Here is a 56668-nt window from a genome sequence, read left to right as displayed (position 1 = left end):
ACCGCGTCCGGTACGCGGCCCCCGGCGCGCCCGCGCTCGCGGAATCCGTCCGCAAGCTGCTGCGCGCACCCGGTACGCCCGTGCAGGACATCCCCGACCGGGGCCTCGACCACGGCGCGTACGTGCCGCTCGTCGAGATGTTCCCGGACGCCGACATCCCCGTCCTCCAGATCTCCCTGCCCACCCTCGACCCGCGCAGGCTCATGGACATCGGCCGCGCCCTCGCCCCGCTGCGCGACGAGGGCGTCCTGATCGTCGGCAGCGGCTTCTTCACCCACAACCTGGCCGCCCTGCGGCACGCCGGCGGGGTGCCCGGCTGGTCGGCCGAGTTCGACGACTGGGGCCACCGTGCCCTGGAGGCGCAGGACGTCGACGCGCTGCTCGACTTCGTCCACAAGTCCCCGGCCGGACGTCTCGCCCACCCCCGCACCGAACATTTCGCGCCGCTGTTCGTCACCCTCGGCGCGGCGGACGCGGCGGGCGACCTCGGGGCGGGGCGCAGCGTCATCGACGGGTTCTGGATGGGGCTCGCGAAGCGGTCCGTGCAGTTCGGGTGAACGGCTGCCGCTCCCGCGCCGCCTCCGACGCCCGCCGGCCTGCGTACGCGGCGCGGCACCGGGCAACCGTACGGGGCGGGGCTGCGTCCTGAAGGTCGGAAGAAGTGGCGTCGAGGGAGCCGCCTGACCTGCACCTTCGTTCGCTCCGACAGCCCCGGCGCGCCCGGAGGCGGCGCAGGATACTGCATGATCGCGAAAATCGATGCGCCGGGTGGGAATTCTGTCCTGATTCCAGTCGTTGTTTCCGTCGGATGCAGGGCACCCGAAGAGGGTGTCGCGGCCTACTCAGCAAGGGAGCACGCATGGCAACCCGTGCCGTCGCCCGTCGTCAGTCGTCCGCCACGAGCAGCACCAGCACCACGAGCAGCGCGAGCGGCCGCAGCAGGGCGAGCAGCGTTCGCGCAGGCGGCGAGATCGCCGACCGCGACCTGGTCGGCATGTACCTCGACGAGATCGCGCGTACGCCGCTTCTCGACGCCGCCAAGGAGGTCGAGCTGTCCCAGACCATCGAGGCGGGCGTGTACGCCCGGGAGATCCTCGACGGCGAGGTGGACAGCAAGGCCGCCGGCGCCACCCGCGAGGAGCTCGAGGCCCTCGTCGAGGCGGGCGAGCGCGCCAAGGACCTCTTCATCAAGTCCAACCTCCGCCTGGTCGTCGCCGTCGCGCGACGCTACCCGCGCAGCGGCCTGCCACTGCTCGACCTGATCCAGGAGGGCAACGCGGGCCTGGTCCGCGCGGTCGAGAAGTTCGACTACACGAAGGGCTTCAAGTTCTCCACGTACGCCACGTGGTGGATCCGCCAGGCCATCACGCGCTCCATAGCCGACCAGTCGCGCACCATCCGGCTCCCCGTCCACCTGGTGGAGGAGCTCGGCCGGATCCGGCGCGTCCAGCGCGAGTTCAACCGTGAGCACGGCCGCGAGCCGGAGCCCGCGGAGGTCGCGGAGGAGCTCGGCTCGACCCCCGAGCGGGTCATCGACGTCCTCGACTGGGCGCGCGACCCGGTCTCGCTGAACATGTCGGTGGACGACGAGGGCGAGACCCAGTTCGGCGACCTCCTGGAGGACACCTCCGCGGTGTCGCCCGAGCAGTCGGTGCTGACGCTGCTGCGCAGCGAGGAGCTCGACGACCTGATCGACAAGCTCGACGACCGCACCGCCTCGATCATCCGCATGCGGTACGGCATCGAGGACGGGCGCGAGCGCACGCTGACCGAGGTGGGCAAGGAGCACGGCCTGACGCGCGAGCGGATCCGCCAGATCGAGAAGCACGCGCTGCTGGAACTGAAGAAGATGGCGCACGACACCGGCTTCGACGCGGTGGCCTGACCCCGAGCGACCCCCGCCGGACGGACCGCGAAGGCCCCGAAGCCGAGCGGCTGCTCGGCGAGCCGCAGCCGCAGTCCCGTGCGCCGCAGGGGAACCCCGGGCCGAACGGCCCGGGCCCCGCGCGTGGCAGGAGACATGCGCGCCGTGGTCGCAAGCCCGACTCGGCCGCCGGGCGTGCTCGATTCGGGCCCTCAGAGGCCCGACTCAGCCGTCCGCACCACCACCGGCACTCGCCCCGTCGGCGCCGGCCCACGCCCCCTCGGCCCTGGCTCCCGCCCTACCCTCCACCGCACCGCTCGTCGCCGCACTCGTCGCCGCGCCGAGCCGGGCCGCCAGGTCCTGGGTGTACGCCAGCAGCGCGACCGGGGCATGGATCGTGTACGGCGCGTCCACGAGCGCCAGCCGGATCGCCAGCCACTCCACGGAGTCGGCCGTACGGGCCCGCAGCCGGCACGTGTCCGGCCCGGTGGCGACCGGCGCCAGATGCCCCGGCAGCCGCGCGGCCACGAACTCCGCCGGTGCCTCGAACCGTACGTCCAGCACCAACTCCTCCTGCGACCGCGCGATCGACCGCTTCAGCAGCTGCGCCGCGTCCCCCGCCGGAAGCTCCCGCGCCGTGAACCGCGCCCCCGTGGGGAACGGGTCGCTGACCCGGTCCACGCGGAAGGTGCGCCAGTCCTCGCGCCCCAGGTCGTACGCGACCAGGTACCAGCGCCACCCCGTCGACACCAGCCGGTACGGCTCCACCAGCCGACGGCTCTCCGCGCCGTCGCCCGCCCGGTACCCGAACCGCAGCCGCTCCCGCGCGGTCACCGCGCCGGCCAGCGCGGTCAGCGTCTGCGGGGCGACGGTCGCGCCGTCGCCCCGGGTCAGCGGGATGGTCGCGTTCTGCAGCGTGGAGACCCGGTGCCGCAGCCGCGACGGCAGCACCTGCTCCAGCTTCGCCAGGGCCCGTACGGAGGCCTCCTCCACGCCCTCGATGGCGTGCCCGGCCCCCGCCCGCAGGCCGACCGCGATGGCCACGGCCTCCTCGTCGTCGAGCAGCAGCGGCGGCATGGCCATACCGGCCACCAGGCGGTACCCGCCCGTCGTCCCCTTCGTCGCCTCCACCGGATAGCCGAGGTCCCGCAGCCGGTCGATGTCCCGGCGGATCGTGCGCGGGGAGACCGAGAGCCGTTCGGCGAGCTCGCTGCCGGGCCACTCGCGCGGCGTCTGCAGCAGCGAGAGCAGATTCAGTAGTCGTGCCGGGGTGTCCGTCATGCGTTCCAGCATGAGGGCCATCTAGGACATGGCCTGACCTACATCGCTCCTACTGTCCCTCCCATGAGTGCACACGACGCCGACGCCGTCGCCCCGGCGGCCCCCGAGACTGCCGGCACGACGGCGACGACCGCCCCCGCCCGAACGGAAGCGACGCCCGCCGCCGGAGCGGAAGGGACGTCCGCTGCCGGAGCCGAAGCGACGCATCCCGAAGGCGGCGCGGCAGGTGACCGCAGGCGGTGGATCGCCCTCGCCATCGTCATGACCGCCGCCTTCATGGACCTCGTCGACGCCACGATCGTCAACATCGCGATCCCCAGCATCGAACGCGACCTCGGCGCCACCTTCGGTGCCATCCAGTGGATCACCGCCGGCTACGCCCTCGCCTTCGCCGCCGGCCTGATCACCGGCGGCCGCCTCGGCGACATCTACGGCCGCAAGCGGCTGTTCCTCCTCGGCACCGCCGGATTCACCGTCGCCTCCGCGCTCTGCGGCTTCGCCGCCGACCCGGAGATGCTCGTCGCCTCCCGCCTGCTGCAGGGCGCCGCGGCCGCGATGATGGTCCCGCAGGTCCTGTCGATCATCCACGTCACCTTCCCCGCCCACGAACGCGGCAAGGTCTTCGGCCTGTTCGGCGCGATCATCGGCCTCGGCGCCGTGTCCGGCCCGCTGCTCGGCGCGCTCCTCACCGAGTGGAACCTCTTCGGGCTCGAATGGCGGCCGATCTTCCTCATCAACCTGCCCGTCGGCATCGCCGGCATCATCCTCGGCCGGAAGTTCATCACCGAGTCAAAGGCACCGAAGGCGCTCCGCCTCGACCTCGTCGGCGTGCTGCTCGTGACGGTCGCGCTGCTCATGCTGATCTACCCGCTGACCCGCGGCCGCGAGCTGGACTGGCCGCTGTGGGGCCACCTGATGATGGCCGGCAGCCCGCTCGTGTTCGGCGCGCTCGTCGCGTACGAGAAGTACAAGACGAAGAAGGACGGTTCGCCGCTGGTCGAGCTGAGCCTGTTCAAGGTGAAGAGCTTCGCGGCCGGCATCGCGGTCCAGCTCACCTTCGGCGTCGTGATGGGCGTGTTCTTCCTGGTCTGGACGCTCTACATGCAGACCGGGCTCGGCTGGACCCCGCTGAAGGCCGGCCTGACCGGCGTGCCGTTCTCCCTCGCGGTGTCGATCGCGGCAGGCATGTCCGTGCAGAAGCTGGTGCCGAGGTTCGGACGTAAAGTCCTCCAGTCCGGCGCGCTGATCATGGCGACCGGAGTGCTCCTCTACATCTGGGAGGCCGACCGGTACGGCACGTCCGTCCAGCCCTGGCAGATGATCCTTCCGCTGGTGGTGATGGGCGTCGGCATGGGCCTGATCGTCGCCCCGCTGACGGACGCGGTCCTCTCCGACGTCCCGCGCGAGCACGCCGGTTCGGCGTCCGGCCTCATCAACACGACCGGACAGATGGGCAACGCCCTCGGCCTCGGGCTGGTGTCGGTGGTCTTCTTCGGCGCCATCGACGAGGAGCGGCTGCGGCAGATACCGGCCGAGGTGGGCCCGGCGTTCGCGGACGCCTTCCAGAACGCGCTGGGCTGGGTGGCCGGAGTGCTCCTGGTGATCTTCCTGGTGATGTTCGCGCTGCCGGCCAAGCCGAAGCAGCACGTGGAGGGCGCGGAGTCCGCCGACAGCGTCGATTTCGCCGACTCCACGGAGAACGCGGCAAAGGAGCCGGCCCTGGCGGGCTGAGTCCCGAAGCATCACGGTGAACGAGGGCGTGGGCCCGGGGAAGACACCCCGGGCCCACGCCCTCGTACGCGAAGTCGGCACTCCGGATATGGCACTGTCGGTGGGCTCAGCGCACCCGTGCCCGCGACTCCATCGCCTCGCGGGCCCGGCCCTCGTCCTCGTACACCTCGCACATGTGCCGCCCGTCGGGCGTCGCCGTGTGCTCGACCTCCCACAGGCTCAACTCGCTGCCGTCGAGCAGCAGGAAGGCGTGCTCGTAGAGGGTGAAGCCGGCGTCCCGGCCCTCCACCGGGCAGTGCCGCCCGAACGCCTGCGTGATGTGATGCGCGAACGCCACCCGCAGCCGGCGCGCGGTCTCCTCCCCGGGCCGGTCCGCGTTCTCGGCGCGCCGCAGGACGCGGCGGGCGTGGTCCGCCGAGTTGTCCGGCACGTACATCCTCGGCTGACGCGGCATCGGCCGGGACAGCAGCTCGGTCAGCATCTCCAGATCGTTCTGCAGCTCGTCGTCCGGGTCGTTGGCGAGCACGCCGAACCGCTCCACGTCCCAGTCGCCCTCGAAGCCGGCCGGCAGCCGGGAGGCGGCGAGCGTGGCCTCCGCCTCGTCGGCGTACAGCTCGTGGTGCTCGGCGCCGCCGCGGCCGCTGTTGTGCACCAGCTCCCACAGGCTCAGGGCGGTGCCGTCCGCGAGCAGGAAGGTGTGCCGGTACGTGCTGCGGTGCAGCGTCGCGCTGTGGTGCGAGGAGTGCAGGGTGGAGGAGTGGGCCAGGGCGCCCTCCAGCAGCTCGATCGTGGCGTCGGGCAGCTCGAAGGAGTTGAGGGCCCGGCCCAGGAGCCGCTCGACGTGCGTCTCGGTCGTCTCGTACGGATCGTGAGGATCGTTCAAGGTGGGTCTCCAGGCCGTCGCCGCATGTCACGTGGTGCTCGCTTAACGTAGCCCCTGGGTCTGACATCGTGTCCGGGGTTCGGCAAAACGAAGGGGGAGCGTACGAAGTTCCCGCACGCCCCCAACTTCCTTACGCGCCTTCCTTCTTCACCGTTCCGGCGCTGTACAGCTCGGTGTACGAGGGGAACTCGCCGCCCGGCCCCGACACCCCCTCCGCCGCCAGAACCGCCCGCACGATGGCCCGTGTCACGGTGTCCGCGCCCGCCGCGAGGATCTCGTTCGGGGACAGCGGACCGCCCTCCGAAGGCAGCGGACGCTCACCGGTCGCCAGCGCGAAGACGGTGTCGCCGTCGTTCAGAAGATGCACCGGACGGATGGCGCGCGCGATGCCGTCGTGCGCCGTCCCCGCGAGCTTCTGCGCCTGCGCCCGCGTGAGGTCCGCGTCCGTGGCGACCACCGCGAGCGTCGTGTTCATCGGCGGCGGCGCGTTCGTCCCGACCGCCCGGGCGAGGCGCTCCATCGCTGCGGCGTGCACCTCCGGCTCGGGAACCACCGGGGCCGGGGGGAGGGGCCCCTCCCCCTCCCCTCCCCCGCCCACCCCACCCACTCCGCCCACCCCACCCGCTCCGTACGGCGGTTCGAAGTACCGGCCGTACAGTGCCCCGGTCGCCGGGTCCAGCGCGGAGCCGACCGCGTTGACCACGACCAGCGCGGCCACGGTGATGCCGGACGGCAGGAGCGTGCTCGCCGTGCCCACGCCGCCCTTCATGCCGCCGACGACCGCGCCCGTGCCCGCGCCCACAGCCCCGCACTCCACGGGCGCGCCGCGCTCCGAGGCGGCGGCGGCCTCCACGGCGGCCCGGCCCGTCGAGGCGTCGGGCCGCGCCCTGAAGTCGCCGCCGCGACCCAGGTCGAACACGCAGGCCGCAGGCACGACCGGCACCACGTGCGTCGGGTCGGGCCCGACCCGCACCCCGCGGCCCTGTTCCTCCAGCCAGGCCATCACGCCCGCCGCCGATTCCAGCCCGTACGCGCTGCCTCCGGTCAGCACCACCGCCTCGATCCGCTGGACCAGGTTGCGCGGGTCCAGCGCGTCCGTCTCCCGGGTCCCCGGCCCGCCGCCGCGGACGTCCACGGCGGCCACCGCCCCGCCCTCCGGGGCGAGGACGACGGTCGTCCCGCTCAAGGCCCCCGGTCCGGCGACCCGCGCGTGCCCGACCCGCAGGCCGGCCACGTCCGTGAGTCCGCCGCACCGACTCGCGCGTCCCTGCCCGTCTGCCTCCTGATGCGTCATGCCGCTCTGCCTACCACGGCGGTCAGTGCCGGGTGGCCGGATTGCGCTGGGTCAGCGTCACCCCGACGGCGACCGTCGCCGCCGCGACCAGGCCGGCCGCCAGTACCGCCCAGTGGCCGGCGAAGGTGCACATCAGGATCGCCAGCGCCGACACCGGCAGGACCAGCTGCTGGGCGATGCCCACCTTGAAGTACCGGGCGTGCAGCACCCACACCGACAGCAGGAACACCGCCGTGGGAATCGTGACAGCCGACGAGGCGGCCAGTGTCGACAGGTGCGCCTTGCCCACCGCCTGCTCGACCGCGATCTCGATGCCCGCGCCGATCGCCGCCGCCGACGCGAAGATCACGTAGTGGCCGTAACCCCAGAGGAAGCCCTGCCGGTTCTCCTGGAGCCGGTCGTGCGCCGGCACGACGAAGTAGATCCACCACGCGGCGAAGACGATCAGCAGCCCGCCCGCCGCGATCGGCAGCAGCTCGCCGAGCGCGTCGTTCTCGCTCACCCCGGACTTCACGGCCACCGTCGCCGCGGCGATCGACTCACCGAGAACGATGATCGTGAAGAGTCCGTACCGCTCCGCGATGTGGTGCGGATGCCACGCCGTCGTGGCGTCCTTCTCCGCGTACACGGGGACCGCCAGCTCCAACAGGGCCATCACGACGAACACCCACGGGCGGGCCGGCTCCGGTACGAGCAGCAGCGCGATCCAGCCGATCTGGACGGCGATGACGCCGCCCGCGTACCGGCGGCACATCGTCCGCTCGTCCGGCGAACCGGCGTGGTGCGCCGCCCGCAGCCACTGTGTGGCCATCGCCAGCCGCATCACCAGGTAGCCGAGGTAGACCACGAGGAAGTCGTGGTCCTGGAAGGCCCGGGAGACACCCGCGGCGAGGACGAGCACACCGGCGATCTGGACGAGGGTGACGACGCGGTACAGCACGTCGTCGTTGTCGTAGGCCGAGGCGAACCAGGTGAAGTTCATCCACGCCCACCAGATCGCGAAGAAGACCAGGGCGTACGAGGTCAGGCCCTCGCCGGCGTGGCCCTCGGCGACCGCGTGCACGAACTCCGCGCCCGCCTGGGCCACGGCCACGACGAAGCAGAGGTCGAAGAACAGCTCGAGCGGGGTGGCGGCGCGGTGCGACTCCTCGCGGGAGCGCGCGGTGAGCGGCAGGAACGGTTGTGTCATGCGCCCAGCACAGCAGAGGGCCGGGCGGAGGGCCACGCTCGGCACGCGGTCGGCGTGATGCCCCGGCGTACCCTGGAGGTATGAGTACCGCCCCCGCCCACGGACCGCGAGACGCGAAGCAGCCCGAGGCTCGTCCGAAGCCGAGGCTGATCTTCGACGATCCACTGGACCAGCAGTCCGCGGACGATACGGACCGCGGGTGGGGCGAGCGGCCTCCCGGCGGCGACAGTGCCGCCGACCTGGCGCGGTTCCTCGACGAGAAGCCGCCGCACCACCTCTGACGCCGGCCCCTCCGAGGCCGGCGGGAGCCGGCTAGGAGGTGGGGCGTCCCGCCGTCGCGTTCACATCGCCGGAGCCACGCTGCTGGACGAGGTGGTCGCGGATCTCCTTGAGCACCTCCAGCTCGCTGACCTCGATCGTCTCCTGGACGCCTTCCCTCGCCCTCTCCTGCGCGGCCCTCCGGGCGAGGACCTTCGCCATCGGCAGGACCATGAGGAAGTAGACGACGGCGGCGGTGATCAGGAAGCTTAGGACGGCGCTCAGGACCGTGCCCCACATGATCGGGATGCCGGTCACGACGTTCCCCGCCTCGTCGACCTCGCAGGGGCCCTTGAGGCAGGACTGGTAGCTCTCCAGGTCCTTGGTGCCGAACGCGCCGACGAGCGGGTTGATGACGCCCTTCACGACCGAGTTCACGATGTTCGTGAAGGCGGCACCGATGACGACCGCGACCGCCAGGTCGATCACGTTCCCCCGCATCAGGAAGGCCTTGAAGCCTTCCAGCACGCTCTCGTTCTGCTTCTGGCTCACCAGGACGCCTTTCGTCGCTTGTGGAGTTGGCGGAGCCATTACGCCGTGAAGGGTGCAGGAACGTCCAATCCGTACACACAGACAGGTGACTTGACGGTCCGTCAGTGCGAATCAGCACAGGGTCACCGCCAGTCGGGAGGAGGCGGCGGCGCCGGCGAGGGCGGTCGCCGTGGAGCGGGGGACGGACAGGACGACGAGCGCTCCGTCGTCCGAGGCGTCCGTGCTCGGAAGGGGAACGCGCGCCACGCGGGCGCCGGCCGCGATGACGCGGGCGGCCGGCGGCTCACCCGCGGACGAGTGCGCGGCGGCGATGACGTCGACCCGGTCGCCGGGGCGCAGCAGGCGGACGGTCGCGGCGTCGGCGATCCGCACGGGTGCGGACACCAGCCGCATCGCGGGCGGTTTGCGTTTCTCGCGGGCGGCCGTCTCGCGGCCGGCGGGGTCCTGCGTGGACACGGCGCTCGCCGCGCCCGTCGCCGCGAGGGCGACGGCGGCCGTCGCGAGCAGCGCGGCGGGTGCGCGACGGGTGCGTCGCAGGGTTCGCCGCAGCCGCCGGCGGCCGCCGCGTACTCGTACGGGCGGGAAGTGCGGCACGGTGCCCGGTTCGGGTACGTGCGGCAGGCAGCCGGCGGGCGGGGTGCCGGGCGTGGAGGGCTGGGGGGTGAAGGTCATGACGGACACCGCCTGTCTCGTGCGAGAGGCCCCGGGACGTCCGGAGCACCTCCACGATCAGCCCTCCGGGGAAATCCTGCTGACGCCTGTGGATGACTCGGCGGTTGTGGACAACTTGCTCACTCTTGACGGCGATTGCCCGCCCGGGCCGGCCGGGTGGACAGTGTTCACGGGAGTCGGATTCCCGGGTCCCAGCCGTCCAGCGCTCGCGTGCACGCACAGTCCCGGTCTGTCGTCGCGGGGAGCGCTCCGATCGCGTCGGACAGCACGGTCCGCAGCCGTTCGACGTTCTGACCGAACACTCGCAGGACCTCGGAGTGCGAGACGCCTTCGCCCGTCTCGGTTCCCGCGTCGAGGTCCGTCACCAGCGCCAGGGAGGTGTAGCAGAGTTCCAGTTCGCGGGCGAGGGCCGCTTCCGGATGGCCGGTCATGCCGACGATCGACCAGCCGGCGGCGGAGTGCATGCGCGACTCGGCCCTCGTCGAGAAGCGCGGGCCCTCGACGACGACCATCGTGCCGCCGTCCACGGGGTCCCAGCCGCGCCCTCGTGCCGCCTTCAGCACGACCCGGCGGCCGTCGAGGCAGTACGGGTCGGCGAGGGAGACGTGCACGACGTTCGGGGTCGTGCCGTCGGGCAGCGGCTCGCCGTCGAAGAAGGTCTGGGCCCGGGCCTTCGTCCGGTCGACGAGTTGGTCTGGGACGACCAGGGTGCCGGGGCCGTGGTCGGGCCGGAGGCCGCCGACCGCGCACGGTCCGAGGACCTGGCGGACGCCGACCGAGCGCAGTGCCCACAGATTGGCCCGGTAGTTGATGCGGTGCGGCGGCAGCCGGTGGCCGCGACCGTGCCGGGGGAGGAAGGCGACCGGTCGTCCGGCCAGCTCGCCCACGAACAGGGAGTCGCTGGGGGCTCCGTACGGGGTGTCGACCCGCACCTCGGTGACGTCTTCGAGAAAGGAGTAGAAACCCGATCCGCCGATCACACCAATGTCCGCGTACGGCTTCGTCACGCCGCCCCCCTCGTCGCCATGGGACTCACCCTAACCGTGGTGGCCGCGGGCGGGCGGGGGAACGCCTGTGGACCCCGCCGGGTGAGGGCGGGGTCCACAGGAAGAGTCGGTGCGGCGCCGGTCAGGCGGCCGAGGTGGTGCCGGAGGACGACGAGGAGCTCGACGTGCTCGCGGCGGGCTTGGAGTCCGACGAGGAGGAGGACGTGGACGTCGACGTCGTCGACTTGGACGAGGCCGGCGAGCTGCTGGACGACGAGCCGCGGCTGTCGTTCCGGTAGAAGCCGGAGCCCTTGAAGACGATGCCGACGGCCGAGAACACCTTCTTCAGGCGGCCCTTGCAGCTGGGGCACTCGGTCAGAGCGTCATCGGTGAACTTCTGCACCGCCTCGAGGCCCTCGCCGCACTCGGTGCACTGGTACTGGTAGGTCGGCACTTGTCTTCCTCCTGGCACTCTCACTCGATGAGTGCTAACGACGATCCATAGTGACGTATTCCGCCGGTTCAGTCCACCGTCACCGGCACTCGGTGACCGATACCACGTGCGGCGATCCGGCCCGACGCCTGGGGGGCCAGGCGGGAACGGAGGGTCACGAGGGTGGCCAGGGCCAGTGCCGTACCGGCCATGGGCACCAGGAATCCGGCGCTCGCGCCGTGCGCGTCGGCCAGGCGGCCGGCGACGGTGACGGCCGCGGCCTGGCCCAGCGCCACGGCGCCGGTCAGCCAGGTGAAGGCCTCGGTGCGGGCCGACGCCGGGACGAGCGTCTCGACGATGGTGTAGCCGGTGATCAGGGCCGGGGCGATGCACAGGCCGACGACCAGGCCGAGCGCGCCGAGGAGCAGCGCGGAGTGGACCGACCACAGGAGGGAGGCGGCGATGGTCAGACCGATGTAGCCGAGGATCAGGCGACGGCGCGGGCCGATCTTCCAGGCGATGGCGCCGCAGGCGATGCCGGCCAGCATGTTGCCGGCGGCGAAGACGCCGTAGAGGACGCCGTTGACGCCGGGGTTGCCGATCTCCTCGGAGAAGGCGGTCAGCGAGACCTGCATGCCGCCGAAGACCGAGCCGATGCCCAGGAAGGCGATGGCGAGGACGCGGACACCGGGCACGGACAGGGCGGAGACGGGGGGCTCGGAGGCCGCGGCGGCGATCGCGCCGAACGCGGGCTGGGTGGCGCGCTGGGCGGCGAAGAACAGGCCGCCGACCAGGGTCAGCACGGCCTCGGCGATCAGGCCGGCCGCCGGGTGGACGCCGGTGCACAGGGCGGTCGCGAGGACCGGGCCGACGACGAAGGTGAACTCGTCGGTCACCGACTCCCAGGCGGCGGCGGTGGGCATCAGCGGGTTGCCGTCGAGCTTGGCCGCCCAGCGGGCCCGGACCATCGGGCCGATCTGCGGGACGGACGCGCCGCTGGGCACGGCGGCCAGCATCAGCGCCCACATGGGGGCGCCGGCGAGGGCGAGGGTGACCAGGGTCGCGACGGCGGCGGTGTGGATGAGGACGCCGGGGACCAGGACGGCGCGCTGGCCGAAGCGGTCGGCGAGCTTGCCGCTCTGCGGGGCGAACAGGGCCATCGAGACGCCGGTGACGGCGGCGACGGCGCCGGCGCTGCCGTACGAGCCGGTGGTGTGCTGGACGAGCAGGACGATGCCGATGGTCAGCATCGCGAAGGGCTGCCGGGCCAGGAAGCCGGGCAGGAGGAAGGAAAGGGCGCCGGGGGTGCGCAGGAGTTGTCCGTACCCGGGGCGCTTCGCAGCGGACGTGGTGACCGTGGACGCCACGGTCCTGGCCTTTCTGCCGCCTGGTAGCGCTCCTGGGGTGCCGGGAGTCGCCGAGAGCTGTCCTCTTGCGCGGAACTGCGGTAGATACCAGGCACCCCGCTGCGGGAGGGGTGTCACGGCCGCCATACGGTCGCGCCAGCTCTGCGTCAGGCAGAGTTGGTCGATCAGTGTGTTCCTTCATGGTACAGGGAACAGTCGGTTCCCGCCTGGGAAAACACCGACCGTCCCCGATGTATGCCTGTGATTAACCGGACGTTCTTCACGGGGCGGAACGGGGCGGACAGTCGTGGCAGGGGAGGCGGCCTCGGCGGGGCGTCAGCCGTTCCGGCCGCCGCCGGCGCCGCCACCACCGGCGCCGCCGCCCCGGCCGCGGCTCCGGCGGGCGCCGTCCGCGTCGCCGCGGACCACGCCCGTCGCCCCGGCGGTGCCCAGCCAGCCGGCGAGCTTGCCGCCCTGGCCCACGGCCCGCAGCCGCCGCTCGGTGGTGTCCCGCACCGGGTCCGTGGCGACGACCAGCAGTTCGTCGCCGCGCCGCAGCACCGTGGTCGGGCCGGGGACGAAGCTCTTGTCCTCCCGGACGACCAGGGTGACCGCGGCCCCGGCCGGCAGGCGCAGCTCGGCGACCTCCACGCCGTGCATCTTCGACTCCTCCGGGATCGCCACCGACAGCAGATGCCCGCGCAGCCGCTCCAGCGGCGCGGACTCGATCCCGAGGTCGGCCGCCTCCGCGCGGTCGCCCAGCTTCAGGGCCTTCGCCAGCCACGGCAGCGTCGGACCCTGCACCAGCGTGTAGACGACGACGAGGACGAACACGATGTTGAACAGCCGCTCGCTGTCCTTGATCCCGGCGACCATCGGGATGGTCGCCAGAATGATCGGCACCGCGCCGCGCAGTCCGGCCCAGGACATCAGGGCCTGCTCCGGCCAGGGCAGCCGGAAGGGAAGGAGGCTGAAGAAGACCGACAGCGGCCGGGCGACGACCGTGAGCACCAGGCCGATGACCACCGCCGCCCAGAAGTCCTGGCCCAGGTTGTGCGGGGTCACCAGCAGACCGAGCAGCACGAACATGCCGATCTGGGCGATCCAGCCGAGCCCCTCGGCGAAGCCGCGGTTGGCCGGCTGGTGCGGGAGCTTGGCGTTGCCGAGCACCATCGCGGCCAGATACACGGCGAGGAAGCCCGAGCCGTGCGCGAGGGCGCCGGCCGCGTAGGCGGTGACCGCGATCGCCATCACGGCGATCGGGTAGAGGCCGGAGGCCGGCAGGGCGATGCGCCGCAGCCCGTACGCGCCGGCGAAGCCGACCGCGAGGCCGAGGCCCGCGCCGATGGCCAGTTCCAGGGCGATCTCGCCGACGAGGACGTACCAGTGCTCGACCGGCCCGGCCGCCGAGAAGGCGACGACGAGGATGACGACGGGGGCGTCGTTGAAGCCGGACTCGGCCTCCAGGACGCCGGTCACCCGGGACGGCAGCGGCACCTTGCGCAGCACGGAGAAGACCGCGGCGGCGTCCGTCGAGGAGACGACCGCGCCGATGATCAGCGCCTGCCGCCACTCCAGTCCGATCAGATAGTGCGCGGCCGCGGCCGTGATGCCCACGCTCACCGCGACGCCGACGGTCGACAGCACGGCCGCCGCGGGCAACGCGGGTTTGATCTCCTTCCACTGGGTGCCCAGACCACCCTCGGCGAGGATCACCACGAGCGCGCCGTAGCCGATGACCTGGGTGAGTTCGGCGTTGTCGAAGGCGACGTTGCCGATGCCGTCCTGCCCGATCAGGACCCCGATGCCGAGATACAGCAGCAGGCTGGGGAGCCCGCTGCGGGAGGAGATCCGCACCGCCGCGACGGCGACGAGCAGTACGAGCGAGCAGACGAGCAGGAGTTCGTTGAGCTGGTGGACAGTCAGTGCGCGATCCCTTCCCCTCGACGACCGCCGGATCGTTCCTCCGACAGCCGGTACTTCGTTACCTTACCTAATCTTTAACGTTTTCTTGACGCCGCCGGAGGACGAGATCGGCCCCCGTAGGTCTCCTTCCTGTCTCCTTACTGACTCCGCGTCCGGGCCCGGGGAGCGCTGCGCCTATGGTTGCTCCCAGCACTCCAGGACCACCCTGCCGCTCGAAGGACAGCGATGCCCTCCAACACCACCGCCCCTCCCGCCAAGAAGAAGGGGCGACGCGCCCGCCTGATCGTCATCGTCCTGGTTCTGGCAGTGCTCGCGGGTGTCGGGTACGGCGGCTACTGGGGCGTCAGCACCGTGCGGGCCTCGTTCCCGCAGACCTCCGGGACGATCGAGATCGACGGCCTGTCCGGCCCGGTGGACGTCAAGCGCGACGCCTACGGCATCCCGCAGATCTACGCCGACAGTGAGGCGGACCTCTTCCGCGCGCAGGGCTATGTCCACGCGCAGGACCGCTTCTACGAGATGGACGTCCGCCGGCACATGACCGCGGGCCGCCTGTCGGAGATGTTCGGCAAGAGCCAGGTCGACACCGACGCCTTCCTGCGCACCCTCGGCTGGCGCCGGATCGCGCAGACCGAGTACGACCGCGTGCTGTCGGAGGAGACGAAGAAGAACCTCAAGGCGTACGCGGCCGGCGTCAACGCCTACCTCAAGGGCAAGGCCAACGAGGAGGTCTCGGTCGAGTACGCGGCCCTCGCCTTCTCCCACGACTACACGATCGAGCCGTGGTCGCCGGTGGACTCGGTGGCCTGGCTCAAGGCGATGGCCTGGGACCTGCGCGGCAACATGCAGGACGAGATCGACCGTTCGCTCATGACCAGCCGGCTGAGCGCCCAGCAGATCAAGGACCTGTACCCGGCGTACCCGTACGCGCTGCACCAGCCGATCGTCACGCAGGGCGCCGTCGACGAGGCGACGGGGAAGTTCGACCCCAAGGCACGCAGCGCCAAGAACGGCGACAACGGCCAGAACGGCCAGAGCGGTCGGAACGGCCCGAGAGCGCAGGGCGCCGACGGCCGTTCCCCGGCCGCCGGTTCGCCCGCCGACGCCGTCGCAGCCATGGAGACCCAGCTCGGCGCGCTCTCCGAGTCGCTCGACGAGATCCCGGCCCTGCTCGGCCCCAACGGCAACGGCATCGGCTCGAACTCCTGGGTCGTCTCCGGCAAGTACACGACCTCCGGCAAGCCGCTGCTCGCCAACGACCCGCACCTCGCCCCGCAGCTGCCCAGCCTCTGGTACCAGATGGGCCTGCACTGCCGCACGGTCTCCGCGAGCTGCCGCTACGACGTCGCCGGTTACACCTTCTCCGGCACGCCCGGCACGATCATCGGCCACAACGCCGACATCGCCTGGGGCTTCACCAACCTCGGCGCGGACGTGACCGACCTGTACCTGGAGAAGGTCAGCGACAAGGGCTACCTGGTCGACGGCCGCCTCCGGCCGTTCAAGGTCCGCGACGAGACGATCAAGATCGCCGGCGGTGGCAGCCGCCTCATCACGATCCGCGAGACCGGCCACGGCCCGCTGGTCTCCGACCGCTCCTCGGAGCTGGAGCGGGTCGGCGAGGAGGCCCCGGTCGAGACCGAGGCCCCCGACCGCGGCGACGGCTACGCCGTGTCGCTGCAGTGGACGGCGCTGGAGCCCGGCACGTCCATGGACGCCGTGTTCGAGCTGAACCGGGCCAAGGACTTCAAGCAGTTCCAGGCCGCCGCCGCCAAGTTCCAGGTCCCCTCGCAGAACCTGATCTACGCCGACACCCAGGGCAACATCGGCTACCAGGCCCCCGGAAAGATCCCGGTCCGCGCCAAGGGCGACGGCACCGTGCCCGCGCCCGGCTGGGACTCCTCGTACAAGTGGAAGGGCTACATCAAGTACGAGGAGCTGCCCTACGAGTACAACCCCAAGCGCGGTTACATCGTCACCGCCAACCAGGCCGTGGTGAACGCCGACTACCCGGAGCTGCTCACCAAGGACTGGGGCTACGGCGCGCGCAGCCAGCGCATCAACGACCTGATCGAGTCGAAGATCAAGGACGGCGGGAAGATCTCGCCGGACGACATGCGCACCATGCAGACGGACAACCGCAGCGAGATCGCCACGCTGCTGAACCCGCTGCTGCTGAAGATCGACGTCTCCGACCCGTACGTCCGCGAGGCGCAGAAGCTGCTCGAGGGCTGGGACTACACCCAGGAGCCGGACTCGGCGGCCGCCGCGTACTTCAACGCGGTCTGGCGCAACGTGCTCAAGCTGGCCTTCGGCAACAAGCTGCCGAAGGAGCTGCGGGTCGAGGGCGACTGCATCAACGTCCGCAAGGCGGACTCCACCGGCCCGGTCGACGAGCAGAACAAGCTGGTCCGCGAGTGCGGTCAGCGGGACGCCGACTCGGCGCAGCCGGACGGTGGCGACCGCTGGTACGAGGTGGTCCGCCCGCTGCTGAAGAACGAGAACAGCGACTGGTGGAAGACGCCGGGCAACCGGACCAACGCCCCCACCGAGACCCGTGACCAGCTGCTCGCGCAGGCGATGAAGGACGCTCGCTGGGAGCTGACGGCGAAGCTCGGCAAGGACGTGTCGACCTGGTCGTGGGGCCGGCTGCACCAGCTGACCCTGGAGAACCAGACGCTCGGCACCGCCGGCCCCGGCTTCCTGCAGTCGATGCTGAACCGCGGCCCGTGGAACCTCGGCGGCGGCGAGGCCGCGGTGAACGCGACCGGCTGGAACGCGGCCGCCGGGTACGAGGTGATCTGGGTGCCGTCGATGCGGATGGTCGTCAACGTCGGCGACTGGGACCGGTCCCGGTGGATCAACCTGACCGGCGCCTCGGGCCACGCGTACAACGGGCACTACACGGACCAGACGGACACGTGGGCCGAGGGCGAGCTGCTGGACTGGCCGTACGGCGAGCAGGCGGTGTCCGCGGCGACGAAGGACACCCTGGTCCTCAAGCCGAACACGGACTGACCGGCCGCGCGCCGCAGCCGGCGGGCCGCCAGCCGGAAGAACCGGCCGGCCGCCAGCCGGAAGAACCGGCCGGCCGCCAGCCGCGAGAACCGGCCGGCAGCCCGCCGCCCGGCGGCTCAGAAGCGGCGGACGCCCTCCGGTGTCACCACCGCCTGCACGGGGTGGTCGTGCGGTTCCTCCGGGACCCGCTCGACCACCTCGTTCGCGTAGAGGAGCACCACGAGCGCCGGTTCCGCGCCCGCGCGGGCGAGCCGGGCGAGGACCCGGTCGTACGAGCCGCCGCCGCGCCCCAGGCGCAGCCCGCGGGCGTCGACGGCGAGGCCGGGCAGCAGCACGGTGTCGGCCGCGCAGACGGCGTCCGGGCCGAGGCGTTCGCCGGCCGGTTCGAGCAGCCCGAGGCGGGCCTTCTCCAGCCGGTCGGCGCCCTCGTACGCGGCCCAGTCCAGGTCGTTGTCGTCCAGGAGCACCGGCAGCAGGACGCGCACCCCGCGCTCGCGCAGGGCGTCGAGCAGGGCGCGGGTGCCGGGTTCGGTGCCGATGGAGACGTACGCGGCGACGGTGCCGGCCCCGGCGAGCTCGGGCAGCCCGAGCGCCTGCCGGGCCAGCGCGCGGGCGGCGGCGTCGACGTCCGCGCCGCTCAGACGGGCCCGGGCGGAGAGCAGTTGGCGGCGCAGGATCGTCTTGTCGGACTTGTCCTCGGGCACGATGGGGTCACAAACCTCTCTTAGTCGGTCGTATGGCTCGGAACTCGATCGGAGCCTCATCTTTTCTTCCATACCGAGCAGATAAGGTGCACGGCATGACTGAGTCGATCCCCAGGGTCAACAAGGCTGTCATCCCCGCCGCAGGCCTCGGCACCCGGTTCCTGCCGGCGACCAAGGCCACGCCCAAGGAGATGCTGCCCGTTGTTGACAAGCCCGCCATCCAGTACGTCGTGGAGGAGGCGGTGGACGCCGGGCTCACGGACGTCCTCATGATCACCGGCCGCAACAAGCGGCCCCTGGAGGACCACTTCGACCGGAACTACGAGCTGGAGGAGGCGCTGACCCGCAAGGGGGACATCGAGCGCCTCGAGAAGGTCCAGGAGTCCACGGACCTCGCCACCATGCACTACGTGCGCCAGGGCGCCCCGCGCGGTCTGGGCCACGCGGTGCTGTGCGCGGAGCCGCACGTGGGCGACCAGCCGTTCGCGGTGCTGCTCGGCGACGACCTGATCGACCCGCGCGACCCGCTGCTGTCGCGGATGGTCGAGGTGCAGGAGCGCCAGGGCGGCAGCGTGATCGCGCTGATGGAGGTCGAGCCGGAGCAGATCCATCTGTACGGCTGCGCCGCGGTCGAGGCGACCGTCGACTCCGACGTGGTCAAGGTGACCGACCTGGTGGAGAAGCCCAGTCCGGAGGAGGCGCCGAGCAACTACGCGATCATCGGCCGCTACGTCCTGGACCCGGCGGTCTTCGCCATACTGCGCGAGACCGAGCCGGGCCGCGGCGGCGAGATCCAGTTGACGGACGCGCTGCAGAAGCTGGCCGCGGACGAGGAGGTCGGCGGGCCGGTGCACGGCGTGGTGTTCAAGGGCCGGCGGTACGACACCGGCGACCGGGGCGACTATCTGCGTGCCATTGTCAGACTCGCGTGCGAACGTGAAGATCTGGGACCGGACTTCCGTTCCTGGCTCCGCAGGTTCGTCAGCGAGGAGATGTAGCGCGGTGAGCAGCAGCACGGCACCGTCGCCGGCCCGGCTCTGGTCGGTCGACGAGCACCTGGACGACATTCTGGCGGCGGTCGGGCCGCTCGACCCGATCGAGCTGCAGCTGCCGGACGCGCAGGGCTGCGTCCTGGTGGAGGACGTGACGGTGCCGGTCGCGCTGCCTCCGTTCGACAACAGCTCCATGGACGGCTACGCGGTCCGCGTCGCGGACGTGGCCGGGGCGTCCGAGGAGTACCCGGCGGTGCTGACGGTGATCGGCGACGTGGCGGCCGGGGCGGGCGGCCTGCCGACGGTCGGCCCGGGCGAGGCGGCCCGGATCATGACGGGTGCGCCGCTGCCGCCGGGCGCGGAGGCGGTCGTCCCCGTGGAGTGGACGGACGGCGGCGCGGGCGGCGGCGCGGCGACGGGGATGCGGGCGGCGAGCGCCGCGCCGGAGGGCGCGGGCGGCGAGGTCCGGGTGTACCGGCCGGCGGCGGCGCGGGCGCACGTCCGGGCCAAGGGCAGCGACGTGCGGGCGGGCGAGCCGGCGCTCGCGGCCGGTACGGTCCTCGGCCCGCCGCAGCTCGGGCTGCTCGCGGCGATCGGCCGCGGCACGGTACGGGTGCGGCCCCGGCCGCGCGTGGTGGTGATCTCCACCGGAAGCGAACTGGTGCAGCCGGGCGAGGAGTTGGGCGAGGGCCAGATCTACGACTCGAACAGCTTCGCGCTGGCGGCCGCGGCGCGGGACGCGGGCGCGATCGCGTACCGGGTGGGCGCGGTCACCGACGACGCGGAGTCGCTGCGGCAGGCGATCGAGGACCAGTTGATCCGGGCGGATCTGCTGGTGACCACGGGTGGGGTGAGCGTCGGCGCGTACGACGTGGTCAAGGAGGCGCTGACCGCGGACGGCGAGGTGGAGTTCCGCACGCTGGCGATGCAGCCGGGCAAGCCGCAGGGCTTCGGCACGATCGGTCCGGAGCACACGCCGCTGCTGGCGCTGCCGGGGAACCCGGTGTCCTCGTACGTGTCGTTCGAGCTGTTCGTGCGGCCGGCGATCCGGGCGCTGATGGGCGTGGAGGACCTGCACCGGCCGCGGGTGCGGGCGGTGCTGAAGGCGGACCGGGCGCTGAGCTCGCCGGAGGGCCGCCGGCAGTTCCTGCGCGGCCGGTACGACGCGGAGTCCGGCACGGTCAGCCCGGTCGGCGGGGCCGGTTCGCATCTGGTCGCGGCGCTGGCGCACGCGGACGCGCTGCTGGTGCTGCCGGAGGACACGACGTCGCTGGAGCCGGGCGAGGAACTGGACGTGGTGCTGCTCGGCTGAGCGGGGCCGCGCGGCCGGCCGCCACGTGGTCCTCCCCGGCCGGCCGGGGCACGGTGGCGGTACCGTGTCGTCCCACACAGCGACCGGGAGAGTCACGGCCATGAGCACGGAGCAAGGACTGACCCACATCGACGAGGCGGGCGCGGCCCGCATGGTCGACGTCTCCGCGAAGGAGGTCACCGCGCGCACCGCCCGCGCGAGCGGGCGGGTCCTCGTCTCGCCGCGCGTGGTCGAGCTGCTGCGCGGCGAGGGCGTCCCGAAGGGCGACGCGCTCGCCACGGCCCGGATCGCCGGGATCATGGGCGCGAAGAAGACCCCGGAGCTGATCCCGCTCTGTCATCCGCTGGCGGTGTCCGGCGTGAAGCTGGACCTGACGGTCGCGGACGACGCGGTGGAGATCCTCGCGACGGTGAAGACCACCGACCGCACGGGCGTGGAGATGGAGGCCCTGACCGCGGTGTCGGTGGCGGCGCTGACCGTCGTCGACATGGTGAAGGCCGTCGACAAGGGCGCGGTCATCTCCGACGTCCGCGTCGAGGAGAAGACCGGCGGCAAGTCGGGCCACTGGACGCGCGAGGAGCCGGCGTCATGACCGGCGGCCCGTCCGCGCACGAGGGCCACGCCCCCGCCCCCGCGCCTTCCGTGGCCGGCGGCGCCCTGCCCGCGCCGTACTCCGCGCTCGTCGTCACCGCCTCCAACCGGGCGGCGGCCGGGGTGTACGAGGACAAGGGCGGTCCGATCCTCGCCGCGGGCCTGCGGGCCCTGGGCTTCGCGGTCGACGGACCGCAGGTCGTGCCGGACGGCGAGCCCGTCGGCGCGGCGCTGCGGGCGGCGGTCGCGGCGGGGTACGACGTCGTCCTCACCACCGGCGGTACGGGCGTCTCGCCCTCCGACGCCACTCCGGAGGTCACCCGGGCGGTGCTGGACCACGAGATCCCGGGCATCCCGGAGGCGATCCGGGCGTACGGCCGCGAGAAGGTGCCCACCGCCGCGCTGTCGCGCGGGCTCGCGGGCGTCGCGGGCCGCACCCTGATCGTGAACCTGCCCGGCTCGACCGGCGGGGTGCGGGACGGCCTCGCCGTCCTGGAGCCGCTGCTGGTGCACGCGGTGGACCAGCTGCGCGGCGGCGACCACCCGAGACCGGCCGGGGAAGCGGGTCCGGCGTCATGATCCCGTCCTGGCCCGTGGTCCTGCGGGACGGCGACGTCGTCCTGCGCCCGATCAAGCTGCGCGACCACCGGGCCTGGCGCGAGGTGAACCAGCGCAACCGGGACTGGCTGCGGCCCTGGGAGGCGACCGTTCCGCCGCCCGCGCCGGGCGGTCCGGTCGCCCAGCGCCCGACGTACCGTCAGATGGTGCGGCACCTGCGCGCCGAGGCGAACGCGGGGCGGATGCTGCCGTTCGTGATCGAGTACCGGGGGCGGCTGGCCGGCCAGCTCACGGTCGCCGGGATCACCTGGGGCTCGATGTGCTCGGGGCACGTCGGCTACTGGGTCGACCGGGACGTGGCGGGCCGCGGGGTGATGCCGACCGCGGTCGCGCTGGCCGTGGACCACTGCTTCCGCTCGGTGGGCCTGCACCGGATGGAGGTCTGCATTCGCCCGGAGAACGGGCCCAGCCGCCGGGTCGTGGAGAAATTGGGATTCCGCGAGGAAGGGCTGCGGCCGCGCTATCTCCACATCGACGGGGCGTGGCGCGACCATCTGGTCTTCGCGCTCACCGCGGAGGAGGTGCCGGAGGGGCTGCTGCGACGCTGGCACCAGGCACGACCGACGCCCCCGCGCCCCGCGAAATAACAAAGGTGTTCGAATTTAATCAGCAGTCGGACGCCAATCGATCTGAACAATCACAAAAAAGTTCAGTGATATCAGCCAGATCGTGCGACACACCGGCCCAATTGGCGGATGCCCCCACGCGAACCCCTCTACGGTGTGAGGCGTGAGCAGCAGCGGCCTCATCTACGCAGTCATCGTCGGGGCCTGGGCCGCCTACTTGGTGCCGATGTGGCTCCGCAGGCAGGACGAGCTGAACGAGGCCCGTCCGACGGAACGCTTCAGCACCGCCATCCGGCTCCTGTCCGGACGGGCGGGAATGGAGCGCCGGTATGCCAGGGAGCTGCGGGAGCGCGATGTGGTCGACGAGCCCGAGGCCGACCCGGACGCCGTGACCGAGCACGTCAGCTCGGTCGACGTCCGGGCCTTCTCCGCGCCCGCGGCCAGGACCGAGGCGCGCCTGGAGCTTCCCGAGGAGCCCGCGCCCGCCCGCCGGCGCCCCACGGGCGGACCGGCGGCCGAGCGTGCCCGGCGTTCCAAGGTCCTCGCCCGCCGCCGGCGCACCACGGTGGTGCTCTTCCTCGCCTTCACGCTCGGCTCGGTCGTCGCCGCGGTCGGGGGCCTGGCGTTCCTGTGGGCCCCGGCCCTGCCGGCGGTGCTGCTCAGCGCGTACATCGTGCATCTGCGCCGGCAGGAGCGGCGGCGGTTCGTGTACGTCATGGACCGCCGGCGCGCCGAGGCCGCCGCGCAGCGACTGCGCGAGAGCCGGCCGCGCCGCCAGCCCGCCCCGGAGGCGGCCGACGAGGAGCCCGCCCGGCCCGAGCCGGAGCCCCGGGCCGCGGTCTCCCCGCAGGAGGCCGGCCGCCGGGCGCTGGTCGAGCAGACCGACCACGCCGAGTGGGTGGACCAGCAGCGCGAGCGCGGCCCGGTCCGCGGCGACAGCTGGGACCCGGTGCCGGTGCCGCTGCCCACGTACGTGACGGCCCCGGTCGCCCCGCGCGCCACCGGCGGCGTCGACATCACGGACCCGGAGACCTGGAGCGCGGCCCGCTCCTCCACGGCCGCCGAGCCCGCGCCCGCCCCGGCCCCCGACCCGGCGCCGCGCCGGCGCGCCGCGCCGCAGCGCCGCGGCCGCGACCACGGGCGGACGCCGCTGTTCGACCAGTACGCGGACGAGGACCGGCCGCGCGCGGCCAACGAATGACGAGGCGGCGGTGACCGGCGGGGATCGGATTTCCAACCACGCCGATCGGGATGCTAATGTTTCACACGTCGCAAGGGCCTGTGGCGCAGACTGGTAGCGCACCTCGTTCGCATCGAGGGGGTCAGGGGTTCAAATCCCCTCAGGTCCACAGACACGGAGGATCCCGTCCGATCGAAAGATCGGGCGGGATCTTTCTTTTGTGCGTCCGACCTTTTGTGCGCCCGACGGGTTCGGCCGAGCCGGGCGCACGCGGCGCCCGGCGTCCCGGCTCAGCCCCAACGCGCCAGCAGCGCGCCGCAGTACGTGTCGACGCCCATCAGCGGGGCCGGCGGCAGGGTGGGCTGGACGCGGCGGACCTGGCGGAGTATCGCCGGGGACCACTGCCGCAGCGGCAGCCAGGCCGCCACGTGCGCCTGCTCGCGGTCCGTGCCCGGCCGGCCCGCGCCGCCGACGTCGTGCCGCAGCCGGGGCCGCCGCCCGCGCCGGTGCAGCGCGTTGTGGGTGAACGTGGCGGCCACGGCCCGCATCTCGGCGTCGGTGAACACCGGCGGCAGCTCCGCGGTCGCCCGGTAGAGGCAGAGGAAGTCCAGGTCGATCAGGGCGTGCGTGACGTCCTCGGGGACGGTGACCGGGGCGTAGGAGGGGCGCAGCAGCGAGACGTCGGTCTCCGGCGCGCCGGTGGCCGACCAGCCCCGGTACACGTGGCCGAAGCTCGGCCAGTACGGCCAGCTGGCCACGCCGTCCGTGACGGTCAGGTCGCCCTTCAGCGAGCGGGCCATGGCCTCGGCCCGCTCGGCGTACACGGTCTCCTTGGTGACCACGGCGAGCTGGACGAGGGCCCGGCCCATCGCCAGGAACTCGTTGGTCGGCAGCTCCGCGCCCGCGAAGGAGACCGGCTCGTCGGGCAGCCAGCGGTAGGAGCCGCGGCCGTCGCCGGTGGTGACCCACTGCTCGTCGTGGGCCTCGACCGCGCGGACCGTCGCGTCCAGATAGCCGTCGATCCGGGCGTGCACGGAGTCGGGGACGACGTCGGGGCGCTCCCGGGCCAGCCGGGCCAGGCCCGCCAGCGGGTGGACGATCATGCCGGTCTGCGCCGCCAGCGGCACCAGCGCCGGACGCGCCGCGTACACGCCGGGGCGCACCCGGCGGCCGGCCGCCGCCGAGGATCCCTCGGCGGGCAGCAGACGGGCCGTCACCGCGTCCTTCTGCGTGTACGCCGCGTACAGCACCCGGTCCGCGCGCCGTTCGTCCGCCGGGTCCAGGCTCAGCGGGCCGCTCGCCCACGCCTTGCGGCGCGGGACCTCGGGCAGGCGGAGACCGAAGCGGCCGTCCTCGTACGCCTCCACGGTGAACCGGGCGAGGTGCGCGCTCGGCGGGCAGACGGTCACCTCGACGGCCGGGCGGCCGTCGGTGTCGGGGATCACCGCGGTCGCGGCCGTGAACTTCCCCGCCGTGCTCCACACTCCGCGGCTGCGGCCCCGGTGGTCCCGGACCCCGCGCACGTCGTCACGGGCGTCCAGGACCTGGTCGATCAGCTCGGCGAGCCGCTCGACGTAGGCGGGCCGGCCGGTGCGCTCGGCCATCATCAGGTAGCCCTGCATGCGCCAGGACGTGCCCCAGCCGATCACTCCGGCCTCGTTGTCGGCCGGCACACCGGGGCCGGAGACCCCGGTGAGCCGGCTCTCTATCTCGTGGAAGTAGCGGGTACCCGCCCGGTGCAGCGATTCGATTCCCCATCTCGGCATCGGGTGAGTATGCCGCAGACTCAGGCGATCTGGGCCTTGTCGTACAGGGCCTTCGCGTCGTTGCCGAAGTACGGGCCGAACATGCGGTTCGGCAGGAAGGTGTAGCCGAAGCTGTTCACCGAGACCTGCAGGCCCGTGCCGGCCGACTCGCTGAAGCCGGTGAACCAGGGGCCGCCGCTGGAGCCGCCGGTCATGTTGCAGCCGAGGCTGTGGTCCTGCGAGAAGAGGAAGTCCTTGGAGGAGCTCCCCGAGCAGTAGATCAGCTTGCTGCCGTCGTACGGGGAGGCGGCCGGGAAGCCGAAGGCGTACATCGCCTTGTTGTAGCCGCCGTTGAACTGGATGCCCTGCGCGCCGGTGACGGCGGTGAGCTTCTGGCCGTTGAGCGGCGCGACGACGGCCGCGCCGACGTCGTAGTTGATGTCCTCGCTCGCCTCCCACTGCGGGGTGGTCAGCGTCTTGGTGGCCGTCCACTGGCCGTAGGGGGCGCTGCCGTTGTTGTAAGCGGGGACGAAGACCCAGTTGGTGTGCCAGGCGCCCTGGTACTTCACGCAGTGCCCGGCGGTGATGACTGTGCTGGCGTTCTGGCTGGTCACCGCGTTGCCGGAGCAGGAGGCGGTGCGGCCCTGGAAGGTGAAGAAGACCCGGCCGGAGGTCTTCACGACCGCGCCGCCGCCGGTCCACGCGCCGCCGGCCTGCGGGAAGGCGAGGGCGCCGACGGAGCCGGAGGCCGCGGTGGCGGCGGTCGGGGCGACGGTGGTGGCCCGGTCGGAGCGGGCGACCTTCTTCAGCGGGCCCTTCACGGCGTCGGCCGTGAGGTCGAGCGGGGTGGCCGACCGCATCCGGTCGGCGGTCCAGAAGGCCGCGGCGCGCTGCTGGTCGGCCGTGGCGACCTGGCGTACGGCGGCGGCCGGGGCGGATTCGGTCGCGGCGGCCTGGGCGGTGGCGGTGGTCAGGCCGCCCGCGAGCAGGGCGCCGACGGCGAGCAGGGTGGCGGTGGCGGTGCGATGGCTTCTCACGCATGTCTCCTTCTGCCGGGGCAGGTGGGGGCTGAGAACGGTGCGGATCGGCGTTGCGTGAGGGAAGCGTGCCAGAGCGACGGGTGTTTGTCAGGAGCGCGTCAGGTCATTCGTCCGGGACGGCCGTGCCGGCCGGTGCTGCGGCCGGGTAGGCCGGTGTGGTCCGCGGGGCGTCCCGCCAGGGGCTGGAGCCGTGCGTTTCAGGCCAGCGGCTTGGCGTAGCAGCGGCTGAGCGGGGAGTGGCGGTAGTAGCCGAACTTGGCGCAGGGCGCGTAGCCGCTCGACTCGTACAGGGCCATGGCCTCGGGCTGCATCGCGCCGGTCTCCAGGACCATCCGCGTCCGGCCGGCCGCCCGCGCGTCGGCCTCCAGGGCGGCGAGGATGCGCCGGGCCAGGCCCTGGCCGCGGGCGTCCGGGACCACGTACATGCGCTTGATCTCGGCGTCCCCGTCCTCGTACCCCTCCGGGTTCGCGTCCTGCCGGCGCCAGCCGCCGCTGGCCACCGGGCGGCCGGCCTCGTCGTACGCCAGCAGGTAGACGCCCCGCGGCGGGACGAACTGCTCGGCGTCCATGGGCGTGGCGTCGCCCTCGTCGCCGTAGCGCTCGACGTACTCCGCCTGGACGTCCTGGTCGAGCTTCATGGCGTCGGGGTGGTCGTACCGCAGGGACTGTATATGCATGCTAGAGATCGTACATCTATGCGGACCGTCGTTTCGTGGACGGCGGACGGATGCGGCTATTCTCCCCGGATGCTCACTGTCACGACCGCGAATGTCAACGGACTTCGGGCCGCCGCCAAGAAGGGCTTCACCGAGTGGCTGGCCGGGACGGCCGCCGACGTGATCTGCCTGCAGGAGGTGCGGGCGGAGGAGGCGCAGCTGCCCGCGGAGGTCCGGGCCCCCGAGGGCTGGTTCACCGTGCACGCCCCGGCCGCCGCCAAGGGCCGCGCGGGCGTGTCCCTCTACACCCGGCGCGAGCCGGACGCGGTGCGGACCGGCTTCGGCTGCGCCGAGTTCGACGCCTCCGGCCGGTACATCGAGGCGGACCTGCCCGGCGTCACCGTCGCCAGCCTCTACCTGCCCTCCGGCGAGGTCGGCACCGAGCGGCAGGACGAGAAGATCCGCTTCATGGACGCCTTCCTGCCGTACCTGAAGGACCTGAAGGAGCGGGCGGCCGCCGACGGCCGCGAGGTCGTGATCTGCGGCGACTGGAACATCGCCCACCAGGAGGCCGACCTCAAGAACTGGCGGGCCAACCGCAAGAGCTCCGGCTTCCTGCCCGAGGAGCGTGCCTGGCTGAGCCGCGTCTTCGACGAGGCCGGCTACGTGGACGTGGTCCGCGCCCTCCACCCCGACCAGGAGGGCCCGTACAGCTGGTGGTCGTACCGCGGCCGGGCCTTCGACAACGACACCGGCTGGCGCATCGACTACCAGGTCGCCACCCCCGGCCTCGCGCAGCGCGCCGTCAAGGCGTGGGTCGAGCGCGCCGCGACGCACGGCGAGCGCTGGAGCGACCACGCGCCGGTCACGGCGGTCTACGAGCTCGGCTGAGCCGGCGGCGCCCGGCCCCGGACACGGCGCACCCCGGCCGGACAAGGGAACGTTTTCGGCCGGGCGGCCGGAGTCCGGCGGGAATTCCCGGCCGATTCTGTAATACGGTGCTGGAATTGCGCAGGATCTCGCGGGGGGAGTTGCGGTGAGCGCTCGGATTCTGGTCGCCGAGGACGACGAAAAGCAGTCGCGGCTGGTCCGGATCTATCTGGAACGGGAGGGAAACGCCGTGCAGGTCGTGGCCGACGGCCGCGCCGCACTGGAAAAGGCCCGCGCCACCCGTCCCGACCTCCTCGTCCTCGACGTGATGCTGCCGTACGTCGACGGGCTCGACGTCTGCCGCATCCTGCGGACCGAGCCCGCGACCGAGGACATGCCGATCCTGCTCCTGACCGCCCGGACCACCGAGGAGGACATGCTCCTCGGCCTCGACCTCGGCGCGGACGACTACCTCACCAAGCCCTACAGCCCGCGTGAACTGACCGCCCGCGTCCGGGCCCTGCTGCGCCGCGCCCGGAAGTCCGCGCCGGCCGGGGAGACCGTGCTGCGCGTCGGCCACGTCGAGCTGGACACCGCGCGGTTCGAGGTCCGGGTCTCGGGCACGCCCGTGGCGCTGACCTCGAAGGAGTTCTCCATCCTGGAGGCGCTCGCCCGCGAGCCGGGACGGGTCTTCACCCGGGCGCAGATCATCGAGCGGGTCTTCGGCTTCGACCGGGACGTCCTGGAACGGACCGTCGACGCGCACGTGATGAACCTGCGGCGGAAGCTGGAGGCCCCGCCGGGCAGCCCCCGCCTCCTGGAGACCGTGTACGGGCGGGGCTACCGGCTCGCGGACGGGGGCTGAGCACGGGCCCCGGCCCCCAGGGGCGCGCCGGCCCGGAGGGGCTTTTGCGTCAGACCGGGGGCCTTTGCGTCAGACCGCCGGGACCGGCCGCGTGCCCAGCACGATCGTGAACGTCGTGCCCACCCCGACCGTGCTGGCCACGTCGATCGTGCCCTGGTGGTCGGTCACGATCTGACGCGCGATGGACAGGCCCAGACCGCTGCCCCCGGTCGCCCGGCCCCGTGACGCGTCCGCCCGCCAGAAGCGGTCGAACAGGTGCGGCAGGTGCTCGGCCGGGATGCCCTTGCCCGTGTCCCGCACCTCGACGACGGCCAGTTCGCCGCGCGGTGCCAGGGACAGCGTCACCCGGCTGCCTGGCGCGGTGGCCCGCAGGGCGTTGCCGACCAGGTTGCCGACGGCCTGGCGGAGCCGGTCGGCGTCGCCCGTCACGTACACCGGGTACGGGGCCCGGACCTCCAGCGTCACCCCGGCGGCCTCGGCCTGCGGGCGGTGCGCGGTGCCGGCGGCCTCCAGCAGCTCGCGCAGGTCCAGTTCGCCGCGGTGGTACGTGAGGGCGCCCGCCTCGGCGAGCGCGAGGTCCTGGAGGTCGTCCACGATGCGCTGCTGGAGCAGCGCCTCCTCGTGGAGGGAGTCCAGCAGTTCGGGCGTCGGGTCGACCACGCCGTCGCGCAGCGCCTCCAGGTAGCCGCGCAGGTTGGCGAGCGGGGTGCGCAGCTCGTGCGCGATGTCGCCGGTGAGCCGGCGCTGGCGTTCCTCGCCGGCCTGCAGGGAGTCGGCCATGCGGTTGAACGCCCGCCCCAGCCGGGCGATCTCGTCGCGTCCCGAGACCGGCACCCGCCGCTCCAGGTCGCCCTCGCCGAGCGCCTGGGCGGCGTGCGTCATGGCCCGTACGGGCTGCAGCACCGCCCGGCTCAGCAGCAGCGCCCCGAGGATCGCGGCGAGCGCGACCCCGACCGCGACGGCGACGGTCGGCCCGGCGGCGAGGGCGGGCGGGGACTCGTCCTGGTAGCCGAGCCGTACCTGGAGCCGGGGCGGGGCGACGGCGGCGGTGCGCTCGTCGAAGACGCGCTGCAGGCAGGGGCCGAAGGGCTGCACGGTGTCGCAGACCCGGGCGGCCGCGTCGTCGCTCCGGAACTGCCGGGCGTCGGCGGCCCGCGGTTCCCGGCAGTGCGCGGGCCGGTCGGGGGTGTCCACCCCAGGCATGCCGAGGCGGTCGGTGCGGACCGTCACCGTCGCTCCGGCCCTGGTCAGGCAGGCCGCGTCGGTCATGGCCGCCCGGTAGCGGGAGATCGCGGTCACGGTCAGCTTCCGGGCGGCGCCCGGCACCAGCCCCTCGGGGAACGTCAGGTCGGGGCGCGGGTCGACGAGGATCGGGGGCTGGCTGCCCAGCGGGCGCGGCGCGCGTCCGGTGAGGGAGTCGGAGTCGGCGAGCGGCGCGCCGGTCTCCGTGGCGACGCGGATGCGCTGCCCGGTGTCCCGCGACAGGGCCTCGACCGCGGGCGCGAACCCGTCCCAGGTGCCGTGCCCGAAGCCGTACGCGCGCAGCTCCCCCGTGATCCGGGAGACGTCCTCCTGGCCGGCCGCCACGGCCTCGCGGACCTGGCGGTCGGCCTGGCGCAGGGTCAGCCAGGCGGTGGCGGCCGTGGCGGTCAGGGCGACCAGCATCAGCAGGCCGAGGACGCGCACCCGGAAGCTCATCGGTTCCCACCCGGGCCGGGTGACGGGACGTGTGCGCTCAACGGGACTCCTTCGGTGTCGGGGCACCCAACCTACGGGCCGGCCGGCGGACTTCCGGGTCCTTCCGCGGCAGGCGGGCGGGGCCGGCCATTCCGCCCGCGGATGGCGCATTGTCGCGCGAAAGAATTCAGGACGCCCGGGAACGGAAAGCGGTCAGTCCCACGCGGAATGATTTCTTCGACGGCGGCGGTGGGTGAGGGTCATGAATGTCCTTCCGCCGGACTCGGCGTGAGGGTCGCTGCATTCACCCGGTCTTCCTCGGATTTCCGGGCGCAGCGCTGACGAAACGACATCAGTGGGGGTTTACGAATGAAGCGTCGACTCGCAGCAATTCTTCCCGCCGTCGCGATGGCCGCCCTGGCCATTCCGGTGGTCACCGCCACCCCGGCCGCCGCGCACGCCGCCTGCGGCACCGGCGCCGCCGACAAGGACGGCTCGGCGTGGGGCTACTGGGCCAACGGCGCCAACGAGCGCAGCGGTTCCAGCACCAGCTGTGTGAGCAAGGGCATCGCGTACAGCAACGACCGGCTGGACTACCACTGCTACACCGTGGGCAACGACGGCAACACCTGGACCTACCTGCACAACGTGAGCGACAACGTGTACGGCTGGGTCCGTGACGACCTGCTGAGCAACGGCGGCAGCCTCACCCCGTGCTGACGCCTCGTCGCGGGCCCCGAGCGGCTCGCGGCTGAAGCACCTGGGGGCGGCCTCGTCGGGGGCCGCCCCTTCCCCGTGCGTACGGCGGCGTCGGGCGGGCTCATGTGCCGGACAGCGCCTCCGTCGGCGACAGCCTGCTCGCCCGGACCGCCGGGTAGAGCCCGGCGAGCATGCCGATGAGCAGCGTCGAGCCCACGCCGGCCGCGCTCGCCCAGACCGGGACGACCGTCGGCCAGTCGCGGCTGACGGCGTAGCCCGCCGTGATCAGCGTGCCGAGCGCGGTGCCACCGAGGCCGCCTATCAGTGACAGCAGCAGGGACTCCGTCACGAACTGGGTGCGGATCTGGCCCCGCGTCGCGCCCAGGGCGCGACGCAGACCGATCTCGGACCGGCGTTCCAGGACGGAGATGACCATGGTGTTGCCGACGCCGACCCCGCCGACGAGCAGCGCCACGCCGCCGAGGCCGAGGAGCAGGCCGGTGAGCGCCGACTCCGTCGCCTCGCGGGCCGCGAGCGCGTCGGAGGGCCGGGAGACCGCCACCTCGCCCGGCTTCTCGGGGTGGGCGGTGGCGGCCAGCACGGCCTGCACCGAGGTGACCTGACTGTCCGCGGCCCGGACGTACACCGTCGACGGATGGCCGTCGAAGCGCAGCTGGGACCGGGCGGCCGGCCAGCCGACCAGCGCCGCGCTGTCGAGCTCCGGCGCGAGCGGCACCGGGTCGAGGACGCCGATCAGGGAGAACCACCGGCCGCCGATCCAGAGCCGGGTGCCCGGGGTGTACACGTCGAGCCGCTGGGCGGCGGTGGCGCCCAGCACGACGGTCGGGTACTTCTCCGTCGTCGTGTCCAGCCAGCGGCCCGCGCGGACGTGCCCGCCGACGGCGGGCAGCAGGTCGGAGCCCGCCGCGAGGACGGCGAGCGAGCCCGTGCGGCCGACGGCGATGCGCTCGTTGCGGTAGACGTGGGCCTCGACGGCGCCGGTGGCGGCGGCCTGCTGGACGGGGGGGACGCGCCGGATCATCGCCACCGACTCCACCGGCAGGCTGGCCTTGGCGCCGCCGGCGGTCCGGCCCGGGGCGACCCGCAGCAGGTTGGTGCCGAGGGCGTCGAGCCGCCGGTCCACCTCCGCCTGCCCGGAGCCGGAGATGCCGACGACGGCGATCATGGCGGCGACGCCGATGGCGATGCCGAGGGCCGAGAGGAAGACGCGGAGCGGGCGGGTCCGCAGGCCCGTGCCGCCGAGCCGTACGACGTCCGCGGGGCCGAGCCGGGCGGCCCGCAGCCCCGTTCCGGTGGTGGTGCGGTCCGTCACCGGGGCGCCCCGATCGTCGAGTTCCGGGTGGTGTCGGCGACCAGACGGCCGTCGCGCAGCTCGATGCGCCGGGGCAGTTCGGCCGCGATCTCCCGGTCGTGCGTGATGATCACGACCGTCGTCCCGGCGGCGTGCAGGTCGCGCAGGAGGTTCAGTACGGCGGCTCCCGACGCGGAGTCGAGGTTGCCGGTCGGCTCGTCCGCCAGGAGCACCGACGGTTCGCCCACCACGGCGCGGGCCACCGCGACCCGCTGGCGCTCGCCGCCGGAGAGCTGGTGCGGCAGATGGCGGACGCGGTGGCTGAGTCCCACGCGCTCCAGCGCGTCCGCCGCCCGGGCGCGACGGCGGCGCAGCGGGACTCCCGCGTAGAGCAGGCCGTCCGCCACCGAGTCGAGGACGGGAACGCCCACGGCGAGGTGGAACTGCTGGAAGACGAAGCCGATCCGGGTGGCCCGCAGGGCGGACACCTCCCGGTCGGACAGGTTCGCCACGTCGTGGCCGTCGACCAGGACCCGGCCCTCGGTGGGGCGGTCGAGGCTGCCCATGAGGTTGAGCATGCTCGACTTGCCCGAGCCGGACGGGCCGACGATCGCGACCAGTTCGCCGCGCTCGATGCGCAGGCTGACGTCCCGGAGCGCGGCCACGCCGCCGGGGTACGTCTTGGAGACGGCGTCGAACTCCACGACCGCCGTCGTGCCGCCGCTCACTCGGGGATCCTCACCTTCATGCCCGCGCGGACCGCCGGCCCGGTGACCTCCACCTTGCCGTCGGCGAAGAGCCCGGTCCTGACGGCGACGAAGCGGCCGTCCTCGGTCTCCAGGCCGTGGCCGCCCTCGGCGAGGGCGACGAGCGCGGCGACCGGGACGGTCAGCACGTCCGTGACCTCCTTGCCCACGTACTCCACGGAGACCGGTCCGCTCCCCCAACGGCCTGCGGCTTTCTGGTCCTTCAGGGCGATCGTCACCGGGACCGTGGGGGCCCGGCCCGTGCCGCCCTCCCCGCCGCCGCCCTCGGGCGCGGTGGCCTGTCTGCCGACGCCCGCCACCTCGCCCCGCGCGGGGGTGCCGTCGGGCAGCTTCACCGTGACGCGCGCGCCCCTGACGGCCCAGCCGGCGTCCGAGGCCGCGGCGTCCACGACCACCTTGCGGGCCGTGCCGGTGTACGTCAGCGTGTCCTCCCCGACCGCGGAGCCGAGCCGGGCGCCGGGCCGGCCGATCCGCACCTCGCCCGACGCGTAGATGACGTCGCCCACGCCGACCGTCCCGGTCTGCTCCACGCCGAGCGACTTCTGCCAGCGCTTGACGGCATCGGCCGTGCCGCTGGTGAACCGCTCGTCCACGGTGAAGCCGGTGTAGCCCAGGGCGGCGAGGTTGGTCTCGAACTGCATGACGTCCATGCCCCGCAGCTCGCGCGGCGCCCGCGACGGGCCGGTGCGCCCCCCGCTTCCGCCGCCGTCCCCGCTTCCGCCGGTGTCCCCGCCCCCTCCGCTTCCGGCGCCCCCCGGCGCCGGTGAGCCGGAAGGGGCGGGGCCCTTGCCGTCCCGGCCGCCCTGGCCGCCGGGCGGGACGCCGTCCCGCGGCGGCTCCTCGGCGGGGAGCAGCCCGAGGGACCGGTACATCGGCAGCGCCCCGTACAGCAGGGTGACCGGCCGGTCGTCGACCCGGAGCAGCTCCTCGCCCCGGGCGACCGTGGCGCCCTGCTCGGGCAGCCAGGTCACGGTGCCCTGTGCCTTGACGGGCAGCGGCAGCTCCGTGCCGTAGCCCAACTGGCCCTCCACCGTCGTGCGTTCGGTCAGCGTCGCGCGCGTCACGGACACCAAGGAACCGGACCGGGGCGGGGCGCTCGGACCGGGGTCCTCGCCGCCGCCGAGCCCGAGCGCGCCGACCACGGCGACCGCCGCCACGACGACCACGGCCGAGGCGATCCACACCGCGCGCCGGCCGCGCCGCGGCGGCGGTGCGGACTCCGCCTCGTGCGCCTCGTCGATGCGCGTCACCGTCTCCGTCATGGGTCAGCCCTGGGCCGTGGGAGCGTCGTCCGGGACCTCGTTGCCGCTGATCGACGCGCAGACGCGGGTCGCGTTCTTCGCGCCGGCCGAGGTCTGGTCCCACTCGGGCGTGGCCGAGTTGTTGTTCTTCTGGTAGCCGTCCGGACCGGGGTCGGGGAAGTCGGGCGCGCCGTTCTTCTGCATGCAGGCGGCGTAGTCGCGGGCGGCCTTGATCTGCTCCGGGGTGAGCTTCGGCCGCGGGTTGACGGCCTCCTCGTACCCCTCGGGCAGGGGTGGGTCGACCGACTGGCACTTCTTGGACGCCGCGGCGAACTTGGGGTCCTTCTTCATGGTGCGCACGGCGTCCCCGCCGCCGAGGTCGACCTGGCCCTTGTCGTTCGGGTCGTCGAGCTGGATCCCGTTGTCGCGCATGCACTTCACCCACGCGCGCTTGCCCTCGACGTACGCCGCGATGGCGTCCTTGCCGGCCGGCCCGCCGCCGTCCCCGCCGCCCGTCGCCCCGGCCGTCTTCGCGGTGTCCCCGCCCGCCGACGGAACCTTCGCCCCGCCGTCCTCGCCGCCGCAGCCGGTCAGCGCGAACGCCAGGACCGACGCCGCCGCGGCCAGCAGTACCCGGTTCGTCCTCATCGGTTCTCCCCGCTCCTCCTGTCGGGCCCGGCCGCGGGCGCGGTGGGCAGGCCGACCGTAGGACGGAGACGATGAAGAACTCTTGAAGAACCTGTCAGGCGATCATGCGCTCGCCTCAGGACCCGTCGGGGTCGCTCGCGGACTCCCGCAGCCGCCGGTCGAGGGCCAGCGACAGCTCCGCCTCGACGACGCTCTTGGCCAGCGGGCGCAGTCGCTGGAGGTCCTCCTCGTCGGCGTGCGCGCGCAGCAACTCCGTGAACAGGGCGGCCATTTCGTCGGCGTGCTCGCGGACCCGGCGGCCCGCCTCCAGGACGGCGGCGAGCGGGACGCCCTCCCTGACGAGGGCGGCGGACACGTCGAGCAGCCGGCGGCTGATGTGCACGATGTCGTCGCCGTCGGGGGCGATGTAGCCGAGGTCCAGGGCGGTGGTCAGGTTCTCCGGGGTGACCTCGCCGGCGAAGTGGTCGGCCAGCTCCTGCGGGGTGAGGCGGACGGGTTCCTCCTCGGTGGGCAGGCCGAGGCCCAGGACCTCGCTGACGTCCCGGCCGCTCTCGAAGGCGGTGTTGAGGTCGGCGATGCCGTTGAGGGTGTGGCCGCGCTCCAGGAGGGCGGCGATGGTGCGGAGCCGGGCCAGGTGGTGGTCGTCGTACCAGGCGATCCGGCCCTCGCGGCGGGGCGGCCGGATCAGGCCGCGCTCCCGGTAGAAGCGCAGGGTGCGCACGGTGATGCCGGCCGCCGCGGCCAGTTCCTCCATGCGGTACTCGCGGCCGGCCGGCGGTTCGCCGGTGCGCTCGGTCCGCCCGGCCGTCCGCCCCGGCGACGGCTCGGCCGACTGCTCGGCCCGCTCGGGCGGGCGCTCGGCCGTCCACCCCGTCGCCCGTACGTGCGTTCGGTCCCCGTTCCTGTCCGTCACCCCGTCAGCCTATGTCGTACCGCCGGTAACTTTCCTCGGTCCGACCCCTACCGCTCGGTAGGGGCGTGCTCTACTCTCCCGACTGTGCCAGTGATTGCTGGCAGAGTCGAGGTCGGTGGCGCGGAAGGCGGCGGCATGACGAAGCACGAGCACGTACGAGTGGCGGTGATCGGTTCCGGATTCGGCGGCCTGGGCGCCGCGGTCCGGCTGCGCCGCGAGGGGATCACCGACTTCGTCGTCCTGGAACGGGCCGACTCCGTCGGCGGCACCTGGCGGGACAACAGCTACCCCGGCTGCGCCTGCGACGTCCCCTCGCACCTGTACTCCTTCTCCTTCGCGCCCAACCCGGACTGGCCGCGCACCTTCTCCGGCCAGCGCCACATCCGCGCCTACCTGGAGCACGTTGCCGACACCTTCGGCATCCGGCCGCACCTGCGGCTGAACCGCGAGGTGCTGGGCATGACCTGGGACGCGGACGAGCTGCGCTGGGACATCGAGACGAACGACGGCCGCTTCACCGCCGACGTGGTCGTCTCCGCGGCGGGCCCGCTGTCCGACCCCAAGATCCCGGACATCCCGGGGCTCGACGGCTTCCCCGGCAAGGTCTTCCACTCGGCGCGGTGGGACCACGACTACGACCTGCGCGGCAAGCGCGTGGCCATGATCGGCACCGGTGCCTCCGCCATCCAGATCGTGCCCGCCATTCAGCCCGAGGTCGGCCGGCTCACCCTCTTCCAGCGCACCCCCGCCTGGGTCATGCCGCGCATGGACCGCGCCATCACCGGCTTCGAGCGCTGGCTGCACCGCACCGTGCCGGTCACCGGCACCCTGCGCCGCGGCCTGCTCTGGGGCATCCGCGAACTCCAGGTCGGCGCCTTCACCAAGCACCCCGGCGAGCTGGGCCTCGTGGAGAACCTGGCCAAGGCCAACATCGCCCGCGCCGTCAAGGACCCGGCGCTGCGGGCCAAGCTCACCCCGTCGTACCGCATCGGCTGCAAGCGGATCCTGCTGTCCAACACGTACTACCCGGCGCTCGCCCAGTCCAACGTGGACGTCGTCGCCGCCGGGCTGCGCGAGGTCCGCGGCTCGACGCTGGTCGCCTCCGACGGCACCGAGACCGAGGTCGACGCGATCGTCTTCGGCACCGGCTTCCACGTCACGGACATGCCGATCGCCCAGCGGGTCGTCGGCGCCGACGGGATCACGCTCGCCGAGAGCTGGAAGGACGGCATCGAGGCGCTGCGCGGCGCGACGGCCGCCGGCTTCCCCAACTTCATGACGATCATCGGGCCCAACACCGGCCTCGGGAACTCCTCCATGATCCTCATGATCGAGTCCCAGCTGAACTACATGGCCGACTACCTGCGCCAGCTGGACGTCCTCGGCGGCCGCGCGGCCCTCGCCGCCCGGCCCTCCGCCGTCGGCGCCTGGAACCGCACGATCCAGTCGCGGATGCAGCGGACCGTGTGGAAGTCCGGCGGCTGCGACAGCTGGTACCTCGACGCCAACGGCCGCAACACCACCCTGTGGCCCGGCACCACCGGCGAGTTCCGGCGCCAGACGCGGACCGTCGACCTCGCCGAGTACGAGGTGCTGCGCGCCCCCGCGAAGACCGCGAAGCCCGCGCAGCCCGTCGAGGCCGCGAAGCCCGGCACCCGCCGGGCGAAGGCCGCCGAGACCGCCGGGTCCGCCGGGTCCGCCGAGGCCGCCCGATGAGCCGCCTCGCCGGCGGCGGCCCGGTGCGCCGCCCGCAGCCGGTCCGCGAGCTGACCGCCGTCTCCGCCGACGGCTCCCGGATCCACGTCGAGCTGTACGGGCCCGAGGGCGCCCCCGCCGTCGTCCTGGCCCACGGCTGGACCTGCTCCATCGGCTTCTGGTCCGAGCAGATACGGGCGCTGTCCGCCGACCACCGCGTGATCGCCTACGACCAGCGCGGCCACGGCCGCAGCCCGGTCCCGGCCGGCGCCGCCGGCTACTCGACGCAGGCGCTCGCCGACGACCTGGAGGCCGTGCTCGCCGCGGCCCTCGCGCCCGGCGAGAAGGCGGTCGTCGCCGGTCACTCCATGGGCGGCATGACGATCATGGCCGCGTCCGCACGCCCCGGCTTCCTGGCGCACGCCGCCGCGGTGCTGCTGTGCTCCACGGGCCCGTCGAAGCTGGCCGCCGAGTCCCTCGTCGTCCCGCTGCGGGCGGGCGCCCTGCGCACCCGGCTCACCGTCGCGATCCTCGGCGCGCGGGCGCCCCTGGGGCCGGTCACCCCGGTCTCGAAGAAGATCCTCAAGTACGCCACCATGGGCCCCGCCTCGGCGCCCGACCGGGTCGACGCCTGCGCCCGCATCGTGCACGCCTGCCCGCGCAAGGCCCGGGTCGGCTGGTCGCACGTGCTCGCCGAGCTCGATCTCGACGCGGACGCGCGGGCGTTGAGCCTGCCTGCCGCGGTGCTCGTCGGCACCGCCGACCGGCTCACCCCGCCGGTCCACTCGCGCCGCCTCGCGGCCGCGCTGCCGCAGTGCACGGGCCTGACCGAACTGGCGGGCATGGGCCACATGACCCCGGTGGAGGCCCCCGAGGCCGTCACCGCCCGGATCCGAGAACTGACCGGCACGTACCTGGGTACCGGCCTGGGTGTGAAGGAGGACGCATGAGCAGGGTGAGCCTGGAAGGACAGGTGGCGGTCGTCACCGGAGCGGCCCGCGGCGTCGGCGAGCTCCTCGCCCGCAAGCTGTCGGCGCGCGGCGCGAAGGTCGCGCTGGTCGGCCTGGAGCCGGAGCTGCTCAAGGAGGTCGCCGGGCGGCTGCACACCGAGGCCGACTGGTGGCACGCCGACGTCACCGACCACGAGGCGATGGCGAAGGTCGCGCGGGAGGTCAAGGAGCGGTTCGGCAAGGTCGACATCGTCGTGGCCAACGCCGGCGTCGCGGCGGGCGGCCCGTTCATGGACTCCGACCCGGTCGCCTGGCGGCGCGTCATCGAGGTCAACCTGATCGGCTCCGCGGTCACCGGCCGCGCCTTCCTGCCGGTGCTCGTCGAGTCCCGCGGCTACTTCCTGCAGATCGCCTCGCTGGCCGCGATGACCCCGGCGCCGATGATGACCGCGTACTGCGCGTCCAAGTCGGGCGTCGAGGCCTTCGCGCACAGCCTGCGCGCCGAGGTCGCCCACAAGGGGGTGAGGGTCGGCGTCGGTTACCTGTCGTGGACCGACACCGACATGGTGCGCGGCGCGGACCAGGACGACGTGATGAAGGAGCTGCGGCAGCGGCTGCCCTGGCCGTCCAACCGCACCTACCCGCTCGGCCCGGCCGTCGACCGGATCGTCGCCGGCATCGAGCGGCGCTCGGCGCACGTGTACGCCCAATGGTGGCTGCGTGGGATGCAGACGAGCCGCCACTACCTGCCGGGCGTCATCGCGGCGGTCGGACAGCGCGAGATGAGGCGCTTCGAGCCCCGGCTCTCCAGCGTCTCCCGGGGCCTGGTGGGCGCCGGCGGCGCGGCGGACGAACAGGCCCGCACCGCCCGGCGGTGACGCTGCGTGTCCGCTCGACATGCACGGCGTGGCGGGCCGTGTCAGTGTGGTGGAGACGGAGCGGGCGAAGCGCCCCTCCCTCTCTCAACCCCCCACGAGGAGTGGACCACATGGGCATGAAGGACCAGTTCCAGGACAAGGCCGAAGAGCTCAAGAACCGAGCGAAGCAGGCGAAGGACGAAGCCTCCACGCGCGCCTCGCAGATGCAGGACCGCACGAAGGAAGAGGCGGCGCGTCGTCGCGAGCAGCAGCAGCGTCGTGAGGACGAGGGCGTCTGACGACTCCCTTCGCAGGCTGAAAGGCCGGTCGGAAAGGCGCACCCGGGACGCCGGGTGCGCCTTTCGCATGTCCGCCGCCGGATCCGCTCGACCGCCGAGCGGGGCCGGCAGCGGAGCCGGGCCCGGCCGACCGCCCGTGAAGGCAGCCGGCCCGGCCCGCGTACAGCCCCCCGGCGTTCAGCCCCTCGGCGGGAGCTTCGGCCGGGAGCGGTCCGGGATGCCGGTGTGTCCGGGCGGTGCGGCCGCCGGGGACTCGCCGAGCAGCCCCAGCGCCAGTTCGACCGCGTCCGCCAGCTGGGCGTGCCGTCCCTCGGCCCAGTCCAGGGGCGTGCGCAGCACAGCGACGTCCGGTTCCACGCCGTGGTTCTCCACCGACCAACCGTACTCCGGGAACCAGGCCGCGTTCATCGGCACGGTGATCTGTGTGCCGTCGCCGAGCCGGTGTCGTCCCGTCATGCCGACCACCCCGCCCCAGGTCCGCTGGCCGACCACCGGGCCGAGGCCGAGCAGCTTGAACGCGGCGGTGATCATGTCGCCGTCGGAGGAGGTGGCCTCGTCGGCGAGCGCCACGACCGGGCCGCGCGGGGCGTTGGACGCGTACGAGACGGGCTGCGCGTTGCGGGTGAGGTCCCAGCCGAGGATCTTGCGGGTGAGCTTCTCCACCACGAGCTCGCTGATGTGCCCGCCGGCGTTGCCGCGCACGTCCACGATGAGCGCCGGCCGGGACACCTCCATGCGCAGGTCGCGGTTGAACTGGGCCCAGCCGGAGCCGCCCATGTCGGGGATGTGCAGGTAGCCGCACCTGCCGCCGCTGAGTTCGTGGACCACCGCGCGCCGCTTGGTCACCCAGTCCTGGTACCGCAGCGGACGCTCGTCGACCAGCGGCACGACCGCGACCCGGCGGGCCCGGCCCTCGCCTTCGGCCGGCCGGAAGGTCAGCTCGACGGTGGTGCCGCCGGTGCCGGCGAGCAGCGGGTACGGGCCTGCCACCGGGTCCACCGGGCGGCCGTCCACATGGGTGAGGACCGCGCCCTCGCGGATGCCGGTGCCCGCCAGCGGGGAGCGGGCCTTGGAGTCCGAGGAGTCGCCGGGCAGGATGCGCTTGACCATCCACCCCTCCTCCCGGAGCACGAAGTTGGCCCCGAGCAGTCCCTGCGGCCGCTGGTAGTGCGGCGGGCCCTCGTTGCGCCGGGCGGGGGTGACGTACGCGTGGGAGGTGCCGAGCTCGCCGAGGACCTCGCGCAGCAGATCGGCGAAGTCGTCGGGGGAGGCGACCCGTTCGACGAGCGGCCGGTACTGGTCGAGCACCGCGTCCCAGTCGATGCCGCACATGTCGGGGTCCCAGAAGTAGGCGCGGATGATGCGGCCCGCCTCGTCGTAGGCGCCCCGCCACTCGGCCTCCGGTTCGACGGTGTGCAGGATGCGGCGCAGGTCGAGGTAGACCGTGGAGTCGTGGTCGCCCGGCTCGTTCGCGGGGACGGCGCGCAGTTCGCCCTCGTCGACGACGACCAGGCGCGAGCCGTCGCCGCTGATCGCGAACCAGTCGAGGTGGCCGACGAGTTCGGACTTGCGGGCCTTGGTGAGGTTGAAGTGCTCGAGGGTGGGCCGGCCGGAGGTGTCCGCCGGGTTGACGAAGGTCTCGCCGAGCGCGCCGGAGATGGGCCAGCGCAGCCAGACCAGGCCGCCGCCGGCGACGGGGTGCAGCCCCGAGTACTTGGACGCGGCCACGGGGAACGGCGTGACCCGGCTCTCCAGCCCCTCCACCTCCACCATCACCGCGCCGTCCCCGCCGTTCTCGCCCTCCACCGGGTCGAGCCCGCCCGCGGCCGGCCGGCCCTCCGGCGAGAGCGCGAACGGCGAGGGCGTCGCCGAGGACAGTGGCACCAGGTAGGGGCGGCAGCCCAGCGGGAACGACAGGTCGCCGGTGTGCACGTCGTACACCGGGTCGAAGCCGCGCCAGGACAGGAAGGCGAGGTAGCGGCCGTCCCGGGTGAAGACCGGATTCTCGTCCTCGAAGCGGCCGTTGGTGACGTCCACGATGATCCGCTCGCCCGGGCCGGCGATCCGGGCCATCTTGATGGAGCGCAGGGTGCGCCCGATGCCCGGGTGCGACCAGGTCAGCCAGGTGCCGTCGGGGGCGAACGCCAGGTCGCGGACCGGTCCGTTGACGGACCGGATGAGCTCCGTCACCTCGCCGTTGGACTCCTCGGTGGCGTCGAGCAGCAGCAGCCGGCCGTCGTTGGAGGCGATGGCGAGGCGTTCCCCGTCCGGGTCGGCGACCATCTCCTCCACCCGGCCGAGTTCGCCCGCCGCGAGCCGGCGCGGCTCGCGGTCGCCGCTGGCCCGGGGCAGGTACGCGATCTCGACGGCGTCCTCGCCCTCGGCGTCCGTCACGTACGCCACCTGGTCGCCGCTGCCCAGCATCTCCGGCAGCCGGACGCGGACGCCGGGGGTGTCGGTGAGGGTGCGGGCCGGGCCGTCGCGGTGGGTGAGCCAGTACAGGCTGCCGCGCACCCCGACCGCGCTGGCCCGGCCGGTCTCGTCGACGGCGATCGCGTCGACGTGGTGGGAGGCCGGGATCTGGTACGGGCGGCGGCCGGGCGCCGGGCCGCCGAGCCGGACGTCCAGCTTCCGCGGCTCGGAGTCCGCGGTCAGCTCGTCGACGATCCACAGCTCGCCGGCGCACTGGTAGACCACCCGCCGCCCGTCGCTGGAGGCGTTGCGGGCGTAGAAGGCGTCGTGGTCGGTGTGCCGGAGCAGGTCGGTGCCGTCGGGCCGGCAGGAGTACAGGTTGCCGACGCCCTCGTGGTCGGAGAGGAAGGCGATCCGCCCGGCGACGAACATCGGCGAGTCGAACTGCCCGTCCAGTTCCGGCAGCAGCCGCTCGCCGTGCAGCCAGAGCCGGCCGGTCGCTCCGCCCCGGTACCGCTTCCAGGCGGCCGGCTCGTACGCGGGCCGGCCGGTCAGCAGCAGGGTGCGCCGCTCGCCCTCGGTGTCGGCGACGGCGATGTGGGCGGCCGGGCCCCAGGGCAGGCGTCTGCCGGGGGAGCCGTCGGTGGGCACGGTGTACGCCCAGGAGAAGTGCGCGAAGGGCTGGCCGTGCGAGGCGACGGCGAGGATGTCGCCGTCGGGGCCCCAGCCGCAGACCCGGGTGTCGGTGGTCCCCCAGTAGGTGAGCCGGCGGGCCGGGCCGCCGTCGACCGGGGCGAGATGGATCTCGGGGTCGAGGCTGCGCCAGCTCGTGTAGGCGATGTGCGTCCCGTCGGGGGAGAACCGCGGGTGACCGACCCGGGTCCGGTCGACGGTCAGCCGCCAGGCGCGGCCGGGCCGTTGTCCGGCGGGCGCGAGGGGGGCGATCCAGAGATCGTCCTCGGCCGCGAAGCACAGCAGCTCGTCGTGGAGGTGCGGGAAGCGGAGATACGCGACGTCGTCACTCACTCGTCAATGCTTTCCGCGCGAAGGGGGCGCGGCAACTCGTACGTGTGGCCGAGGACACGTACGAAACGGTTTCGTTTCGCTCGGCGGAGGCGTACCGTCGAGGTGTACGAAACCGTTTCGTTCGGTTCGCTGATCGTGAGGAGGCCGGTCATGGCACGCAGCAGGCTCACTCCCGAGCGGGAGGCCGAGCTCTACGAGGCCGTGCTCGACCTGCTCCGCGAGGTCGGCTACGACGCCCTCACCATGGACGCCGTCGCCGCCCGCACCCGCTCCAGCAAGGCCACCCTCTACCGCCAGTGGGGGAGCAAGCCCGAGCTGGTCGCCAAGGCGCTGCGCCACAACAAGCCCGTCAGTCTCGCCGAGATCGACACCGGCTCCCTGCGCGGGGACCTCCGCGCCGTGGTGGAACGCAGTGACGCCTGCCAGATGGAGAAGGACTCCGCGCTGATGCGGGGTCTGGCCCATGCCGTCCACGAGAACCCCGAACTCCACGAGGCGCTCCGCGAGCTGCTGATCGGGCCCGAGATGACCGGACTCGACGAGCTGCTGCGCAGGGCGGTGGACCGGGGTGAGGTCCGTGCCGGCAACCCGGCCCTGAGCTTCGTGCCCCACATGATGCTCGGCGCGGTGGTCGCCCGACCGCTGATCGACGACCGGCCGGTCGACCCCGAGTACCTGCTGACCTATCTCGACGCCGTGGTGTTCCCCGCACTCGGCGTCTGACCGTCCCGCACCACCCTTCCCACCTGACGTCGCACCGCTCACGCCGTCGGGCCGGCTCCCCATGCCCTGTCCCACTCACACCGGGAGTACGCCCCCGTGGCCACGTTCCTCTACAAGCTCGGCCGCGCCGCCTTCCGCCGGCGCCGGCTCGTCGCCCTGATCTGGGTGGCCCTGCTCGCGCTCGCGGGCGTCGGAGCCGCCACCGCGCCCGCCGCGACCTCCGCCTCCTTCTCCATACCCGGCACCGAGGCCCAGCGCGCCTTCGACCTGCTCGAAGAGCGCTTCCCCGGAGCCGGCGCCGACGGCGCGACCGCCCGGGTCGTCTTCAAGGCCCCCGACGGGCAGAAGATGACCGACCCGGCCCACAAGGCCAAGGTGCAGGACGTCGTCGCCGACCTGAAGTCCGGCTCCGACCAGATCGCCCGGGTCACCGACCCGTACACCGGCCGGGCCGTCTCGCGCGACGGCTCGACCGCGTACGTCTCGGTCGCCTACGAGGTCAACGCGATGGAGCTGACCGACGACACCCGCGAGGCCCTGAAGAAGGCCGGGCACGACGCCCAGGGCAAGGGGCTGACCGTCGAGATCGGCGGTGACGCGCTGCAGACCATGCCGGAGACCGGCACGGGCGAGATCATCGGCGTGATCGTCGCGGGCGTGGTCCTCGTGATCACCTTCGGCTCGCTGGTCGCCGCCGGACTGCCGCTGCTCACCGCGATCATCGGCGTCGGCATCGGCGTCTCGACGATCACCGCCCTGGCGAGCGCCCTCGACCTCGGCTCCACCACGTCCACGCTCGCGATGATGATCGGCCTCGCGGTCGGCATCGACTACGCGCTGTTCATCGTCTCCCGCTACCGGGCCGAGCTGGCCGAGGGCCGGGAGCGCGAGGACGCCGCCGGCCGCGCCGCCGGCACCGCCGGCTCCGCCGTCGTCTTCGCCGGTCTGACCGTCGTCATCGCCCTCGTGGGCCTCGCCGTGGTCAACATCCCGATGCTGACCAAGATGGGCTTCGCCGCGGCCGGCACGGTCGTGATCGCCGTCCTCATCGCGCTCACCCTGATCCCCGCGCTGCTCGGCTTCGCCGGCGGCAGGGTCGTCGGGCGCAAGGAGCGCAAGGGGCTGAAGAAGGCCGGCGAGAAGCCCAACGCGGGCACCCGCTGGGCCCGGTTCGTCCTCCGCCGCCCGGTGATGGTGCTGCTCGTCGGCGTGCTCGGCCTCGGCGCGATCGCGGTGCCCGCGGCCTCGCTGGAGATGGGCCTGCCGGACGACGGCGTGAAGCCGGTCTCCACCAGCGAGCGCCGCGCGTACGACCTGCTCTCGGACGGTTTCGGCCCCGGCTTCAACGGCCCGCTGATGGTGGTCGTCGACGGCGACCGGGCCGCCGCGGACGCGACGGTCGGGAAGATCAAGGGCCTGGACGGGGTCGTCGCGGTCACCCCGCCGACGCCGAACAAGGCAGGCGACACCTCCGTGATCACCGTCGTGCCGAAGGACCGCCCGGCCTCCGTCGAGACCGAGGAGCTGGTCAAGAACATCCGGGCCGCCACCGGCGACGACGTCCTGGTCACCGGCGCGACCGCGATGAACATCGACTTCTCGCAGAAGATGAACGACGCCCTGCTGCCCTATCTGGCGCTCGTCGTCGGCCTCGCCTTCCTGCTCCTGACGGTGGTCTTCCGCTCGATCCTGGTCCCGCTCAAGGCGGCGCTCGGCTTCCTGCTCTCGGTGGTCGCCGCCCTCGGCGCGGTCGTCGCGGTCTTCCAGTGGGGCTGGCTGGGCGGCCTGTTCGGCGTCGAGCAGACCGGGCCGATCATGTCCATGATGCCGATCTTCATGGTGGGCGTCGTCTTCGGCCTGGCCATGGACTACGAGGTCTTCCTGGTGACCCGGATGCGCGAGTCGTACGTCCACGGGGCGCGCCCCGGCGAGGCGATCGTCACCGGCTTCCGGCACGGCGCCCGGGTGGTCACCGCCGCCGCGGTGATCATGATCGCGGTGTTCTCCGGCTTCATCGGCTCCAGCGAGCAGATGGTGAAGATGATCGGCTTCGGCCTGGCCGTGGCGGTGCTCTTCGACGCCTTCGTGGTCCGGATGGCGATCGTGCCGGCGGTGCTGGCGCTGCTCGGTCACACGGCCTGGTGGCTGCCGAAGTGGCTGGACCGGGTGCTGCCCAACGTGGACGTGGAGGGCGAGGGCCTGGCGAAGACGTCCGCGGACGCGGGCCGGGACTCCGGCTCGGGTCCGGGCTCGGGCGAGCGGGAACTCGTGAAGGTCTGACGCCCGCCGTGCGCGCGTGCGCCGTCAGCGGGTCGGGAGCGACGTGCTGACGGCGTACGTGTGCCGCAGGAAGCGCAGCAGGGCGGCGGAGTCGAACTGCACCACCGCGACCCCGTCGGGACTGTGGAACTCGACGACCGTCTGCACCCGGCCGCAGGGCCAGACGCCGACGTCGCCGCGCCGGGCGGGGGCGCGCAGCCCGGATTCGAGGAGGGCGCGCGGGAAGGTCCAGGCGACGTCGCCGGGGAAGACGAAGCGGACGACGGCCGGATCGACGGCCGGATCGTAGGAGAGGGCGACGGGAACGGCCCGGGACAGCGGGGCGTCGGTGACGATCCGGCCCTTGGCATGGTCCTCGACCGTGGGGGCTTCGCTGGTGGAGGTCATCACCGACTCCTCGCGTTCGTCCTCTTTGTCATCCAATGTCCCATATTTTGGCGGCCGCGCCTCGGGCGAGGGAGCGGGACCGGCTCCGTCCTGTGATCCATGCGTTCTTGCACATCGTTCGCAACAGGCCGCATCATCGAGTCCGTGCATGTACCTGACGGATTCATCAACGCCCCCGTGTCCGCCGCCGCCGGTGTCGTCGCCGCCGGAGCGGTCGCCGTGGGCCTGCGCGGAGCGCGCCGGGAACTCGACGAGCGCACCGCTCCGCTGGCCGGGCTCGTCGCCGCCTTCGTCTTCGCCGTGCAGATGCTGAACTTCCCGGTCGCCGCCGGGACCAGCGGACACCTGCTCGGCGGCGCGCTCGCCGCGATCCTCGTCGGCCCGTACACCGGCGTCCTCGTCATCGCCGTGGTGCTGCTGATGCAGGGCGTGCTGTTCGCCGACGGCGGCCTGACCGCCCTCGGCGTCAACATCACCGTCATGGGCGTGGTCACCGTCCTCGTCTCGTACGCGCTCTTCCGCGGCCTGGTGAAGGTGCTCCCGCGCGGCCGCCGCTCCGTGACCGGCGCGGCGTTCGCCGCCGCGCTCGTCTCCGTGCCGGCCTCCGCCGCCGCCTTCACGCTCGTGTACGCGGTCGGCGGGACCACCGACGTGCCCTTCGGCCAGGTGCTGACCGCCATGGTCGGCGTGCACACCCTCATCGGCCTCGGCGAGGCGGCGATCACCATGTTCACCGTCGGCGCGGTCGTCGCCGTCCGTCCCGACCTGGTGTTCGGCGCCCGCGGCCTGCGCGCCCCGCTGAAGCTGCGGGTCGGCGGCGAGCTCGTCGACGCCGCCCCGGCGGAGGCCGAGCCGGCCGCCGCCGGTTCGCCGCGGAAGCTGTGGATCGGCGGACTGGTCACAGCGCTGCTCCTTGCCGGGTTCGTCTCCTTCTATGCCTCCGCGAGCCCCGACGGCCTGGAGAAGGTCGCCGCCGACCACGGCATCGACAAGACCGTCGAGGAGCACGCCGCCGCGGAGTCCCCGCTCGCCGACTACGGCGTCAAGGGCATCGAGACCGCCCGGCTCTCCGGCGGCCTGGCCGGCGTGATCGGCGTCGGCGCGACCCTCGCCGTGGGCACCGGAGCCTTCTGGGCCGTGCGCCGCCGCAGGTCGGCCGGCGCGACCGGCGCGCAGGTCTGACATGGGCGCGGGCCACGCCCACAAGCTCTACCGGCACGCGCACTCGCCGGTCCACGCGCTGCCCCCGCACACCAAGCTCGTCGCCGTCCTGGGCTTCGTGGTGGTCGTGGTCTCCACGCCCCGCGAGGCCGTCTGGGCCTTCGCCGCGTACGCCGTGCTGCTCGCCGCCGTCGCGGCGGCGGCCCGCGTCCCGGCCGGGTTCCTGCTGCGCCGGCTCGTGATCGAGGTGCCGTTCGTGGCCTTCGCGTTCCTCATGCCGTTCGTCGTGCCCGGCGAGCAGACGGCCGTCCTCGGCGTCGACCTCTCCGTGCCCGGACTGTGGGGCGCGTGGAACGTGCTCGCCAAGGGCACCCTCGGCGTCGCCGCCTCCGTGCTGCTCGCCGCCACCACCGAACTGCGCGCGCTCCTCCTCGGCCTGCAGCGGCTCAGGCTCCCGCCGCTGCTCGTCCAGATCGCCTCGTTCATGATCCGCTACGGCGACGTGATCGCCGACGAGCTCCGCCGGATGTCGATCGCCCGCCGCTCCCGCGGCTTCGAGGCGCGCGGCGTACGCCACTGGGGCGTGCTCGCCAAGACCGCGGGCGCGCTGTTCATCCGCTCCTACGAGCGTGGCGAACGCGTCCACCTCGCCATGGTCAGCCGCGGCTACACCGGCACGATGCCGGTGCTCGACGAGGCGACCGCCACCCGCGCCCAGTGGGCCCGCGCCGCCGCGCTGCCCGCCGCCGCCCTGCTCGTCTGCCTGTTGGGATGGACCACCGCATGACCCCCTCGCTCGACGTACGCGGCCTCGCGTACGCGTACCCCGACGGCCACCAGGCCCTGTTCGGCGTCGACCTGACCGTCGGCCGCGGCGAACGCGTCGCGCTGCTCGGCCCCAACGGCGCCGGCAAGACCACCCTCGTGCTCCATCTCAACGGCATCCTCACCGGCGGCGCGGGCTCCGTGACCGTGGCCGGACTGCCGGTCGCGAAGCGGAACCTGGCCGAGATCCGCCGCCGCGTCGGCATCGTCTTCCAGGACCCGGACGACCAGCTGTTCATGCCGACCGTCCGCGAGGACGTGGCCTTCGGTCCGGCCTCCGCCGGACTGCGGGGCGCGGAACTGGACGCCGTGGTGCGGCGCGCCCTGGAGCGCGTCGGCATGGCCGAGTACGCCGACCGGCCCCCGCACCACCTGTCCTTCGGACAGCGCCGCCGGGTCGCCGTCGCCACCGTGCTCGCCATGGAGCCCGAGATCCTCGTCCTCGACGAGCCGTCCTCCAACCTCGACCCGGCCTCCCGCCGCGAACTCGCCGACATCCTGCGGTCCCTGGACGTCACCGTCCTCATGGTCACCCACGACCTGCCGTACGCCCTGGAGCTCTGCCCGCGCTCGGTCATCCTCAGCGAGGGCGTCATCGCCGCCGACGGCCGCACGCAGGACGTGCTCTGCGACGACGCGCTGATGCGCCGGCACCGCCTGGAGCTGCCCTTCGGCTTCGACCCGAGGTCCGTGACCCTGCCCTCCTGACCGCCGCGGCGACCCCGGAATCGGACCTCGCGCGCCCGCGTTGCACCATGGGAGCGCACGTACGAGAGGGAGAGTGGGACGTGGACGTCCTGGGCACGGTGGCGGCCGGATACGGGCCGGTCAGGGACGCGTTCCTGCGGAACTTCCAGGAGCGCGGCGAGCGCGGCGCGGCGCTCGCCGTGTACCGCGACGGCGTCAAGGTCGTCGACCTGTGGGCCGGCACCCGCGACGCCCACGGCAGCGACGCGCCCTGGGCCCTGGACACCGCGCAGATCGTCCGCTCCGCCACCAAGGGCGTCGCCGCCGCCGTGCCGCTGCTGCTGCACCAGCGCGGCCAGCTGGACCTGGACGCCCCCGTCGGCGCGTACTGGCCCGAGTTCAAGGCCGCCGGCAAGGACCGGGTCACCGTCCGCCAGCTCCTGGCGCACCGCGCCGGAGTGCCGGTGCTCGACCGGCCGCTCACGCTGGAGGAGGCCGTCGACCGCGAGACCGCGTTCGCGGCCGTCGCCGCGCAGGCTCCCGCCTGGGAGCCCGGCACCGCGCACGGCTACCACCCGCACACCTTCAGCTGGCTCGTCGGCGGCCTGGTCCACCGGGTCACCGGGCGCACCATCGGCCGCTGGATCGCCGAGGAGATCGCCCGCCCCCTGGGCCTGGACCTGTGGGTCGGCCTCCCGGACGAGGAGGCCCACCGGGTCGGCCGGCTCGGCCCCGTCGAGGAGATCGAACCCGCCGACAGCGGCGCGCTCCGGCTGCGCCCCAAGCGCGCCGTCACCGCCGCCTACGAGGACCCCGCCTCGCTCACCCGCCGGGCCTTCGGCGTCATCCACCCCAAGCCCGACGAGAACAACCCCCTCTACCGGGCCGCCGAACTCCCCGGCTCCGCCGGCGTCGCCACCGCGCGCGCCCTGGCCCGCTTCTACGCCTCGGCCATCGGCCCGGTCGACGGCCGCCGGCTCTTCGCCCCCGCGACGGTCACCCTGGCGCGCACGGAGGAGTCCGCGGGGCCCGACCGGGTGCTCGTCGTCGGCACCCGCTTCGGCCTCGGCTACATGCTGCACGGCGCGGCCTCCCCGCTGCTCGGCCCCGGCTCGTTCGGGCACCCGGGACGCGGCGGCTCGCTGGGCTTCGCGGACCCGGAGAGCGGTGTCGCCTTCGGCTACGTCACCAACGGGATGCGCAAGACCGTCACCGCCGACCCGCGGGCCCAGGCCCTGGTCCGCGCGGTGCGGTCGGTGCTGTGACGGCCGAGCGGGTGCGTGGCCGCCGCCGGGTGCTGTGACGGTGGATCGTCCGGGACCGCCGTCGGGTGCTGTGACGGTGGATCGGGTGCGTGGCCGCTGTCGGGTGCTGTGACGGACGGAGTCCTGACGGTACGTTCGATGCCGTGACGGAGCTGACGGAGCCGACGGATCTGACGGGACGTTTCCAGGGACACACCGCACTCATCACCGGCGCGGCGCGCGGGATCGGCGCGGCCACCGCCCGGCGGCTGGCCGCCGAGGGCGCGGCCGTGCTCGTCGCCGACGTGGACGGCGAGGCCGCCGAGGCGACCGCGGCCGGCATCCCCCGCGCGGTCGCGCTGCCCTGCGACGTCGGCGACCGGCGTTCGGTGGAGGCGGCCGTCGCGTACGCGGCCGAGCACCACGGCGGCCTGGACGTCCTGGTCAACAACGCGCTGGCGCGGGTCGTCCCGGCCGACGGGCCCTTCGAGGACGAGCCGGACGACCCCTGGACGCAGAACCTCGCCGTCACGCTGATGGGCGCGGTGCGCTGCGCGCGGGCCGCGCTGCCGCTGCTCGCCGCCTCCGGACGCGGCGCGATCGTCAACATCGGCTCGGTCAACGCCGAGCAGGACTTCGGCGGCCACGCCTACAGCGCCGCCAAGGCCGGACTGGGCTCCTTCACCCGGACCCTCGCCGGCGAGGCGGCGCCGCGCGGCGTCCGCGTCAACCAGATCAACCCCGGCACCGTCGCCACCCGCGCCTGGGAGGGACGCGAGGACGAACTCGAGGCGCTGGGGCGCAGGGTGTACCCGCTGGGCCGGGTCGGCCGCCCCGAGGACATCGCCGCCGCCGTCGCCTTCCTCGCCTCCGCCGACGCCGCGTGGATCACCGGGACCACCCTCCGTGTCGACGGGGGACTACTCGCCGTGAACACCGGCTTCCGGCTGGCGCGCGAAGAGCGCTGAGGGCGCGGGGCCGCGCGCCCCCGCGCGGCGCGCGCGGCAGGGCGGCCCGGTGCCGAATCGATCCGGCGCGGCATCCTCCGTTTCAGGCCCCCACCTGGCCCGATGACACGGCTTCAATCGCCGTTGGCGAGAACTCACCGCGTGCGCCCCGGGGGTGTGTGGATCACGCGGGCGGCGCTCACGACACCGCGCGCCCCCTGATCCCTATTGCTGTGCGTAGTCGCCCAATTTCATACTGTCATCAAGCTCCCCGGCGCCGGCGCGCGCCAGGGGAGCGCTCCCACGTGCCCGCTCCCCTGCGACGAGGAGGACCGCCATGCCCCGGCCCACGGGACGCGACCTGCTGGCCGTCACCGTCCAGCCCGTCCTGCTGCTCGCCGTCGGCACGGTCCACGCGCTCATCGAGACGCGGGGCTGGGATCCCGGGCAGACGATCTTCCTGTTCCAGTTCGCGGTGCTCGGCTACCTGGTCCTCCTGGAGCACCTCATCCCGTACGACCCGAGCTGGCGGCCCGACCGCCGCGAATGGCGCTGGTACGGCGCGTACTTCGTGCTCACCGTCCTCGGCGGCGCCGCGGGGCAGAACGTGGTGCTCCTCGCGGCCGCGGCGGTCGCCCGGCCCCGGCCGGCGCTGCCGCTGTGGGCGGAGATACCCCTGGCCCTGCTCGTCGGCTCGCTGGCGAGCTACGCGGTGCACCGCGCCGGACACACCTACGCCTGGATGTGGCGGCTGCACGGCGTGCACCACGTGCCCGCCAAGGTCAACGTCGCCAACAACGGGGTCAACCACGTCGCCGACGTCGTCCTCTCCCAGGGCTTCGTCCAACTCGCCCTGGCGCTGGCCGGGTTCTCCGAGCGGGCGGTGCTCGCCGTGGGCCTGTTCACCGTCGCCCAGGGGTACTTCGTGCACGCCGACATCAGAGTCCGGCTCGGGGTGCTGAACCATGTGCTCGCGGGGCCCCAGCAGCACCGGCTGCACCACAGCACCGACCTCTCCGAGGCCGGCCACTACGGCTCCGAACTGGCCCTGTGGGACAAGCTGTTCGGCAGCTTCACCTGGCGGCCCGGACGCGCCCCTCAGGCCGTCGGGCTGACCGAGCCCCACGCCTTCCCCGCCACCGGCCGGATCCTCGCCACCCTCGCCTCCCCGTGGCGGCGCACCGCCGGCTGACCGGCCGCCCGCCGCCCGCTCTCCTTCTCTTTCCTCCTGTCGCGATGCAAGGGACCGCTGATGCCCGAACACGCCCCTGACCACCCCACCGAGCTCACCGAGAAGATCGCCCTGATCGGCATCGGCTGCCGCTTCCCCGGCGGCGCCGACGACCACCGCACCTTCTGGCGCAACCTCGTCGAGGGCAGGGACTGCATCACCGACACCCCGCCCGACCGGTACGACGCCGCCGGCCTCGGCTCCCGTGACCCGTCCAAGCCCGGCCGGCTCGTCGGCGGGCGCGGCGGATACATCGACGGCGTCGACGAGTTCGACCCGGAGTTCTTCGGGATCAGCCCCCGCGAGGCGCACGCGATGGACCCCCAGCAGCGCAAGCTCCTGGAGGTCGCCTGGGAGGCCCTGGAGGACGGCGGACAGAAGCCGGCCGAACTCGCCGGGCGCGACGTCGGGGTGTTCGTCGGCGCGTTCACGCTCGACTACAAGATCCTGCAGTTCTCCGACCTGCGCTTCGACACCCTCGGCGCGCACACCGCCACCGGCACGATGATGACGATGGTGTCGAACCGGATCTCGCACTGCTTCGACTTCCGCGGCCCCAGCCTCTCCGTCGACTCCGCCTGCAGCTCCTCCCTCGTCGCCGTCCACCTCGCCTGCGAGAGCCTGCGCAGCGGCGAGAGCTCCCTCGCCCTCGCCGGCGGCACCCTGCTCCACCTCGCCCCGCAGTACACGATCGCCGAGACCAAGGGCGGCTTCCTCTCCCCAAGGGGCCGCTCCCGCACCTTCGACGCCGACGCCGATGGGTACGTGCGCGCCGAGGGCGTCGGGATCGTCGTCCTCAAGCGGCTCTCCGACGCGCTGCGCGACGGCGACCCCGTGCACGCCGTGATCACCGCCACCGGCGTCAACCAGGACGGCCGCACCAACGGCATCACCGTGCCCAGCGCGGACGCCCAGGTCGCGCTGATCGAGCAGGTCTGCGCGCGGGCCGGGATCGCCCCCGGCGACCTGCAGTACGTGGAGGCGCACGGCACGTCCACCCCCGTCGGCGACCCCGTGGAGGCCGGCGCCCTGGCCCGCGCGCTCGCCACCGGACGCCGCCCCGGCGACGTCTGCTACGTCGGCTCGGTCAAGACGAACATCGGGCACACCGAGTCCGCCGCCGGCATCGCCGGGCTCGTCAAGACCGCCCTCAGCCTCGAACACGGCCTGATCCCGCCGCACATCAACCTGGAGCGCGTCAACCCCGCGATCGACCTGGACGCCGCTCCGTTCCGCATCCCCGACCGCCCCACCCCCTGGCCGGAGCACGAGGGACCGGCCCGTGCCGGCGTCAACGCCTTCGGCTTCGGCGGAACCAACGCCCACGTCCTCCTCGAAGCCACGCCCCGGCGGACGGAGCGGCCGGCCGCCGGCAGGCAGCGGCCCCCGCACTCCGTGCTCCCGCTCAGCGCCCACGACTCCGCCGTGCTCCCCGGGCACGCCGCCGCCGTCCGCGCCGAACTGGCCGCGCCGCACCCGGCGGACCCCGACGACCTGGCGTACACCTACGCCCACCGCCGCCAGCACCACGAGGCCCGCCTCGCCGTCGTGTACGGGACGGCCGCCGACCTCGACGAGGCGCTGGCCGCCCACGCCCGCGGCGAGGACCACCCGCGCGTGGTGCGCGGCCACGCCCGCGAAGCACAGCGCCCCGCCTGGGTGTTCACCGGCATGGGCCCGCAATGGTGGGGCATGGGCCGCGAACTGTTCGCCACCCGGCCCGTGTACCGGCAGGCCGTCGAGGCCGTCGACCGCGAGATCGCCGCCCAGGCCGGCTGGTCCCTCGTCGAGGAGCTGAACGCCCCGGCCGAGCGGTCCCGGATGGCGCAGACCTGGCTCTCCCAGCCCGCCAACTTCGCCGTCCAAGTGGGGCTCGCCGCGCTCTGGCGGTCCCACGGCGTCGAGCCGTCGGCCGTCGTCGGCCACAGCACCGGCGAGGTCGCCGCCTTCCACGCGGCCGGTGTGTACGACCTCGCCGACGCCGTGCGGATCGTGCTGTGCCGCAGCCGCCTGCAGCACCGGCTCGCCGGCACCGGCGGGATGCTCGCCGTCGGACTGCCCGAGGACGAGGCGGTGCGCCGGGCCGCGCCGTACGGGAAGCTGATCTCCGTCGCCGCCGTCAACAGCCCCGGCACCGTCACCCTCGCCGGGGACGAGGCGGCGCTCGGCGCGTACGCCGAGGGCCTGCGCGTCGACGGCGTGTTCGTGAAGTTCCTCGACGTCGAAGTGCCGTACCACAGCGCGGCCATGGACGCGATCGAGGAGGAGCTGCGCGCCGGGCTCGCCGGCCTCCGGCCGCGCCCCGCCCGGCTGCCGCTGTACCTGACCGGCCGCGAGGGCCGCGGCGAGGGGCCCGAGCTGGACGCCGGGTACTGGTGGCGCAACGTCCGCGACACCGTGCGGTTCCGCGCCGCCGTCGACGCGATGGCCGCCGACGGGCACCGCCTCTTCCTGGAGCTCGGCCCGCACCCGGTGCTCGGGCACTCCGTCCGCGAATGCGTGGAGGCCGCGGGCGGCGGGCCCGTCGTCACCCTGCCGTCGATCCGGCGCGGCGAGGACGAGTCGCTGCGCTACACCACCTCCCTCGCCGCCCTCCACACCCTCGGCGTCCCCGTCGACTGGGGCGTGCTGCAGCCGCGCGGCCGGATCGTGCCGCTGCCCCGCCACCCGTGGAAGCGTGACCGGTACTGGACCGAACCCGAGCCGGTCGCCCGGGTCCGGCTCGGGCGGGTGGACCACCCGCTGCTCGGCCGCCGCCTGGAAACCGCCGAGCCCGTCTGGGAGGCCGCGCTCGACGCCGAGTCCGCGCCGTACCTGGCCGACCACCGCATCCAGGGGCGGACGCTGTTCCCCGCGGCCGGCTACGTCGAGATGGCCACCCAGGCGGTACGGGCGCTGACCGGGGCGAACGAGGTCGTGCTCGGCGACATCGAGCTGCGCAGGGCGCTGTTCCTGCCCGACGACGCGCCCCGTACGGTGCAGCTGTCGCTCTCCGAGCAGGACGCCGCGTTCACCGTCGCCTCGGCGGGCCCCGACGGGCCGGTGGTGCACGCCCGCGGCGTGGTCCGCGGCGGCCCCGGCGGCGCGCCCGGCACTCTGCCCGGGCGGCGCGGCCGGCGCCTCGACGCGGACGCCTGCTACGCGGCCCTCGCCGCCCGCGGCTACCACTACGGGCCGGCCTTCCGGGGCATCGCCGAGGTGTGGCGGTCCGACGGCGAGGCCCTCGCCCTGATCCGCCCGCCCGCAGCGCTCGACGGCGACGCGGCCGGCCACCAGCTGCACCCGGCCCTCCTCGACGCCTGCTTCCAGGCGCTGCTGGTCGCGGGACTGCCCCCGGACGACGAGACCGGCACGGGCACCCTGCTGCCCCTGTCGATCGACGAGGTCCGCACCTGCCCGGTCGGCGACCGGCCGCTGTGGGCGCACGCCACGGTCACCCGGCGCGCGGACGACGAACTCGTCGGCGACCTCGCCCTTTACACGGAGGACGGCCGCTGCGTCGGCCGGGTGCGCGGATTCCGCGCCGCCGACGTCGAGCAGGCCGGCGCGGCCGTCGGCCTCGCCACCATCGACGGCTGGCTCGCCGAACTCGCCTGGACCGAGGTCCCGTACGAGGACGAGGACGAGGAGGGCGCCGGGGCCGAGGCGGCGGAGCCGGGCCACTGGCTGCTGTTAGCCGACCGCCCCGGCGGCACGGCGGACGCCCTCGCCGACCTGGTCACCGCCCGGGGCGGCCGCTGCCACCTGGTACGGCCCGGGGAGGCGTACGCCCTCGACGCGGACGGCCGGGACAGTCGCGTCGTCCCCGGCGACAGCGCCCAACTGGCCCGGCTGCTCGCCGGGGTGACCGCCGACCGGCCGCTCGACGCGATCGTCCACCTGTGGAACCTCGACCTGCCCGCCCTGGACGCCACCTCCCGCGACCGGCTCGACGCCCACGCCGACCTCGGCGCGTACTCCCTCGTCGCCCTCGCCCGCGCCCTCCAGGACGACCCGGCCCAGCAGACCCGCCCCGCCGTCCTGCACGTGGTCACCCGCGGTGCCCAGGCCACCGCCCCCGGCGCCCCGGCCGAGCCGCTGGGCGCCCCCGCCTGGGGCGTCACCCGCGTCCTGCG

General features: G+C 73.5%; 49 protein-coding genes and 1 tRNA gene (2 of these 50 cut by a window edge). 28 read left to right on the top strand and 22 right to left on the bottom strand.

Annotated elements, in window-relative coordinates:
- Nucleotides 1-557, top strand: partial view of a dioxygenase gene (locus tag ACNJ93_RS13005; RefSeq protein ID WP_418961388.1) — the 3' portion only. 208 nt of this gene lie to the left of the window's left edge; only the last 557 of its 765 coding nucleotides appear in the window; its start codon lies off the left edge, out of view; it ends in the stop codon at nt 555-557.
- A gap of 302 nt (nt 558-859) precedes the next feature.
- Complete coding sequence (locus ACNJ93_RS13000; RefSeq protein WP_418957559.1) at nt 860-1885, top strand: sigma-70 family RNA polymerase sigma factor; 1026 nt, start codon at nt 860-862, stop codon at nt 1883-1885.
- A gap of 204 nt (nt 1886-2089) precedes the next feature.
- Here the strand turns inward: ACNJ93_RS13000 and ACNJ93_RS12995 are convergent, their stop codons facing one another.
- Nucleotides 2090-3145 carry a helix-turn-helix transcriptional regulator gene (locus tag ACNJ93_RS12995; RefSeq protein ID WP_418957558.1) on the bottom strand — a complete coding sequence of 352 codons (1056 nt, stop codon included), beginning with the start codon at nt 3143-3145 and terminating at the stop codon, nt 2090-2092.
- 261 nt (nt 3146-3406) lie between these two features.
- Between ACNJ93_RS12995 and ACNJ93_RS12990 the strand changes: the two genes are divergently transcribed.
- Complete coding sequence (locus ACNJ93_RS12990) at nt 3407-4876, top strand: MFS transporter (protein ID WP_418961387.1); 1470 nt, start codon at nt 3407-3409, stop codon at nt 4874-4876.
- A gap of 106 nt (nt 4877-4982) precedes the next feature.
- Here ACNJ93_RS12990 and ACNJ93_RS12985 read toward each other — a convergent pair whose 3' ends face one another.
- From ACNJ93_RS12985 to ACNJ93_RS12975, 3 genes are all read right to left on the bottom strand, one after another.
- Nucleotides 4983-5759: a DUF6227 family protein gene (locus ACNJ93_RS12985; RefSeq protein ID WP_418957557.1), complete on the bottom strand. Its 777-nt coding sequence runs from the start codon at nt 5757-5759 to the stop codon at nt 4983-4985.
- A 130-nt stretch (nt 5760-5889) separates the two neighbouring features.
- Entirely contained in the window at nt 5890-7053 is a 1164-nt protein-coding gene (locus tag ACNJ93_RS12980; protein WP_418957556.1) for a P1 family peptidase, read from the bottom strand.
- Nucleotides 7054-7075: 22 nt separating this feature from the next.
- Nucleotides 7076-8242 carry a low temperature requirement protein A gene (locus ACNJ93_RS12975; protein ID WP_418957555.1) on the bottom strand — a complete coding sequence of 389 codons (1167 nt, stop codon included), beginning with the start codon at nt 8240-8242 and terminating at the stop codon, nt 7076-7078.
- Between the two features lie 80 nt (nt 8243-8322).
- Between ACNJ93_RS12975 and ACNJ93_RS12970 the strand changes: the two genes are divergently transcribed.
- The gene (locus ACNJ93_RS12970) at nt 8323-8523 is read left to right on the top strand and encodes a hypothetical protein (RefSeq protein WP_418957554.1); all 201 of its coding nucleotides are present in this window, start codon (nt 8323-8325) and stop codon (nt 8521-8523) included.
- Between the two features lie 31 nt (nt 8524-8554).
- Here ACNJ93_RS12970 and mscL read toward each other — a convergent pair whose 3' ends face one another.
- The 6 genes from mscL to ACNJ93_RS12940 all read right to left on the bottom strand — a co-directional run bounded on the left by mscL (nt 8555) and on the right by ACNJ93_RS12940 (nt 14415).
- Nucleotides 8555-9091 (bottom strand): large conductance mechanosensitive channel protein MscL, encoded by a 537-nt coding sequence (gene mscL, locus ACNJ93_RS12965; RefSeq protein WP_418957553.1) that lies wholly within the window; start codon nt 9089-9091, stop codon nt 8555-8557.
- Between the two features lie 72 nt (nt 9092-9163).
- Nucleotides 9164-9724, bottom strand: coding sequence for an RcpC/CpaB family pilus assembly protein (locus ACNJ93_RS12960; RefSeq protein ID WP_418957552.1), 561 nt, complete (start codon nt 9722-9724; stop codon nt 9164-9166).
- A gap of 167 nt (nt 9725-9891) precedes the next feature.
- Complete coding sequence (locus tag ACNJ93_RS12955; RefSeq protein WP_418957551.1) at nt 9892-10731, bottom strand: S-methyl-5'-thioadenosine phosphorylase; 840 nt, start codon at nt 10729-10731, stop codon at nt 9892-9894.
- Nucleotides 10732-10852: 121 nt separating this feature from the next.
- Nucleotides 10853-11164 (bottom strand): FmdB family zinc ribbon protein, encoded by a 312-nt coding sequence (locus ACNJ93_RS12950; RefSeq protein ID WP_418957550.1) that lies wholly within the window; start codon nt 11162-11164, stop codon nt 10853-10855.
- 68 nt (nt 11165-11232) lie between these two features.
- Nucleotides 11233-12510, bottom strand: a complete 1278-nt coding sequence (locus ACNJ93_RS12945) for an MFS transporter (protein ID WP_418957549.1) — start codon at nt 12508-12510, stop codon at nt 11233-11235.
- 315 nt (nt 12511-12825) lie between these two features.
- On the bottom strand, nt 12826-14415 hold the full coding sequence (locus tag ACNJ93_RS12940; protein WP_418961386.1) for a potassium/proton antiporter: 1590 nt from the start codon (nt 14413-14415) through the stop codon (nt 12826-12828).
- A gap of 225 nt (nt 14416-14640) precedes the next feature.
- Here ACNJ93_RS12940 and ACNJ93_RS12935 point away from each other — a divergent pair, with 225 nt between their 5' ends.
- Complete coding sequence (locus tag ACNJ93_RS12935; RefSeq protein WP_418957548.1) at nt 14641-17433, top strand: penicillin acylase family protein; 2793 nt, start codon at nt 14641-14643, stop codon at nt 17431-17433.
- 116 nt (nt 17434-17549) lie between these two features.
- Here ACNJ93_RS12935 and ACNJ93_RS12930 read toward each other — a convergent pair whose 3' ends face one another.
- On the bottom strand, nt 17550-18137 hold the full coding sequence (locus ACNJ93_RS12930) for a 5-formyltetrahydrofolate cyclo-ligase (protein WP_418957547.1): 588 nt from the start codon (nt 18135-18137) through the stop codon (nt 17550-17552).
- Nucleotides 18138-18232: 95 nt separating this feature from the next.
- Between ACNJ93_RS12930 and galU the strand changes: the two genes are divergently transcribed.
- The 7 genes from galU (at nt 18233) to ACNJ93_RS12895 (ending at nt 23565) form a co-directional block, all read left to right on the top strand.
- Nucleotides 18233-19135 carry a UTP--glucose-1-phosphate uridylyltransferase GalU gene (gene galU, locus ACNJ93_RS12925; RefSeq protein WP_418957546.1) on the top strand — a complete coding sequence of 301 codons (903 nt, stop codon included), beginning with the start codon at nt 18233-18235 and terminating at the stop codon, nt 19133-19135.
- Nucleotides 19136-19139: 4 nt separating this feature from the next.
- The gene (gene glp / locus ACNJ93_RS12920) at nt 19140-20441 is read left to right on the top strand and encodes a gephyrin-like molybdotransferase Glp (RefSeq protein ID WP_418957545.1); all 1302 of its coding nucleotides are present in this window, start codon (nt 19140-19142) and stop codon (nt 20439-20441) included.
- Nucleotides 20442-20541: 100 nt separating this feature from the next.
- Nucleotides 20542-21033 (top strand): cyclic pyranopterin monophosphate synthase MoaC, encoded by a 492-nt coding sequence (gene moaC, locus ACNJ93_RS12915; RefSeq protein WP_418957544.1) that lies wholly within the window; start codon nt 20542-20544, stop codon nt 21031-21033.
- On the top strand, nt 21030-21611 hold the full coding sequence (locus ACNJ93_RS12910) for a MogA/MoaB family molybdenum cofactor biosynthesis protein (RefSeq protein WP_418957543.1): 582 nt from the start codon (nt 21030-21032) through the stop codon (nt 21609-21611). The genes moaC and ACNJ93_RS12910 overlap by 4 nt, the downstream gene beginning before the upstream one ends.
- The gene (locus tag ACNJ93_RS12905) at nt 21608-22237 is read left to right on the top strand and encodes a GNAT family N-acetyltransferase (RefSeq protein WP_418957542.1); all 630 of its coding nucleotides are present in this window, start codon (nt 21608-21610) and stop codon (nt 22235-22237) included. Before ACNJ93_RS12910 ends, ACNJ93_RS12905 begins: the two co-directional genes overlap by 4 nt.
- 142 nt (nt 22238-22379) lie before the next feature.
- Nucleotides 22380-23417 (top strand): gephyrin-like molybdotransferase receptor GlpR, encoded by a 1038-nt coding sequence (gene glpR / locus ACNJ93_RS12900; protein ID WP_418957541.1) that lies wholly within the window; start codon nt 22380-22382, stop codon nt 23415-23417.
- Nucleotides 23418-23491: 74 nt separating this feature from the next.
- Nucleotides 23492-23565: transfer RNA gene (locus ACNJ93_RS12895), tRNA-Ala, on the top strand.
- 121 nt (nt 23566-23686) lie between these two features.
- Here the strand turns inward: ACNJ93_RS12895 and ACNJ93_RS12890 are convergent.
- From ACNJ93_RS12890 to ACNJ93_RS12880, 3 genes are all read right to left on the bottom strand, one after another.
- Nucleotides 23687-25162: a hypothetical protein gene (locus ACNJ93_RS12890; protein WP_418957540.1), complete on the bottom strand. Its 1476-nt coding sequence runs from the start codon at nt 25160-25162 to the stop codon at nt 23687-23689.
- A gap of 20 nt (nt 25163-25182) precedes the next feature.
- Nucleotides 25183-26178, bottom strand: coding sequence for a trypsin-like serine peptidase (locus ACNJ93_RS12885; protein WP_418957539.1), 996 nt, complete (start codon nt 26176-26178; stop codon nt 25183-25185).
- A 200-nt stretch (nt 26179-26378) separates the two neighbouring features.
- Nucleotides 26379-26858, bottom strand: a complete 480-nt coding sequence (locus ACNJ93_RS12880; protein WP_418957538.1) for a GNAT family N-acetyltransferase — start codon at nt 26856-26858, stop codon at nt 26379-26381.
- 69 nt (nt 26859-26927) lie between these two features.
- Between ACNJ93_RS12880 and ACNJ93_RS12875 the strand changes: the two genes are divergently transcribed.
- Complete coding sequence (locus tag ACNJ93_RS12875) at nt 26928-27728, top strand: exodeoxyribonuclease III (protein WP_418957537.1); 801 nt, start codon at nt 26928-26930, stop codon at nt 27726-27728.
- A gap of 145 nt (nt 27729-27873) precedes the next feature.
- Nucleotides 27874-28572 (top strand): response regulator transcription factor, encoded by a 699-nt coding sequence (locus ACNJ93_RS12870; RefSeq protein ID WP_418957536.1) that lies wholly within the window; start codon nt 27874-27876, stop codon nt 28570-28572.
- Between the two features lie 69 nt (nt 28573-28641).
- On the opposite strand, the gene ACNJ93_RS12865 is transcribed toward ACNJ93_RS12870, so the two are convergent.
- Nucleotides 28642-30270 carry a sensor histidine kinase gene (locus ACNJ93_RS12865; protein WP_418957535.1) on the bottom strand — a complete coding sequence of 543 codons (1629 nt, stop codon included), beginning with the start codon at nt 30268-30270 and terminating at the stop codon, nt 28642-28644.
- A gap of 348 nt (nt 30271-30618) precedes the next feature.
- On the opposite strand from ACNJ93_RS12865, the gene ACNJ93_RS12860 reads away from it, so the two are divergent.
- Nucleotides 30619-30969 (top strand): SH3 domain-containing protein, encoded by a 351-nt coding sequence (locus ACNJ93_RS12860; protein WP_418957534.1) that lies wholly within the window; start codon nt 30619-30621, stop codon nt 30967-30969.
- 100 nt (nt 30970-31069) lie between these two features.
- Here the strand turns inward: ACNJ93_RS12860 and ACNJ93_RS12855 are convergent, their stop codons facing one another.
- The 5 genes from ACNJ93_RS12855 to ACNJ93_RS12835 form a co-directional block, all read right to left on the bottom strand.
- Nucleotides 31070-32281, bottom strand: coding sequence for an ABC transporter permease (locus tag ACNJ93_RS12855; protein WP_418957533.1), 1212 nt, complete (start codon nt 32279-32281; stop codon nt 31070-31072).
- The gene (locus ACNJ93_RS12850; RefSeq protein ID WP_418957532.1) at nt 32278-32988 is read right to left on the bottom strand and encodes an ABC transporter ATP-binding protein; all 711 of its coding nucleotides are present in this window, start codon (nt 32986-32988) and stop codon (nt 32278-32280) included. The genes ACNJ93_RS12855 and ACNJ93_RS12850 overlap by 4 nt, the downstream gene beginning before the upstream one ends.
- Nucleotides 32985-34289, bottom strand: coding sequence for a peptidoglycan-binding protein (locus ACNJ93_RS12845; protein WP_418957531.1), 1305 nt, complete (start codon nt 34287-34289; stop codon nt 32985-32987). Before ACNJ93_RS12845 ends, ACNJ93_RS12850 begins: the two co-directional genes overlap by 4 nt.
- A 3-nt stretch (nt 34290-34292) precedes the next feature.
- Nucleotides 34293-34916 carry a hypothetical protein gene (locus ACNJ93_RS12840; RefSeq protein ID WP_418957530.1) on the bottom strand — a complete coding sequence of 208 codons (624 nt, stop codon included), beginning with the start codon at nt 34914-34916 and terminating at the stop codon, nt 34293-34295.
- A 115-nt stretch (nt 34917-35031) separates the two neighbouring features.
- Nucleotides 35032-35670, bottom strand: a complete 639-nt coding sequence (locus tag ACNJ93_RS12835; protein ID WP_418961385.1) for a MerR family transcriptional regulator — start codon at nt 35668-35670, stop codon at nt 35032-35034.
- Between the two features lie 294 nt (nt 35671-35964).
- On the opposite strand from ACNJ93_RS12835, the gene ACNJ93_RS12830 reads away from it, so the two are divergent.
- From ACNJ93_RS12830 to ACNJ93_RS12815, 4 genes are all read left to right on the top strand, one after another.
- Nucleotides 35965-37545, top strand: coding sequence for a flavin-containing monooxygenase (locus tag ACNJ93_RS12830; protein WP_418957529.1), 1581 nt, complete (start codon nt 35965-35967; stop codon nt 37543-37545).
- Nucleotides 37542-38474, top strand: coding sequence for an alpha/beta fold hydrolase (locus ACNJ93_RS12825; RefSeq protein ID WP_418957528.1), 933 nt, complete (start codon nt 37542-37544; stop codon nt 38472-38474). The genes ACNJ93_RS12830 and ACNJ93_RS12825 overlap by 4 nt, the downstream gene beginning before the upstream one ends.
- Nucleotides 38471-39352, top strand: a complete 882-nt coding sequence (locus ACNJ93_RS12820; RefSeq protein ID WP_418957527.1) for an SDR family oxidoreductase — start codon at nt 38471-38473, stop codon at nt 39350-39352. Before ACNJ93_RS12825 ends, ACNJ93_RS12820 begins: the two co-directional genes overlap by 4 nt.
- Nucleotides 39353-39462: 110 nt before the next feature.
- Nucleotides 39463-39630, top strand: a complete 168-nt coding sequence (locus ACNJ93_RS12815; protein ID WP_418957526.1) for a hypothetical protein — start codon at nt 39463-39465, stop codon at nt 39628-39630.
- 177 nt (nt 39631-39807) lie between these two features.
- Here ACNJ93_RS12815 and ACNJ93_RS12810 read toward each other — a convergent pair whose 3' ends face one another.
- Complete coding sequence (locus ACNJ93_RS12810) at nt 39808-43068, bottom strand: S41 family peptidase (protein WP_418957525.1); 3261 nt, start codon at nt 43066-43068, stop codon at nt 39808-39810.
- 150 nt (nt 43069-43218) lie between these two features.
- On the opposite strand from ACNJ93_RS12810, the gene ACNJ93_RS12805 reads away from it, so the two are divergent.
- A complete protein-coding gene (locus ACNJ93_RS12805) occupies nt 43219-43791 on the top strand; it encodes a TetR/AcrR family transcriptional regulator (protein ID WP_418957524.1) in 573 nt (190 codons plus the stop codon).
- A 96-nt stretch (nt 43792-43887) separates the two neighbouring features.
- Nucleotides 43888-46071 (top strand): MMPL family transporter, encoded by a 2184-nt coding sequence (locus ACNJ93_RS12800; protein WP_418957523.1) that lies wholly within the window; start codon nt 43888-43890, stop codon nt 46069-46071.
- Between the two features lie 24 nt (nt 46072-46095).
- Here the strand turns inward: ACNJ93_RS12800 and ACNJ93_RS12795 are convergent, their stop codons facing one another.
- On the bottom strand, nt 46096-46458 hold the full coding sequence (locus ACNJ93_RS12795) for an SsgA family sporulation/cell division regulator (protein ID WP_418957522.1): 363 nt from the start codon (nt 46456-46458) through the stop codon (nt 46096-46098).
- 144 nt (nt 46459-46602) lie between these two features.
- Here ACNJ93_RS12795 and ACNJ93_RS12790 point away from each other — a divergent pair, with 144 nt between their 5' ends.
- The 7 genes from ACNJ93_RS12790 to ACNJ93_RS12760 form a co-directional block, all read left to right on the top strand.
- Nucleotides 46603-47640 carry an energy-coupling factor ABC transporter permease gene (locus ACNJ93_RS12790; protein ID WP_418957521.1) on the top strand — a complete coding sequence of 346 codons (1038 nt, stop codon included), beginning with the start codon at nt 46603-46605 and terminating at the stop codon, nt 47638-47640.
- 1 nt (nt 47641) lies between these two features.
- Complete coding sequence (gene cbiQ / locus ACNJ93_RS12785; RefSeq protein ID WP_418957520.1) at nt 47642-48406, top strand: cobalt ECF transporter T component CbiQ; 765 nt, start codon at nt 47642-47644, stop codon at nt 48404-48406.
- Nucleotides 48403-49152 (top strand): energy-coupling factor ABC transporter ATP-binding protein, encoded by a 750-nt coding sequence (locus ACNJ93_RS12780; RefSeq protein ID WP_418957519.1) that lies wholly within the window; start codon nt 48403-48405, stop codon nt 49150-49152. Before cbiQ ends, ACNJ93_RS12780 begins: the two co-directional genes overlap by 4 nt.
- A gap of 80 nt (nt 49153-49232) precedes the next feature.
- Complete coding sequence (locus ACNJ93_RS12775) at nt 49233-50396, top strand: serine hydrolase domain-containing protein (RefSeq protein WP_418957518.1); 1164 nt, start codon at nt 49233-49235, stop codon at nt 50394-50396.
- Between the two features lie 143 nt (nt 50397-50539).
- A complete protein-coding gene (locus ACNJ93_RS12770) occupies nt 50540-51343 on the top strand; it encodes an SDR family NAD(P)-dependent oxidoreductase (protein WP_418957517.1) in 804 nt (267 codons plus the stop codon).
- Between the two features lie 316 nt (nt 51344-51659).
- Nucleotides 51660-52514 carry a sterol desaturase family protein gene (locus tag ACNJ93_RS12765; protein WP_418957516.1) on the top strand — a complete coding sequence of 285 codons (855 nt, stop codon included), beginning with the start codon at nt 51660-51662 and terminating at the stop codon, nt 52512-52514.
- A gap of 60 nt (nt 52515-52574) precedes the next feature.
- Nucleotides 52575-56668: the beginning of an amino acid adenylation domain-containing protein gene (locus tag ACNJ93_RS12760; protein ID WP_418957515.1), read on the top strand. 5320 nt of this gene lie beyond the right edge of the window; only the first 4094 of its 9414 coding nucleotides appear in the window; the start codon lies at nt 52575-52577; the stop codon falls past the right edge of the window.

Origin of the sequence: Streptomyces tritici (genome assembly GCF_048500665.1) — a bacterium.
Lineage (GTDB): Bacteria > Actinomycetota > Actinomycetes > Streptomycetales > Streptomycetaceae > Streptomyces > Streptomyces tritici.
This window is presented reverse-complemented; position numbering and strand designations above follow the sequence as displayed.

Coding starts and splice junctions, on each gene's coding strand:
- ACNJ93_RS12815 (WP_418957526.1), top strand. CDS start 39,463: ATGGGCATGAAGGACCAGTTCCAGGACAAGGCCGAAGAGCTCAAGAAC.
- ACNJ93_RS12970 (WP_418957554.1), top strand. CDS start 8,323: ATGAGTACCGCCCCCGCCCACGGACCGCGAGACGCGAAGCAGCCCGAG.
- cbiQ (WP_418957520.1), top strand. CDS start 47,642: ATGGGCGCGGGCCACGCCCACAAGCTCTACCGGCACGCGCACTCGCCG.
- ACNJ93_RS12935 (WP_418957548.1), top strand. CDS start 14,641: ATGCCCTCCAACACCACCGCCCCTCCCGCCAAGAAGAAGGGGCGACGC.
- ACNJ93_RS12820 (WP_418957527.1), top strand. CDS start 38,471: ATGAGCAGGGTGAGCCTGGAAGGACAGGTGGCGGTCGTCACCGGAGCG.
- ACNJ93_RS12995 (WP_418957558.1), bottom strand. CDS start 3,145: ATGACGGACACCCCGGCACGACTACTGAATCTGCTCTCGCTGCTGCAG.
- ACNJ93_RS12765 (WP_418957516.1), top strand. CDS start 51,660: ATGCCCCGGCCCACGGGACGCGACCTGCTGGCCGTCACCGTCCAGCCC.
- ACNJ93_RS12980 (WP_418957556.1), bottom strand. CDS start 7,053: ATGACGCATCAGGAGGCAGACGGGCAGGGACGCGCGAGTCGGTGCGGC.
- ACNJ93_RS12825 (WP_418957528.1), top strand. CDS start 37,542: ATGAGCCGCCTCGCCGGCGGCGGCCCGGTGCGCCGCCCGCAGCCGGTC.
- ACNJ93_RS12805 (WP_418957524.1), top strand. CDS start 43,219: ATGGCACGCAGCAGGCTCACTCCCGAGCGGGAGGCCGAGCTCTACGAG.
- ACNJ93_RS12905 (WP_418957542.1), top strand. CDS start 21,608: ATGATCCCGTCCTGGCCCGTGGTCCTGCGGGACGGCGACGTCGTCCTG.
- ACNJ93_RS12975 (WP_418957555.1), bottom strand. CDS start 8,242: ATGACACAACCGTTCCTGCCGCTCACCGCGCGCTCCCGCGAGGAGTCG.
- ACNJ93_RS12860 (WP_418957534.1), top strand. CDS start 30,619: ATGAAGCGTCGACTCGCAGCAATTCTTCCCGCCGTCGCGATGGCCGCC.
- ACNJ93_RS12840 (WP_418957530.1), bottom strand. CDS start 34,916: ATGAGGACGAACCGGGTACTGCTGGCCGCGGCGGCGTCGGTCCTGGCG.
- moaC (WP_418957544.1), top strand. CDS start 20,542: ATGAGCACGGAGCAAGGACTGACCCACATCGACGAGGCGGGCGCGGCC.
- mscL (WP_418957553.1), bottom strand. CDS start 9,091: ATGGCTCCGCCAACTCCACAAGCGACGAAAGGCGTCCTGGTGAGCCAG.
- ACNJ93_RS12910 (WP_418957543.1), top strand. CDS start 21,030: ATGACCGGCGGCCCGTCCGCGCACGAGGGCCACGCCCCCGCCCCCGCG.
- ACNJ93_RS12865 (WP_418957535.1), bottom strand. CDS start 30,270: ATGAGCTTCCGGGTGCGCGTCCTCGGCCTGCTGATGCTGGTCGCCCTG.
- ACNJ93_RS12845 (WP_418957531.1), bottom strand. CDS start 34,289: ATGACGGAGACGGTGACGCGCATCGACGAGGCGCACGAGGCGGAGTCC.
- ACNJ93_RS12990 (WP_418961387.1), top strand. CDS start 3,407: ATGACCGCCGCCTTCATGGACCTCGTCGACGCCACGATCGTCAACATC.
- ACNJ93_RS12795 (WP_418957522.1), bottom strand. CDS start 46,458: ATGACCTCCACCAGCGAAGCCCCCACGGTCGAGGACCATGCCAAGGGC.
- ACNJ93_RS12875 (WP_418957537.1), top strand. CDS start 26,928: ATGCTCACTGTCACGACCGCGAATGTCAACGGACTTCGGGCCGCCGCC.
- ACNJ93_RS12835 (WP_418961385.1), bottom strand. CDS start 35,670: ATGGAGGAACTGGCCGCGGCGGCCGGCATCACCGTGCGCACCCTGCGC.
- ACNJ93_RS12780 (WP_418957519.1), top strand. CDS start 48,403: ATGACCCCCTCGCTCGACGTACGCGGCCTCGCGTACGCGTACCCCGAC.
- ACNJ93_RS12880 (WP_418957538.1), bottom strand. CDS start 26,858: ATGCATATACAGTCCCTGCGGTACGACCACCCCGACGCCATGAAGCTC.
- ACNJ93_RS12960 (WP_418957552.1), bottom strand. CDS start 9,724: ATGACCTTCACCCCCCAGCCCTCCACGCCCGGCACCCCGCCCGCCGGC.
- galU (WP_418957546.1), top strand. CDS start 18,233: ATGACTGAGTCGATCCCCAGGGTCAACAAGGCTGTCATCCCCGCCGCA.
- ACNJ93_RS12890 (WP_418957540.1), bottom strand. CDS start 25,162: ATGCCGAGATGGGGAATCGAATCGCTGCACCGGGCGGGTACCCGCTAC.
- ACNJ93_RS12830 (WP_418957529.1), top strand. CDS start 35,965: ATGACGAAGCACGAGCACGTACGAGTGGCGGTGATCGGTTCCGGATTC.
- ACNJ93_RS13000 (WP_418957559.1), top strand. CDS start 860: ATGGCAACCCGTGCCGTCGCCCGTCGTCAGTCGTCCGCCACGAGCAGC.